Below are 57,671 nucleotides of genomic sequence, written 5' to 3'. Positions count from 1 at the left end.
GGAAGGGATGGGCGGCCCTCCTTCTGAGGCAAACGAGGACAGCGAAGCAAATCCACCCACCACCGCGGAGCGCGACCGGGCGCCTGAGGCGAGGACCTCGGCTGGACTGGCCCCGGTGGCGAGTGACGGGAAGGAGGGAGCCTCGGCCGCTGGCGACGCGTCACGCTTTTTGCGCGCGAGGCGCAGTGCCTTCTGATCGTATGGATTGAGGCCATGGCGCACGTCGATCATCCAGTTGGACCCGATCGTATCGAGCCAGCTTCGACCGCGGGCGCCCCACACGGCCGACATCATCATCACCACCGCTCCGAGAAGGGGAACGACAACACCGCTGAAATACAGCACAATATCGCGCAGCACGATCCGCCAGAATCCCGGTCGCGTAAGGCTCGACACGTTGACTGAACGGATACCGGTGACGGCTTTACCGAGCGTCACCCCCTTCAGTCCGTGCAGGATGACCTGGATGATCACCACAGCATTGAGGAGGATCACGCCAGCAAGAACGAGAGCGGCGCGCGGCAGAGAGGCGGCAATCTCGCCGACGTTGTCCAACGCGAGTCCGGGCACGATGATGATCGCGGGAAGAGCGAGCACGGCCAGCACCGCTCCATCAATGATCGCGGACAGTGCGCGTCGACCGATAGGAGCATCCACTATCCCCAGTGAGGCCGCGTATTCCGGATCTGGAAGGCCGTTCGGAAGCACGCCAGGCAGCTGTTCGCCCTCGTTGGACTCCACAGTGACGCTCAACGGCAACCCCTCGACTTTTCCCGCACCACACGGATCGACGCGACCGATCCTCTAGTGATGGTCTGCACCGACGGTCTCACGCGGCGCTGAACCCATGAATACTTTATCGACCGTGGCGCTCGACTGACGGGTTCGCGGCGACAGGTCTCCAGTTTGTGCACTCGTGCATGCTCGCGCGATGGGTACCACTACCCACTTAGGCACCCTGCGACCGATCCTCGCCGTCATCACCGTCTTTTTTCTCCCACGACCAACGCGGCGTTGTGCCTGCCCCGCCCCGGTCACGGTAATTCAGCAGTGACTGGTAGGCCACGGCTATCAGGAAGGCGAACACGGCGACGGAGAGCGTGACGGGGGTGAACGCGTTGTTCCCGAAGAAGATGATGCCAGGCACCGTCCTTCCGCTGCTCAGCGCATACAGATTGGCTCCCACCAGCAGGTACAGGATGGAGGTGACGATCGCGATCACCAGTGACCTCACGATGAGAAAACCGGTGCGGCGCCCGACGCGGAGACCGACATTCAGCAGTTGGGCGAAGAGAGTCGCCGAAGCGACCAGAAACATCGCGGGAGCCACCAGCGGACCCGCGTCCCTCTCAGCAAGAACCTCACGATTGCCGATCAGCCCGATGAATCCGGCCGAACAGATGATGAGCGCGAGATACAGCACCGTCGCGAAGACGGCGATGATCGACGCGTATCGGCGCTGCGGAGCCACTCGTTAGTAGCTGGCCTCGCGGTTACCGGCGAAGTCGAAGCCGGTGTTCCTGTTGGCCGACTCGCGTTCGTAGGCTTCGCGGGCATCCGCATTCCGCTGCTTCACGCGACGGCCGCGGGCACTGATACCGGTGCCCATCCATACCGCGACCTCGCGGGCAAGGAGCGCCGCGGTGATGATGTACGGATCGGTGAGCAGCTCGTTGTAGGCGGCTGCGGCCTGGTCGGGCGTCTGCGAGAGGGCTCCGCCGGTGAGCAGAAGGGTGCCGACGGTTCCGAAGTAGACGAAGGCACCGACGAACAGGCTGCCGAGGATGTAGGCCCACCAGCTTGCACGGTTGGCGATCAGTACAAGCACCACGAAGCCGACCAGGAAGAACAGCACCGGCACGTAGAAGGTCTGGGAGCCGACGAAGGTGAACGAGAAGACTCCGGTGCGGACGGCGCGGATGAGGGCGACGGCAACGGCGAACAACACGCCGAAGACGACGGTGGCCGCGAGGGCGAGCAGGATGCCGATGCCACGGTTGCCCTGCTTGCGCGGCGGGTTCGGCGCGGCCACGTACACGGTCTGCGACGGAGCGACAGCCGGAACCGGCGCGAATTCGACGGCAGCCGGATCCTCCGTGGCGAGCACGGGCTCTCTCTCGGATACCTCGGCGGGCACCTCTTCGGAAGTCATAGGCACGACGGGCTCGCGGCGAACGGCGGGCTCGACCAGTGGCGCTGGTTCGACGTTGTGCACCGATGCGGAATCGGTGTCTTCGGCCGGGTGCGGTTCGACGTCATCCGCCGCCGCCGGCTCGACGAAGTGCAGCTCCTCGTCGGTGTTCTCCTCGACCGGAGGCTCCGTGCTCTGACGGTCGTTCTTGACGGGCTCGGGGGTTACGTCGCTCATCGGTGCCACTCCTTCAGGGCCAACCTGGCCATCCCATTGGTCAGGGTCACTCTAGCAATGACCCCGAGCCAGGGACTATTTCGCGACGGGTGTTGCGTCGGGTGCCGGAAGGGCGTAGGCGGTGCCCACGATCGAACCGGTGAAACCCTTCTCACCGCTGGTCGTGGTCAGGGTCGACACCAGGAAGAGCCTCGGACCGCCCTGGATGGCGCCGGCGAACGACATGACATTGGCGTAGGTTCCGGAGACGACGATGGTCACCGGGATCACCACCAGCTTGCTGCTGGGAACGGTCGGTGTCGCCGGCGTGGCCGCGCTGCCCGTCGGCGTAGGCGTCGGTGTGGGTGTCGGCGCATTTGATGCCGCCGGCGTCGGAACGGTCACCGGTGCAGCGGGAGCGACGTACTTGGCTGCGTCACTCACCGTGACACTCGTAAGACTCACCCCGAACTGGCTGCCGTAGGTGTTGATCTCGCGCAGGAAGACGGCCATATCCTCATCACTCGGCACGGAGGTGCGCAGGGTGTCGAGATCTTTCTGCACGGTGTTGATGGCGGCGAACTGCTTCTTCAGCAGAGTGATCTTGGACTGATTGATGTCGTTGACACTCAGGAGGCTCGAGCGCTGGTCGTCGGCTGCGGACGCCTGGCTGAGGATCGGCGAGGCGCCGATGAACCAACCGAGAACGCCGACGACGACAATCGCACCGATGATTCCGAGGGTGATGATCCGGTCACGGTTCATTTCTTTTTCTCCGTCACGAATTGGTTGGCCAGCGCGGCGTTGCTGATGAGCAGATCCACGCCCACCGTGTAGCGTCCGGTCTCCGGTACGAGCGTCACAGTGCCCGGTGTCGCCTGCACGAAGCCTTTGAGCGTGCGCAGATTGTCGAGCCAGTCGGAGATGGATGCCTGGGGGCTGTCCGCGGTGAGCGAGAGGATCGCTGCATGGGCACCCAGCAGGCTGTCGGCTACGGGAGCCGCCGCCGGATCGACCAGCTGGGCGGTGAACGCCGTGATGGTCGTTCCCACGGGCAGTGTCGCCTGAACGGTCTGGAGGTACGGCGCCCAGAGAATCTCGCCACCTGCGGCGACCGGTTGCGCGGTCGTGATGTCGTTGACCTGGTTCTGGATGGCGGTGACTTTGCCGTATTTGCCCTGTTCGACGCTGAGCAGCGAACTGCGCGACTGCTCATTCGCCAGCTGCGCGTTGGCGCTCATGAGGGCGAGGGTCGCTGCTCCGACGCCGACGATCGCCACCACCACGATGAGCACCAGCAGCATCAGCAGCCGTCGCCGGAGCGCACGTGTTTTCTGGCCAGCAAGCACCTCTTTCGGCAGAAGATGCACCCGCGGGATACCGCCGAGAGTCAGTACTTCTTTGACCGGCCGCGACACCGTCAGCGTAAGAGCTTTCGGTTTGGTCGTGGTCAACTGGGCTGCGTTGGCGCTCATGCTGCACTCCCTAATGCGAGACCGATTGCTACGGCGAGGGATGGCTCCGCGCCATCCGGCTCGATGGATTTCTCTGCGTGCCGCCCGACACTGATGGTCTCGAGCGGGTTGCCGACAGTCACCGGCAGGCGGGTGTATTCGGCGAGCGCATCACGGAAGCCGCCGAGCGATGATCCGCCACCGGAGAGCACGACGCGCCCGATGGGGTCGGATGGCCGGGTTCCCGCGAAATAGGTGAGGGTATTGCGCACGCTGGTGATCAGTTCGCCGGTCAGTTCGAAGATGACACCGACCGCGTTGTGCTCCTCGGCGGTAGCGGGTTGGCTGGACAACCCGAGCGCGCGCTTCGTGGCCTCCGCGGATTCGAGTGGAAGCCCGAGCCTGCTCGACAGCGCGTTGGTCAGGTCGTCACCACCCGCGGGGATGATGCGCACGAACTGCGGTACGCCGTCGGTCGAGACGACGACGGTGGTGGTGCTGGCCCCGACATCGATCATTGCTGTCGTGCCGGCGGCATCCGCGCCCCGCAGCAGGATACGACTGAGAGCGAAGGGCACCAGGTCGACGTCGACCGGATGCAGACCTGCGAGCTCGACAGCCTTAACGTTCGCGAGTACCGCATCTTTCAGCGCGGCGACGAGGAGTCCGTTGACGACAGGTCCGTTGGCATCGGTGCCCTCGCTGATCGGGTAGAAGTCGAGCAGCGCGTCTTCGGTGGGGAATGGGAGCATCTCCTGCACGTGGAACGGCAGCGACTCGCGGATGAGGTGCAGCGGCATCTTCGGCACCGTCAGGTCGCGGGCGAGCACACGTGCATTGCCGATGCCGAGCACGACCTCCTTCGACGTGAACCCGGCCGACGACCACAGCTGCTTGAGTGCGGTGGACACCGTCCTCGGCTCCACCACCTCGCCTCGCGTCACCGCTCCCGGCGGCAGCGAGACGGCCGCGTAGCGAAGCAGCACCGGCTTCGTCTTGAGCGCACCACCCAGCTCGGCAGCGCGAATACCATTCGCGCTGATGTCGACCCCCACTATCGTTTTTGCCATGATTCCCCCATTTGTGTGTTCCTATCCGGCCGTCAGGCCGAAAAGCGAAAGATAGTCGGCGAAGGCCGCATTGCCGACGCCGATGCCGAGCCAGGCTCCGGCGAGCATCCATGGTCCGAACGGGATGCCGCTCTTGCGGTTCGCTCGCCTGGCCAGCAGGAGAATGGCGGCGTAGATGCCCGCCAGCACGAATGCGGCCAGCGCACCGACCGCGACGGCGCCCCAGCCCACCCAGCCGAGGTAGATGCCGAGAACGCCTGCCAGCTTGACATCGCCGAGGCCCATGCCGCCCGGGTAGACGAGCGCCATCAGGAAGTAGGCGACGAAGAAGGCGCCCATCGCGATACCGGCGCGGAGCATGGCGGAGAAGTCGCCGGTGAGAATGCTCGCGGTGGTGAACAGCACGGCGGCGACGATGTACGACGGCAGAACGATTGCGTTCGGAAGTTTGTGCACGTCGATGTCGATGAGTGCGAGTGCGACGGTGATGGCCGCGAGATAGAGGAACGCTGCGAAGACCAGCACCGACGCGACACTGCCCCGCGCGGTATCCGCATCGATCAGTGTGGACGAGAGGGCGAGAGCGACGACCGCGAAGAACAGCCCGGTGCCAAGCTCGACGAGCGGGTAGCGGCGGGAGATCGGTTGCTTGCAGTTGCGGCACTTGCCGCCGAGCACCAACCAGGAGACCACGGGAACGTTGTCGTAGGCCGCGATCGCGCTGCCGCATCCGGGGCACGAGCTCGGCGGGGACACGATCGATTTGCCGATCGGCACGCGGTAGACGACCACGTTCAGGAAGGATCCGACCAGCAGGCCGAAGACCCCGGCGATAAGGGAGATGGCGATCGTCATCCGCCGATCTCCTTATAACCGCCAACGGTGGAATCGGTGTAGGTCGCCGGTGCGTTCCACTTCTGGGCGAGGGAGCCGTCGCAGGTGGTGACAGTCACCTTCGACCAGTTGCTGTCGTGGAGGTCTGCGGCATTGGCGTTGAGGCAGCGGCCCGTGGAATCCCGGAAGAGATAGCTGGTGGCATAGGTGCCAGTGTTGTAGTCGCGCGTCCAGTTCTGGTTCGTACTGGTGGTGCAGGCGACGAAGGTGACGTAGCTTCCCGACGACGGCGACTGAAGGCAGTATTTCTTGGTCTCGTCGTTGTTGAGATTGATGTAGATCTGCTGGTCGGCCTTCGAGGTGGCGGGCGCATCGGGCTCCTTATAGAACCACTTGTGGTTCCAGTTGAGATATGTGCCGGTGCCCGTCGGGTCTTGCTTGCACGGGTAGGAGATCATGTAGGTGCTGGCGATCTGCTCGCCGGTTACGTCTGCACAGCGACCGAACTCCTTGAAGTTGACGATCTGGTTCGTGAGGTAGCCAGCCGCGCCAGCCCCGACCGGTGCGGATGGCGCGAAGCCACCGTTGGTGCCGGTGGAGACCTTCAGCGTCAGGCCGGTGATGTTCGCACCGGCGGCGGCACCCGTGGTCAGGTAGTAGTTGCTCGGGCCATCGGCGATGACGGCCTTCTGTCCCTGCCAGGTGTGGCTGCCCATCCAGCTCCACAGCTGGTTCCAGCGATTCGCGTCGCTGTCTTCTCGGCACGGCTGCAACAGGGCGTCCTGGAGGCCCTCGCCGTCTGCGGCCGGGCCGGTGATGCATAGCGCGGTGGCCCCGGTCACCGTCGTGCTGGCGAGTTTGATCTTCCAATCGGTGTCGTAGACCCAGAGGTCGAGATCGTCGTCGGTGCACGATACCGCCGCAACGAATGACATCGTCGCCCCCGCGGTCTTGCTCGCCGCACGAAGGCAGTAGCCGCGGTTGAAGTCGTAGATGCGTCCGCCGGCGACGTTGATGGTTGCCACCTTGAACTTGTAGATCGCCGACAGGTGTCGGTTTCCATAGGTCGCATCGGCCTTGCCCGGTATTGCTGCGGCCACGCCATCTGAGGTGAGCATCGCGTAGCGCGGTGTCGTTGCTGCGGTCATCGGGCAGCTGAGCTTGTTGGCAGCCTGCCAGTCCGCGGTGGTGCCGGTCGGGTCGATGGCGAAGTAGAGCATGGTGACCGTATAGGCGGTGCTGTCATCCTCCGCGGCGACCTTGCCGGTGATCGAGCATGGCAGGGCGGCAGGGTTGCCGAAGACCTTGCCGGTCGTGTCGGGTGCGGCTGCGGCCGTGCGCACGATACCGAGCGCCGCCTGGAGTCCGGCCTGTGCGGCGTAGATCGTGCGGGTGCTCTTCTGCGCGATGAGCGAGGGAGCTGCCTGGCTGAGGATCACGCTGAGAAGCACCACGGAAAGTCCGGCGACGAGGATCATGAACAATAGTGCGCTGAGCAGCGCGACGCCGCTCTGGTTATCCCCAGCCTTCAGCCGCACGGTGATCGCCTGGCGGACACGGATGATGCCGAAACCCCTGTTGCTCATGAGCGATATCCCGCCGGGTTGCAGACGTTGTGCAGCGCATCATCCGCGTTGTTAGGTGACTTGATCGAGCTGTTGCGCGCGACGAACTGGGTCTCGATTTTGGTGCCGGCGTTCAGGTCGGCGTTGCCTGCATTGATGACGAGCTTGAGCTGTTGCATCGGAGATAAGCCCACACCGATGACGGCGGTCTCTCTGTCAAAGGGATATTTCTCGCCACCGTCGTCGATCACGTTCGTGAGTTTGGTCGACCAGCTGTTCGCTGGCACCGTGCCGTCGTTCCACTGGCGCGATTCGATGCGCTTGGCACTCGGCACAAATCGCCACTGCATACAGGTCACGAAACCTGACACAGAGCTCTCAGCGGGCACGCGAAACTCGATGTACCGATTGCCGTCAGCACCGATCCCGGCGGGGTTGATCGCGTCGGCGTAGCGCACCTGCCGGTCGAGGTTGGTGAACACGACCAGAACGCCGTTGGTGGACTGCGCAATCAGTTGTGTTCGCACGGCGCCCCGGGAGAGCGACACCATGGATCCGAGCAGTATGGCGATGAAGATGATGAAGACACCCATCGCGACCACCACTTCGATGAGCGTGAACCCAGACTCTCCGGATTCACGCCCCCTCTGGCTCACATCGCGGATGCTAGCCATTGGAGCGCCACTCGAGATCGCTGTGAGGGTCGATGAGGGTGGATGCCACGTACGAGCAGGTGTCGCCCTGGCAGGTGGAACCGGCGGTCCAGCGCACGACGACGATGATCCTCAACAGTTGGCTGAAGCCAGCTGGAGTGCTCGACGGAGCGCTGGTGGGGTTGGTGCGATCACAGAGCCCACCCGCCTTCGGCTGGTAGCAGATCCCCATGATGGTCTTCACGGTGAAGTCGGTTCCACTCTGCGTGATCACAGGACTAACCACGGGGAACAGCGTGCTGCCATTCGAATTCGGAGTGGAGGCGGATGAATCCCATGCGGGATACATCTCGTCGACGCCGCTGACGGCGTCCCAGTTGCTGACCACCTGGTTCGAACCTCGGTTCGCATAGAGCGGGCTGAGGCCGGCGGCATTCATGGTGGCGGTTTGCGAACTCACCGCCTCCAGGGTCTGATTGGCGACGGTGATCGCGATGTCACGGCGCTGCTGCGTGCTGGCCGAGTTGAGGCTGGTGATCGAGAGTGCGATGGCCGCGGTGGAGATGATGCCGATGATGCTGATAGCGACGATGACCTCGATGAGGGTCAGGCCGGACTCGTCGGCAGTGACGACGCTGAACCGTTCGCGAAGCCTTTTCACGGCCTTCTCCCTTCGGGTAGTGGAGTTTGTGGGTGTTGCTTCGGGTTGAGCTATTGGTGCGCTGGTGCGGGGCGCCGCCGAAGCGACGCCCCGCACCACAACGAGCGAGGAGCCTATTTCCAGGCGCCTACTCCACCGTCTGCGCCGCTGTAGGTCAGCGATTTGTCGGAGATATTCTCGTTTACACCTTTGATTGTGTATCCGTTTGTTCCAACCTTGGTGACCGTGAGCGTGTTGCCCGTGGACACTTTGATACTGGGGGCCGTGGCTGACGCCGCCGTCGCGTTGCCTGCCGACGTGTAATCCGCTCCCGTATATGCCGCAGGAAACGCTCCGTTGTTATCGCTCAGGAAGGTCTCAAGAGAGGTCGCGCTGTTCTTGAGGTCGGACTCTACGGAAGCCTTCCAGGCGCTCTCGCGCTGGTTGAGGAACACCGGGATGGCGATCGCGGCGAGAATGCCGATGATGATGATGACGACGAGCAGTTCGATGAGCGTGAAACCCTTCTGGCCGTCCTTGAGCCCATCGCGGCGAGCCGCCATGGCTTTGTTCATGCGAATGATCATGTGTGTGATTCCTGTCAGGTGAATGGATCGTGGACAGGTGGCCCCCTAGGTGATGCCCCCTGCGAGTAATGGTGTCGGAGCGAACCACCCTCGGGGAATCCCGCAAACAGGGGTAATTCGGCATTTACACACCCCCAGATCGGGGGTCTGACCAGCATTTTTCGTGCACACCAATCGCCGGCACGCAACGATGCGTGCCGGCGTTCGGGTTCAGCTATTCGGGTTCAGCTATTTGATCGAGTTGAAGATCGTGAAGATGGGCATGTAGAGGGCGACGATCATGCCGCCGATGACGGATCCGATCACGGCGATCATGAGCGGCTCGATGAGTGACGTGAGGGCTTCAGCCGTGCTCTGCACCTCGTCGTCGTAGAAGTCGGAGACCTTGTTGAGCATGGTCTCCAGGGCCCCTGAGTCCTCGCCGACAGCGATCATCTGCACAACCATGGACGGGAAGATCGGTTCGAGTGCGAGAGGGGCAGCGAGCGAGCTGCCCGTGCGCACGGACTCCTGCACCTTCCGCAGCGACTCCTCGATCACCCAGTTGCCTGAGGTCTCGCCGACGATGTTGAGCGCCTGCAGGATCGGCACACCGGCGCCAGTCATCGCCGCGAAGTTGCGCGTGAAGCGCGCGATCGCGACCTTGGCGAAGAGCTGCCCGAACACCGGCATCTTGAGCCGTAAGGGGTCGACGAAACTGCGCACCCGATCCGTGTGCTTGTTGGCACGCCACCAGACGCTGAAGGAGACGATGATCACGGCGAGCAGCGGCGCGATCCAGATCATGTTCTCGGAGAGGGTGACCAGGATCTGCGTCGGAATCGGTAGCTGGCCGCCCAGGCTCGCAAACATGGCCTTGAACACCGGAACGATGAAGATGAGCATCGCGATCACCGCAACGAAGGCCATGATCAGCACAGCGATCGGATAGGTCAGGGCCGATTTGATGGTCGCACGGAGTTTCGCGTCCGCCTCAAGGGTGTCAGCGACCGACTCGAGGGCACCGTCGAGGAATCCACCGGTCTCGCCTGCCCGCACGAGGTGGATCATCAGGCGCGGAAAGACCAGCGGATGCTTTGCAAGGCTGTCGGAGAGCGCAGAGCCACCCTCGATGTCCGTGCGCACCTCGGCGAGCACCTCGGCGAGTTTCTTGTTCTCCGTCTGGTCGGCCAGGATGATGAGCGTGCGCAGCAGCGACAGGCCGGCACCGATCATCGTCGCCATCTGCCGGCTCATGATCGCGAGATCTTTGAGGCCCACGTTCTTGCTGCCGAGACCCGGAATGCGGATCTCCTTACTGAGCCCGGTGCCACCGGCCGACTCCTGGATGTTGACCGGTGAGACACCCATCGTGCGCAGGCGCGACACGACGGCAACCTCGGTCGGGGCATCCACCCTGCCTTTGACCAGCTTGCCGGCGGTGTCACGCGCGGTGTAGGCGAAAGTCTTGGTGGCGGCCATCAGAAGCTCCTCTGTGCTGTCGATGAAGCGGATGCTGTCGGTGAAGCGGCACCGTCTTCACGACGGATGAGCTGTTTGAGGTTCTCGAGGTCCTGCGCCTTCTCCATCGCGGCCTCGTGGGTGATCAGGCCCCCGTTCACCAGCTCTGCGAGGTGCTGGTCGAGCGTGTGCATTCCGAGCTCCCGACCGGCCTGCATGGCCGACGGCACCTGGTAGGTCTTACCCTCGCGGATGAGGTTGCCGATGGCCGGGGTGGCGACCATGACCTCTGTCGCCACGACACGTCCGTCGCCCGCGGCGTTCTTGACCAGGGTCTGGCAGACGACGCCCTGAAGTGTCGCCGCGAGCTGCGAGCGCACCTGGCCCTGCTGGTGTGGAGGGAACACGTCGATCACACGGTCGATGGTCTGGGCCGCGCTCTGCGTGTGCAGGGTGGCGAAGACCAGGTGGCCGGTTTCGGCGGCGGTCAGCGCGACCGAAATCGTCTCCAGGTCCCGGAGCTCACCGATCAGGATGACGTCGGGGTCCTGCCGCAGCACGTGCTTGAGCGCAGCGGCGAACGAGTGCGTGTCGCTGCCGACCTCGCGCTGGTTGACCAGCGAGCGCTTGTTCTCGTGCAAAAACTCGATGGGGTCTTCGACGGTGACGATGTGATCCGCGCGCTCCCGGTTGACCAGATCGATAACCGCGGCGAGAGTGGTCGACTTGCCGGAACCGGTAGGACCGGTGACCAGCACGAGCCCGCGGGCGAGACGCGCGAAACGGTTGATCGTCTCCGGCACGCCCAGCTCGTGCAGCTGCTTGATCTCGGTGGGGATGAGACGGAAGGCTGCGCCGATGCTTCCACGCTGCTGGTAGATATTGACGCGAAAACGTGAGTCGGCGGAGAGCGTGTAGGCGAAGTCGAGTTCAAGTTCGGTCTCGAAGATCTCGCGCTGCGATTCGCTCATGATGCTGTGCAGGGCCGCGCGGATCTTGTCGGAGTTCCAGACTGTTGCACCGGGGACCGCCTGCAGACCTCCGTGCAGGCGGATCATCGGGGTCGCGTTCACGGTGACGTGAAGGTCGGAGCCCCGCATTTCCACCACACGGTCGAGGGCCGAGAGCAGGTCGCCGTCGGTGTGCGGGTTGGCGAATCGGTGGGGAGCAGGGAGGTCGGCCATCTCCGGCTCGGCGATCTCCGGCTCCTCGACAGCGCTCGCAGCGATGAGAGCTGCGACGGCCGCCATCTCATCAGCGGCGTAGGCGGGTGGCGGATAGTTCAGCGGCTTCTCCCACTCCGGCGGCGCGAGGTTCGCCGGAGGACTGTTCGGCGTCGGAGGCGCGGCGACCGCCCACGGCTGCCCTTCGGTTTCTCGAACCCGCGGACGGCGCATCGGCTCGTCCGTCGTCGGAGCGGTGCCCGCCGCCGACATCGCGTCGGCGACCGACCGGTCATCAGCCATCGGAATCTCGTAAATCGGCCATTCCTGGTTCATGCACAGTCCCCCTTCTCCACACAACACTTATCGACAGCGTGCGCTCCCCCCGAGCGCACGTCCGTCACGCGACTACTCGCAGAACTTCTTCGATCGACGTCAGGCCGAGCTGCACCTTCATCCAGCCGTCCTCGCGGAGGGAGATCATTCCCTGCTCGAGGGCGACGCGGGTTATGTCCGCGCTCGACGCGCGTTCGACGGCGAGGCGCTCGATCTCCTCAGTCACGAGCATGACCTCGTGGATGGCGATCCGTCCGCGATAGCCGGTGTTCGAGCAGGTCGAACAGCCGACAGGTCGGTGCAGCGTCGGCAGCGCGTGGGTGGCCGGATCGAACCCCACGCGCAGGCCGAGCATTTCGTTGACCGTCGGGGTGAACTCTTCCTTGCATCGCTCGCACAGACGACGTGCGAGACGCTGGGCGACCACGCAGTCGAGGGCGGAACCGACGAGGAACGGCTCGATGTCCATCTCGATGAGACGGGTGATCGCGCTCGGGGCGTCGTTGGTGTGCAGGGTGGACAGCACGAGGTGACCGGTGAGTGAGGCCTCGATGGCGATCTGCGCGGTCTCGTGGTCGCGGATCTCGCCGAGGAGCACGACATCCGGGTCGGATCGCAGGATAGACCGCAGCGCACTGGCGAAAGTGAGCCCCGCCTTCGGGTTGACCTGCACCTGGTTGATGCCCTCCATGCGGTACTCCACCGGGTCCTCGACGGTGATCACGTTGATCTCCGGCTTGGCCACAGTGTGCAGGGTCGTGTAGAGGGTGGTCGACTTGCCGGAGCCGGTAGGACCGGTGACCAGGATCATGCCGTAAGGCTTGGTGTACGACGACTTGTAGGCGTCGAAGTTGCGCTCGAGCAGGTTGAGATCGTCGAGACTCATGCTCGATCCGGAGTTGTCGAGGATACGCATGACGAGCTTCTCGCCCCAGACCGTCGGCAGGGTCGCGACACGGAGGTCGATCTTGCGGCCACCGTGGATCACCGAAAGCCGGCCATCCTGTGGTTTGCGTCGTTCTGCGATGTCGATGTCGCTCATGATTTTGAGCCGCGAGATCACACCGCTCTGGATCTGCTTGGGTGCCCGCTGCATCTCATGCAGCACGCCGTCGATGCGGTAACGCACGCGCACCTCGTGCTCGCCCGGTTCGATGTGGATGTCGGATGCCCTGTCCTGGATCGCCTGGCTGATCAACAGGTTCACGAAGCGCACGATCGGAGCGTCGTCTTCGATGGCCTCGGAGACCGGCACCATGTCGGCGGCGGGACGGGCATCCTCCTCCAGCACGGAGGTCAGGCTGCTGAGCTCGCCATCGGCACGCAGCAGGCGATTCATCGCGTTGCGGAGGTCCTGGCGTTCTGCGACCACCGGGCTGATGCGCATGTGCGTCGCAGCCCTGATGTCATCGAGGGCGAAGACATCCCCCGGGTTGGCGATAGCCACAGTGAGAGTGTCACCAGACACGGCGAGGGGCAGGAGGTCGTGGCGGCGGCAGAGCGCGGCCGACACGAGCGAGACTGCTGTGCGGTCGATGGGATAGTCGATCAGCTCAACAAAGGGCAGGTCGGCCTGAGCGGCACGTGCCGAAGCGACCTGGACGTCGGTGAGAACGCCCTGGTCGATGAGATTGACAATCTGGAGTTCATCGGTGGTCGGGTCGCCACTGACGTCATCCAGACTTTCGATCGGCATGAGGCCGCGGATGATGAGGATTTCAGCAAGTGAAGACATTCCCGCGCCCTTTCTTTCGGGTAGGCGGGGATGGACAGATCGAATACCTGTTCCCCCCGGAAGTTCAACCGTATCCACGTGCTTCACCCACAGACAGTCCCGCAATAGGGGGGTCCCACAATAGGAGGGCAATGCGGGGTACACGACGCTTAACGACGAAGGGCCCCTCACCGCGGTGAGGGGCCCTTCGCGTGCTACTTAGTTGTACGGCTCTGCCAGCTGTACGGCTCTGCTAGTTGTAAGTACCTGGCGTGTAGTCGTCCGACGAGAAGCTGTCGAAGTCGACGAAACTCAGGTCGGCCTCGCTGAACGACGAGTCATCCGTGAAGATACGGTTCGGGTAACGCTCGGCCTTTGCTTCCTCGGTGGCCTCGACTGACACGTTGCGGTACCTCTGGAGACCGGTTCCGGCCGGGATCAGCTTTCCGATGATCACGTTCTCCTTCAGGCCCATCAGCGGGTCGGACTTGCCCTCCATGGCGGCCTGCGTGAGAACACGCGTGGTCTCCTGGAACGACGCGGCCGACAGCCACGACTCGGTCGCGAGGGAAGCCTTGGTGATACCCATGACCTCCTGGCGAGCGGATGCGGTCTTCTTGCCTTCGGTGAGCGCGGAGCGGTTGAGCTCGTTGTACTTGAGGCGATCGACCAGCTCACCCGGCAGGAGCCCGGTGTCACCGTGATCGACGACAGTCACCTTGCGGAGCATCTGGCGAACGATGACCTCGATGTGCTTGTCGTGAATCGGAACACCCTGCGAGCGATAGACGCCCTGCACACCACTGACGAGGTGGATCTGTACGGCGCGCACACCGCGAACACGAAGAACTTCCTTCGGGTCGATGGCACCGATGTGCAACTGCTGCCCGAGCTCGACGTGCTGGCCGTCCTCGACGAGGAGCGTTGCACGCTTGAGCACCGGGTAGGCGATTGGCTCGTCACCGTTGTCGGGGGTCAGGATGAGCTTGCGGCTACGATCCGTGTCCTCGATGGTGATCTTTCCCGCGGCCTCGGCGATCGGAGACGCACCCTTGGGGGTACGAGCCTCGAACAGCTCGGTGACGCGGGGCAGACCCTGGGTGATGTCATCCGCGGATGCAACGCCACCGGTGTGGAAGGTACGCATCGTGAGCTGCGTGCCTGGCTCGCCGATCGACTGGGCCGCGATGATGCCGACGGCCTCTCCGATGTCGACGAGCTTGCCGGTCGCGAGCGAGCGACCATAGCAGGTCGCACACACACCGACGGCGGACTCACAGGTGAGCACTGAACGCACCTTGGCCTGGGTGATGCCATTGTCGATGAGCTTCTGGATCAGCACATCCCCGATGTCGTCACCGGCCTTGGCCACCACGACGCCCTTGGCGTCGACGGCGTCCTCGGCGAGGCTGCGGGCGTAGAGCGAGTTCTCGACGTTGGGGTCGCGAACCAGCACGCCATCCGCACCGACGGTCGCGACCAGGAGGTCGAGGCCCTTGCTGGTGCCACAGTCGTCTTCGCGGATGATGACATCCTGCGAGACGTCGACGAGGCGACGGGTGAGGTAACCGGAGTCTGCCGTACGGAGAGCCGTGTCGGCCAGACCTTTACGAGCACCGTGGGTCGCGATGAAGTACTCAGCAACCGAAAGGCCTTCGCGGTAGCTCGAGATGATCGGACGCGGGATGATCTCACCCTTCGGGTTCGACACGAGCCCACGCATACCGGCGATCTGACGAACCTGCATCCAGTTACCACGAGCACCAGAGGTGACCATGCGGCTGATGTTGTTGTCTTCAGGCATGTTGGCTTCCATCGCCGCAGCGACCTCTGCCGTTGCCTTGTTCCAGATCTCGATGAGCTCCTGGCGACGCTCGGCGTCGGTCGTGAGGCCCTTCTCGAACTGCGTCTGAACCTTCGCGGCCTGCTTCTCGTAGCCCTCGATGATCGCGCGCTTGGTCGGCGGCGTCAGGATGTCAGACAGCGCAACGGTCACACCGGAACGGGTCGCCCAGTGGAAACCGGCGTCCTTAATCCGGTCGAGCGCCGCAGCGACCTCGACCTTGGGGTAGCGCTCTGCGAGGTCGTTGACGATCGCGGAGAGCTGGCCCTTGTCGGCGACAGCTTCGACGTAGGGGTAGTCGGCCGGCAGCGTCTCGTTGAAGATCGCGCGACCCAGCGTCGTGTTGACGAGGGTCGTGGTACCGGCAACGTAGTTGTCCGGCTCTTCACCCTCGGCGAAGACGACATCCTCGAGACGGATGCGCACCTTGGCGTTGAGGTCAAGCGTGTGCTGGTCGTAGGCCAGGATCGCCTCGGCCACCGAGGAAAACGCACGGCCTTCGCCGACGACCTCGCTCTTGAGCGTGGTGAGGTGGTGCAGGCCGATGATCATGTCCTGGGTAGGAAGGGTCACCGGACGACCGTCAGACGGCTTGAGGATGTTGTTCGACGCGAGCATCAGGATGCGCGCCTCGGCCTGGGCCTCGACCGACAGCGGAAGGTGCACTGCCATCTGGTCACCGTCGAAGTCGGCGTTGAACGCCGCACAGACGAGGGGGTGAAGCTGGATGGCCTTGCCCTCTACGAGCTGAGGCTCGAAAGCCTGGATGCCCAGGCGGTGCAGGGTTGGTGCGCGGTTCAGCAGCACGGGGCGCTCGCGGATGATCTCCTCGAGCACATCCCAGACCTGCGGGCGGGCGCGCTCGACCATGCGCTTGGCGCTCTTGATGTTCTGAGCGTGGCTGAGGTCGATGAGGCGCTTGATCACGAACGGCTTGAACAGCTCGAGTGCCATCTCCTTGGGGAGACCACACTGGTGGAGCTTGAGCTGCGGTCCGACGATGATGACCGAACGACCGGAGTAGTCGACGCGCTTTCCGAGCAGGTTCTGGCGGAAACGACCCTGCTTGCCCTTGAGCATGTCGCTCAGAGACTTGAGGGCACGGTTGCCGGTACCGGTGACGGGACGACCGCGACGACCGTTGTCGAACAGTGCGTCGACGGCCTCCTGCAGCATGCGCTTCTCGTTGTTCACGATGATCTCGGGAGCACCGAGGTCGAGCAGGCGACGCAGGCGGTTGTTGCGGTTGATCACACGACGGTAGAGGTCGTTGAGGTCGGAGGTCGCGAAGCGGCCGCCGTCGAGCTGCACCATCGGGCGAAGCTCCGGCGGAATCACCGGAACGACCTCGAGCACCATCGCGGCGGGCGAGTTGCCGGTCTGAAGGAACGAATTCACCACGCGCAGGCGCTTGATGGCACGGATCTTCTTCTGGCCCTTGCCGTTGGCGATCTGGTCGTGCAGGTCGTCGGACTCGGTGGCGAGGTCGAAGGCCTGCAGGCGCTTCTGGATGGCCTCGGCGCCCATGAAGGCCTCGAAGTACACACCGAAACGGTCCTGGAGGTCGTGGAAGACGGCATCCTCGGGCTTGAGGTCGCCGACCTTGAGGTTGCGGAAGTCATCCCACACACGCTCGAGCTGGGAGATCTGCTCGTCCAGGGACTTGCGGGCCTGGCCCATCTCCTTCTCGGCGACATCCTTGGTACGACGCTTCTGGTCGGCTTTCGCACCCTCTTCTTCCAGAGCGGCGAGGTCGGTCTCGAGACGCTGCAGGCGCTCAGCGATACGGCTGTCGCGCTGGTTCTCCAGCTCCTTGATCTCGAGGCGGATCTCGTTCTCGAGTCCGGGCATGTCGTCGTGACGGCCCTCTTCGTCGACGGAGATCACCATGTACGCGGCGAAGTAGATGACCTTCTCGAGGTCCTTCGGCGCCATGTCGAGCAGGTAGCCGAGGCGGCTCGGCACACCCTTGAAGTACCAGATGTGCGTCACGGGAGCGGCGAGCTCGATGTGACCCATGCGCTCGCGACGAACGGAGGACTTGGTAACCTCCACGCCACAGCGCTCACACACGATGCCTTTGAAGCGCACTCGCTTGTACTTTCCACACGAGCACTCCCAGTCACGGGACGGCCCGAAGATCTGCTCTCCGAAGAGGCCGTCCTTCTCTGGCTTCAGCGTGCGGTAGTTGATCGTTTCGGGCTTCTTGACCTCACCGTGCGACCAGCGACGGATGTCGTCGGCGGTCGCGAGACCAATACGCAGCTCATCAAACGTTGTTACGTCGAGCAATTTTTCTCCCTGGAGTTCTGCAGGTGTAGCTAAAACTTGTTCTTAGTGGGCGCTGTGTCGCGGTTTAGATGTCGTCGATCGACGAGTTCTCGAACCGAGTGGAGATGTTGATGCCGAGCTCTTCTGCGGCACGGAAGACCTCGTCGTCCGTATCGCGCAGGCTCACTGCCGTTCCATCCGACGAGAGGACCTCGACGTTCAGGCACAGCGACTGCATCTCCTTGATCAGAACCTTGAAGGATTCGGGGATACCCGGCTCCTGGATGTTCTCGCCCTTGACGATGGCTTCGTACACCTTGACCCGCCCGAGAATGTCGTCGGACTTGATCGTGAGGAGTTCCTGCAGCGCGTATGCGGCACCGTAGGCCTCGAGGGCCCAGACCTCCATCTCACCGAAGCGCTGTCCACCGAACTGCGCCTTACCACCGAGCGGCTGCTGGGTGATCATCGAGTACGGTCCCGTCGAACGGGCGTGGATCTTGTCGTCGACGAGGTGGTGGAGCTTCAGGATGTACATGTAACCGACAGACACCGGCTGCGGGAACGGCTCGCCGGAGCGACCGTCGAACAGCTGGGTCTTACCGGTCGAGTCGATCAGGCGGTCGCCATCACGGGTGACGTTGGTCGAGTCGAGGAGACCCTCGATCTCGGCCTCGAGCGCGCCGTCGAACACCGGGGTCGCAACCTTGGTGCCTGGCTCGGCCTTGAGGGCGTTCTCCGGGATCTTGGCGGCCCACTTCGGGCTTCCCTTGACTTCCCAACCCTGCTTGGCGACCCATCCGAGGTGAACCTCGAGCACCTGGCCGAAGTTCATTCGCCCGGGGATGCCGAGCGGGTTCAGGATGATGTCGACCGGGGTTCCGTCGGCGAGGAACGGCATGTCTTCGACCGGGAGGATCTTGGAGATGACGCCCTTGTTGCCGTGACGACCGGAGAGCTTGTCGCCCTCGGTGATCTTGCGCTTCTGGGCGATGAACACGACAACACGCTGGTTGACACCGGAGCCGAGTTCGTCATCGCCATCCTGGGAGTCGAACACCTTGACGCCGATGATCGTTCCGCGCTCACCGTGAGGAACCTTCAGCGAGGTGTCACGCACCTCACGGCTCTTCTCGTTGAAGATCGCACGCAGCAGGCGTTCCTCGGCAGACAGCTCGGTCTCGCCCTTCGGCGTGACCTTTCCGACCAGGATGTCGCCGGGGCGAACCTCAGCACCGATGCGGATGATGCCACGCTCGTCCAAATCGGCGAGGAGCTCAGGGGAGACGTTGGGCAGGTCGCGAGTGATCTCTTCCTTGCCCAGCTTCGTGTCGCGAGCGTCGACCTCGTACTCCTCGATGTGAATCGAGGAGAGCACGTCGTCTTTCACCAGGTTCTGGTTCAAGATGATCGCGTCTTCGAAGTTGTGACCCTCCCACGTCATGAACGCCACCAGGAGGTTCTTACCGAGAGCGAGCTCGCCGTTCTCCGTGGCCGGACCATCAGCCAGAACCTGGCCGACCTCGACACGATCACCGGCGGAAACGATGACGCGGTTGTTGTACGAGGTGCCCTGGTTGGAGCGGTCGAACTTGCGGAGGTAGTACTCCTCGGTGCCGCCGGCATCCAGCTGCACGGTGACGACGTCAGCCGACACCTCAGAGACGACACCGGCGCCATTCGCCGTGACGACATCCCCGGCATCGATGGCCGCGAAGCCCTCCATACCAGTTCCGACCAGCGGGCTCTCGCTGCGCAGCAGCGGGACAGCCTGGCGCTGCATGTTGGCACCCATCAGGGCGCGGTTCGCGTCGTCGTGCTCGAGGAACGGAATGAGCGACGTCGCGACAGACACCATCTGGCGCGGCGAGACATCCATGTAACCGATCTCGTCGATGAGGAAGAGGTCGACCTCTCCACCCTTCTTGCGAGCGAGAACGCGAGGCTCGGCGAACCGGGCATCGGCGGTCAGCGGCGCGTTGGCCTGCGCGACGACGTACTCGTCTTCCTCGCTTGCGGTGAGGTAGTCGATCGTCTCGGACACCACACCGTTGATGACACGGCGGTACGGGGTCTCGATGAAACCGAAGGAGTTGATGCGGGCGAACGACGCGAGCGAACCGATCAGGCCGATGTTCGGGCCCTCCGGGGTCTCGATCGGACACATGCGACCGTAGTGGGACGGGTGAACGTCACGAACCTCGACGCCTGCGCGCTCGCGGCTGAGGCCTCCAGGGCCAAGAGCCGAAAGGCGACGCTTGTGGGTCAGACCCGCGAGCGGGTTGTTCTGGTCCATGAACTGCGAGAGCTGCGAGGTTCCGAAGAACTCCTTGATCGCGGCGACGACGGGGCGCACGTTGATCAGGGTCTGCGGCGTGATCGCCTCGATGTCCTGGGTCGTCATCCGCTCACGAACGACGCGCTCCATACGGCTGAGGCCGGTGCGCACCTGGTTCTGGATGAGTTCGCCGACGGCGCGGATGCGACGGTTACCGAAGTGGTCGATGTCGTCTACGTCGAGGCGCAGCTCGACGGCCTTGCCGTCGCGAACACCGGGGAGCGTCTTCTGCTCATCGTGCAGGGCAACGAGGTACTTAATGGTCGCGAGGATGTCTTCCTGGCTGAGCACCGAGTTCGACAGCGGTGCGTCGATACCGAGCTTGCGGTTGATCTTGTAACGGCCGACCTTCGCCAGGTCGTAACGCTTCGAGTTGAAGTAAAAGTTGTCCAACAGCGCGCGGGCGGCCTCTGCGGCGACCTGCTCTCCCGGGCGGAGCTTGCGGTAGATGTCTTTCAGTGCCTCATCCTTGGTCAGGATGTTGTCTTTCTCCAGGGTGAGCTCGATGGACGCGTAGCCCTTGAACTCTTCGAGGATCTCCTCGCTGGTCAGGCCGAGGGCCTTCAGGAACACGGTGACGGACTGCTTGCGCTTGCGGTCGATGCGAACGCCGACCTGGTCGCGCTTGTCGATCTCGAACTCGAGCCATGCACCACGGCTCGGGATGACGCGAGCGGAGTAGATGTCTTTGTCAGAAGTCTTCTCCTGCTGGCGCTCGAAGTACACGCCGGGAGAACGCACGAGCTGCGAAACGACGACGCGCTCGGTTCCGTTGATGACGAAGGTGCCCTTCGGGGTCATCAGCGGGAAGTCGCCCATGAAGACGGTCTGGGTCTTGATCTCACCGGTGAGGTGATTCATGAACTCGGCTTCGACGTAAAGAGGAGCGGAGTAGGTCTTGCCCTTCTCCTTGCACTCGTCGATCGAATACTTCTTCTCTTCGAGGAACGGGTTGGTGAACGACAGCTGCATCGTCTCGCCGAGGTCTTCGATCGGAGAGATCTCTTCGAAGATCTCCTCGAGGCCGATGAGCGACGGAAGGTCCTGGCGACCGGAGGCCTTGGCCTCGGCAGCGCGTTCCTTCCAGATGTCGTTACCGACCAGCCAGTCGAAGCTCTCGGTCTGCAATGCCAGCAGGTCGGGAACTGTCAGAGTGTCGGTGATCTTCGCGAACGAGACGCGCTCTGCTGAGCGGCCGTTCTTGGGAGATCCCTTTTTCGATGAGTTCGTGGTGGATGCGTTGCGAGCAGCAGCCAAGGAAATAACCTCCGGTGGGCCTGCGGGGCCTATTGCGTTAAATTGGGAGTCGATGATGTATCCGCCCCAAGACGCCGAGAAATACAGAAGCATCGAGCATCTGGATTGTTAGTGGCAGTGTCACGCGGCCGACCGCAATATGAAGGCAGAGAAATCCTGGGAGCGCAAAGAACAACTATAGGACGCAACTACGGCGTTTGTCTACTTATTCCTTGACCGAATCTGGGAATTCCGGTATGACCGCGATTTTCAGGCCTGATCCGGGGTGACGACGACCGCTCGCAGGGAACCCAGCCGGGCATCCACCCGGCTGATCGTCTCCGCTGAAACGCCGGACTCGGCGAGCGCCTCTCTGAAACAACCGAGCACGACGTCGAATGCTTCGCCCGTAATGTGAAGGCGGCCGTGGGCGTTGCGCATGCTGCGACCCGAGTACAGCTCGGGGCCGCCGAGGGCGACAGCCAGGTAGGCGCGCAGGTGATCCTGGAAAACTGCGGCATCGGTCTTCTCGAACCATGTGGCCGTCACAACATGGGCGGAGACTCGATTATAGAAATCACTGACAGCGGTGGAGATCGTCTTCTCCCCACCGAGTTGGTCGTACAAACTCATCATTTCCCCTGCGTCTAGCCGTGTTGCCTGCATACATTGTTGTGCAAAGTTCAGCTCTCACCAATCCCCAATTTGGGGCCGAGACCATATGTACAGCCGACTGTGGCAATGTCAAGGGGTGACAGAACGCGCATCCGCCATCCTCAAACTCAGCGGCTACCAGGCTGTAATCGAGCCCGACCGCTGGGTGCCCGGCAGTTTCACGCTTGTCGTCGACGGCACGCCGCAGTCCCACGTGAACCTCGACGACCCAAGCCAACTGTTCTTCGAGTACATCCAGCGCATCGGCCATGTGATCGACCAGATCGGGATGCCGGGCGAGCCGATCACTGCCGTGCACCTCGGTGCCGGCGCTTTCACCCTTCCACGCTACATCGAAGCGACCAGGCCAGGGTCTCGCCAACAGGTGATCGAGATCGAGAGCGACCTCGTGGACCTGGTACGCGCGCAGCTGCCGCTCCCCCGCAACGCGTCGATCAGGGTGCGACACGGCGACGCTCGCGAGGTGCTCGGCAAGCTGCCCGGCGGGCTGCGCGGAGAGGTCGACCTGCTCGTGGTCGACGTCTTCAGCGGTGCCCGCACGCCCGCCCATGTCACCAGTCTCGAGTTCTACACTGAGGCTGTCTCGCTGCTGAAGCCGGGCGGGATCGTCGTGGCGAACGTCGCCGACGGACCAGGTCTGGCCTTCGCTCGCGGGCAGGCCTCGACCATGCTCGCCGCCACCGGACACGTCGCCGCCCTGGCCGAAACCCAAATCCTCAAGGGCCGTCGGTTCGGCAACGTCGTGATGGTCGGCTCGCGAGAGAAGCTGCCGTTGGACTGGATGCCGCGCCTGCTCGCCGGCGGACCGCATCCATCCAAGGTCGTCGCTGACGCCGAACTGCGCAACTGGATCGCCGGCGCTCCCATCGTCACCGACGCGACGGCGGTGCAGTCCCCTCCCCCGTCGAAGAACATCTTCCAGGTCGGCACGCGAGGGGGTTGACCGGGGCTTGCGAATCGCCGCCCGGCCTGAGAATTCGCATCGATAGGCGTGCCAACGGTGGCATCGGGGTGTACGGCGGCCGTGCTGCGCGCTCTGCGATCCGCGAGTCGTCACTATTGGCTTGAAACGAGCGGGCATGGAGCCAGTTTCGACGACTCGTGGATGGTGCGTCAGTACTGCCCGTGGTAGCGCTCGCCAACCGGCGCGGGAATCCGAACCAAGGTGACGACAAGCTCGTGCAGCTGAGCCTCGACACGGTCCGCGAGGGTTAACCTCAAAGGGATGAGCATCGCCTATGACCCAGAGACCCTGCACGAGATCGTCGACGAGGACGCCGTGCGGGCCCGTCTCGACGAACTCGGCCCGAGCCGCAGCACCGCGGCACTCGCCGAGAAGGCAGGCCTGCTGCGGATGCTCGGCCGCCTCGACGAGGCCCTCACGCTGGCAGAGCAGAGCTTTCGACTCGCTCACTTCGCCGGCGACCGCGAACTGCTGACCGCCGCCCGACTGCGCAGGGCCCAGGTTTTCCAATATCAGGGCAAGCTCGAGCGCGCGCTCGCTGAGATGTCGGCCTGCCGGGCTACCGCCACCGTGGAGGGCTGGCAGTCCGTCGAGGCGTTCGCCGCACAGCACGAGGGCAAGGTGCTGTTCGAACTCGGCCGCTTCGACGAGGCGAGGGATTCCATCTCGCACGCCCTCGACATCCGTAAGCGCATCGGCGCATCGCAGGACCAGGTCGACTCCTCGCAGCTCGCCCTGGAAGCCATCATGCGACGGAGCCTGAAAGATGACTAGACGAGGGACGACCGAGCGGCACGATGGCTAAACAGAATCATGGCTGAACTGGCCAGGGTGCGCACCTGGGCCGATGCCCTGATCGCCCTGCATCTCGACCCGAGCTGGTCTTTCGGTTTCGACTCGGCGAAGACGCGCGCCGGACTCTGCAACTACACGGACAAGCGGATCACCGTGTCGCGCTATCTCGCCTCCCGCTACGAGGACGACGAGATCCACCAGGTGCTGCTGCATGAGGTCGCGCATGCCATGGCCGGCACCAGGGCCGGCCACGGACCGAGATGGAAGGGGATCGCCGCCGACCTCGGGTACGAGGGCAAGCGACTGCACGACGGCGAGATCGCCAACGAGCTCGCCCCATGGGTCGGCACCTGCCCGGCCGGCCATCTGCACTACCGCTACCGACGACCGACCCGTGCGCTTGCCTGCGGCAAGTGTTCTCGACGCTTCGACCCGGCGAACGCGATCAGCTGGATGCAGCGATCCGTCTCCGCCACGCGGCGCCGGACCGCCTGACGAAACGATTGGTCCCATCGAAACGCTCGATTGGTCCCATCGAAACGCTCGACGGGTAAGGCTGAGAAGTTGCCCGAATTGCGTGATCCCCGCACGGTCACCGTTATTTCGGCACGGCACGGCACGGCACGGCACAGCACAGCTTCGGCGAGCGCCCACCTCGGCAATTGGGTGGTAACCGACCATAATGGTTACGTGGAAACCGGTCAATGGTTCATGTCGCGCGAGGGTCACCGCTGGTGGTTCGATTCCGGCGCGATCAGTCTCGATTTCGCCTACACGGGGTCGATGGCCGACAACCCGGTCTGGGAACGGCTGCAGGCACCCAGCGACCTCAGCGACTGGCTGGCCGGTCGCTTCGAGAGGATGGATGCCGCGACCACCGAACGCGAACTGGTCGACGCCCTGGCGCTCCGGTCCGCAATCGCGGGGGTGACGCACGCCCTCAACGCGAAGCGGGAGCCCGACGCCGACGACATCGACACCATCAACCTGTTCGCCGCGACCCCGAACATCCCCCCGGCGCTGCCTGGAGGAAACCGGCACGCGGGGCACAGTTCGGTGCGGGTGGGTCAGGCGTTGGCGACGATCGCGCGGAACGCCGTCGCGCTCTTCGCCGACAACGCCCAGGACAGGTTGCGTGAGTGCGCCGCCGACGACTGCCAGCTCATCTTCTACGACGAGTCACGGTCGAACAACCGTCGCTGGTGCTCGATGCAGCGCTGCGGCAATCGCTCGAAGGTGCGGGCGCACCGCGCGCGGTCGTCCCGCTGACTCGCGCCGCAGCATCCGTCGCATGCCGAGGGGGCACAAATGGCTGCCCCGGCGCGTCCTAAGCCGCCATTCGCGACCCCTCGCGGCCTGCGCACAGCGACAGGGTCGCACCGAGAGGCCGCCGTAGCCGTTCCGGCTGGCCAGGAAGGAATTCGATCGCTATGCGGGCAATCCGGCAAGTCGAAGGACCGCGGTCAGGCCAGCCGGGGTGCCCGGCCAATGTTTCTCGATTGCTTCGCGTCCCGCTCGGCGGGTCGCGAAGCGGAGCGCGATCGCGACCACCAAAGCGTCGTCGGCATACCCCAGCACGGGGATGAAGTCAGGGATGAGATCAATCGGGGAGATCAGATACACCAGCAGAACGCCCAGCCAGATTCGTACCCCCACCGGCACCGCCCGATCGCCGGCGAGGCGTTTGAGCAGCCTCGCCACATCCGGGGCCAGTCGCAGAAGGTCGAGCAGGGAAGCGCGGCCTGGATGTTTGCGTTGCTCGAGCCAGAGCACCAGAACAAGCACCAACCAGACCAATAGCAAACCGGCGAGCACACTTAGGGCGATCTGCCACCACTCCGACATGACTACGACTCCTCGCCGCGGAAGATGTGGATAGCTTCCCGGACCGCGTAATAGACGATGACGAACCCGGCCACAGGGTCCGCCCACCACCACCCGAAGACGAGATCCAGGGATATCCCGAGGAACACCCCGACCGCGAGGAGCCCATCGATAAAGGTCACCCGCCCCTCCGCGACGAGCGTCGGGTTCCTCAGCGCGCGCCCAGTCCGCCCCTTTAGTCCGGCGAGGGTGAACATGACAAGCGCGGTAACTGCCGTCCAGATAATCCCGCCAACGCCAGGCGATGCGTGGTGACCGGTCAGAAGCGCCACCACGGACTGGACAAACAGATAGCCCGCCAACAGAACGAACGCGACACCGATCAGCTTCAGCGCCCGCCGTTGACGCGCTTCACCAGTCCCGGACAGTTCCCACAACACCACCATCGACGCGCCGATCTCGATAAAGCTATCGAGCCCGAACCCAGCCAGGGCGGCCGACGATGCCATGAGCGCAAGCACGGTCAGCACGGCCACGCCGACCACGTTCCAGGCCAGCGTGAACCACTCAAGTCCCTTGCCGCGCCGCAGAAGAACAGCCCCCACCTCACCACGCGCGGAAAACGTCACCAAACGATTCTTCCAGTCCTCGACCTCACGAGCGGGCCGGGTGGTCACGTTTAGAGAATTAAACCGGGGGCAATTCAACTGGTGTGGAGCGATGACGCAGGCTCATCCCGACCGCTGAAGCACTCGGCGGCTCTCGCGATCACCGAGCGGAGGCAGCATTCAGGTGGCGGAGCGACTCGCGACTGACGAGATTTACCATTGGGGCCTCGTATCGTCGTGCAATGCCGTCGGAACGGAACGTCAACATGGCCTGCGCCGTGAGTTCTCCGATGGCCTGGACATCGTGCGATAGTGCCGCGAGCTTCGGAGTGGATAGCTGACAGAGCGCGGAGTCGTCCCACGCAACCATGGAAAGATCCCCCGGCACGCTGAGGCCGGCATCCTCGGCGGCCATCAGTCCACCAAGCGCCATGAGATCGTCGTCGTAGATGATCACCGTCGGTGGATTCGGCCGATCGAGGATCTCGCGCGTTGCGCTGCTACCGCCCTCTTCGGAATAGCCGGCCTCGACTTCGATGCCAACGACGTCAAGGGACGCGGTAGCCTCGATGAACGCTTCGGACCGGATCTGGCTGTGGGCGAGGCTCTGCGGGCCGCCGACCCGACCGATGACACGATGGCCGAGTTCGACGATCTCTGCAACGGCGATGTGTACAGCTGCGGCATCGTTAGTCCAGACGTCCGGGAATGGACCCGCAGTCTCGGGCGCTCCCACAACCACCGTCGGGATGCCGAGTTCGATCATGAGATCCACCCGCACGTCATTTCTCGAGAGATCTACCAGCAGGACGCCGTCGACCTGTCCCGCGGCCGCCCAGCGCCGGTAGGTCGAGAGTTCCTCCTCCGCGGATGCCACCACCTGCAGTAGGAGCGCGACATCCGCCGGACCAAAGACGTTTTCGACACCGGCTATCAGTTCCTGATAGAAGGGCTCGGCGCCGAGGCGCTGCGTCGCACGCACAAGCACAAGTCCGATGGGGCGCTCGGTGTGATCTGGCGTGTCCATACTTAACCTTAAGTGCCTCGCTGTCTGCCTCACACCGTGCGGTTAAGCGTCGGGCGTCTGATCGCCTCGGTCTGTTCGATTGCAGCGGTGCGTGACTGCGCCACACGGATCCGCTCTACATCGAGCTTGCTCGAACGATCGAAGCGGTAAATACCGTTCTGCTCCTGGAACACGTCGGTCAGCTGCGTATAGCAGTAGCCGAACGTCTGCTCAATGTCGAGGAGCACACCCACCAGGCCGGCAAACCGTTCCTGCATCTCGTCCTCAGTGCGGGGGCGTTCGCCGTACCCCCAGGAGAGTGCGGTGTCGGTGTCGGCAGTGGCGCGGGCCACATCCGGGTCCCACCAGATTCCGCCGAACTCGGAGCAGAAATACGGTTGACCGCGATAGGCCACGGAGATCGTTTTCTCGCCAAGATACGAGACGTTGATGAATGGTCTCCCTTCGGCGAGCGGCGCCATCAGCGTGGCGAAATCCGTCGGGTCCTGATAGTAGTTGTGCGAATCGTAGATATCCGCCTCCGAAACCCGGTGCGAGTATCCGGAGGTGTCAAGTACCGGTCGCGATCCGTCGGCCTGCTTCGTTGCGAGGAACATGCCGCGTGTGACGTCGTCGAGCGTGTGGATGCCATCGTCGATCTCGCGCTGGGTTTCGTTGAGTGGGCACCAGCCGATGATCGACGGATGGCTGTAGTCGCGGTCGAGAACCTCGAGCCACTGTGTGATGAACGATGCCGTGTGGCTCGACTCACCGAGGTTCGGAAGGTTGACCCAGTCCCCGAATTCTCCCCAGACGAGGTATCCGAGACGATCCGCGTGGTACAGGAAGCGCTCCTCGAACACCTTCTGGTGCAGCCGTGCGCCATTGAAGCCGGCGGCAAGCGATAGCTGGATGTCGCGCATAAGCGCGTCATCGTCCGGCGCGGTCATCAGCGACTCCGGGTAGTACCCCTGATCGAGCACCAGTCGCTGGAAGACCGGCACACCATTGATCAGGACGCGCTGCCCGTCGATCGCGACCGATCGCAGCCCGGCATAGCTGATCACGCGATCGAGCACGACGCCATCCCGATCGGTCAGCTCGATCACGACGTCGTAGAGATGGGGGTCGCCTGGCGACCAGACACGCACTCGGTCGGCTGGAAGGGCCAAGCGCACGCTCGGGGTGAGATCGAGGTCCGCGCGAATGCTCCGTGTCGAAGCTTCCCCGTTCTCATCGCTCACCCTGACTCGCAGGGTGGCTCCCGGAAGATTGCGGCTGAGTGGTACAGCGACGTCGAAGCTCGAATCCGCCAGCAGCGGTGTGATCTTCGGGCGGCGAAGGTGTACGGGCGGCACGGCCTCGAGCCACACGGTCTGCCAGATTCCCGTCGTTCGGGTGTACTCACAACCATAATTGGCGTACTTCGTCACCTGCTTGCCACGAGCCTGAACCCCATCGCGACTGTCACGCGCCCGCACCACGATCGTGATGATCTCACCGGCCGAGACGCCGTCGAGTTCGGCGCTGAACGGCGTGAATCCGCCACGATGCCGAACAACCTCCTGCCCGTTCATCCACACTGTCGCGTCGTGGTCGACGGCGCCGAAGTGCAGAAGCACACGCATCTCCGCCCATGTTGCCGGTATCTGAACCGTGCGCCGATACCAGACGGCAGCCATGAAGTCGATATGGGCGATTCCGCTCGCCTCCGACTCGGGTGCGAACGGAACGAGAATCTCGCCGGATAATTCGCTCTGCACGAGGCCGCGTTCGAGGCCGCTGTCGCCGTGGTCGATCTCGAACTGCCACGGGCCATTGAGGTTCAGCCACTCCTCCCGCACGAATTGCGGACGAGGATGTTCCGGTCGGGGGATCCCGTCGATCCTGCGTTCCGAGGTCACAAGACGTTTTCCTGCGCCCGCGAGTGCTCGAATACCGCAGGATCCCTGTCGGGATGCGCTGCCTCGCCCCGCAAGCCGTCGATCACCAGTCCGTCGACATCGATTGCCTCCACCGCATGCGAGAAATTATCCGGGCGCGAGCCCCACACGACCTCGCAATTGCGCAGAGTGACATCCGCAGCGGTGTCGATGTGGAATCCGCTTGTCGGGTGCTGGTAAATCTGTTCTCCTGACTCGAATGGACGGCGGTCGTACTCGCCGCCCGGCCACGACGACCACCGATCGAGTTCCACCCGCACGTTCTCGAGAACGACGCCCTCCACCAGTCCGGCGCTGTAGCCGGCGATGAACACGCCGTTCTCCGAGCGAGCCAGGATATTGCGGAACCGCACATTGGTGATGCGCCCGACCTTGTCATGCCAGGGGAAGGCGCTCACGTAGATGGGCTCACCGTGACCCCACCAGTCGTCCGCGAAGTGCCGGGTCTCGACGATGCAATCGCTGAAGAGAATGTTGTCGAAATTGCCTTCTTGGCCCAGGTTGACCGCGAGTCCGCGGTGCGAGGAGCGGATGACACAGTTGGATACGATCACGTTTCGGATGTCGGCAACCGCATCCACCCCGATGACGATCGCGCTCGAGGTGGACCGCAGGGTGCAGTTCGTGATCACGATGTCTTCTGTCGGGCCGTACTCGGGAAACTCTTCGCATGTTTTCAGTGAGATGGCATCGTCTCCGCTGGAGATCTCGCAGTCGCTGATCCGCACCTGCCGGCAGCGGTCAAGGTCGATGCCGTCGGCATTGGGAAACTTGAGATCGGTGTCGACGCGGATGCCGGTGATCAGGGCGCGATCCACGCCGGTCAGCCGAATGCACCAGAGGCCGGCATCGGTGAACCTGGTGTCCCGAAGCGTCACGTCTTCACAGTGGATGAAGAAGACGGTGAACGGACGCGCGTTGGGGCTGCGGTAGATATACCCGGTATCCGAATCGATGAAGTGGCGTCCGCCGCCCCGAATCGTCCCCGCGCCGGTGATGGCGATGTTCTTCGCATCCTTCGCCCCGACGAGGATGTACGTGTCGTCGCTGTTGTCGGTCAATTCACCGCTGGAGAGAGCCGACACCTTGAACCGCTCGGTGTAGTCCTCGACTCGCTCGCTGCCGTCGAGCACGGCACCACGCTCGAGATGCAGGTCGACGTTGCTCTTCAGCATGATCGAGCCGGTCTTGAATGTTCCGCCGCTCGGCACGACGACCCGCCCACCGCCGAGGCTCGAGACCTGGTCGATCGTCGCCTGGATGGCGGCGGCATTGTTCGTGGTTCCGTCGGCGACGGCACCGTACTCGGTGATATCCACAGTGGTCATGCTTTCGATCCCTTCGAGACAGCGTGGGGCACCGTCAGATTGTTGACGCTCTGCAATACCGGGTGGGCGACGAGTTGCTCCGTCTCGAGTAATGCCGTGGACGCAACGGTGAAACGGTGGGTTTCGCCGGGCAGCAGGGTGATCAAAGCGTCGTCCACGACGGCGTCCGGGTCGAGCCGGTCGGCGTTGAGCACGAGATCCTTGGCGAAGGCGTTGGCGCGGATGTCGACGGTGTATCCACCGGCCGCCACGGTGACAGTGCTCTCCAGGTCGAGCGCGTCGAGAGCGAGCTCGGTGTCTTCGACGAAGTACCAGTACGCCGAGCGGGCTTCAGCGGAGCGCACGACGATGAGTTCACTCTTCGCATCATCCGGTCGCACTATCGACGGGTCGAGCGTTACTGTCGCGTTGCTCCGCGGAGCAACGTCGATGGTGATGCTGTCGCGAGCGAGCTCGTCGCCGCTGAGTGAGACTCGCATCACCGAGAACTCCCCGTGCCAGACCGATGCCGTGTCATTGCTCGCGATCAGTGCGAGGCCGTCGGGGCGCGGCTGAATCGTCAATAGACGCGGTGCGTTCAGGGCGCGAAGCGCGTACCACAGTGGCTTCCGACGCCGCGCGCCGTCGACGGCGGCCCAGCTGGTGACCGGCCAGCAGTCGTTCAGCTGCCAGATGACCGTGCCGGCCGTCCTCGGCGAATGGGAGCGGAAATGCTCGATTCCGTAGCTGATCGCCCGCGCCTGATTCAGCTGAGTTGCGAAGTGCCAGTCGTCGAAGTCGTGGGGAGCTGGCAGGTGTTTCTCATACCCGACGCGAAGCTTCTCGTTTCCGTCGTCCGCCTTCTGATGGGAGAGAACCCCGACCGAGTCAGACGCGAGCGGTTGGTCATGGATGGCGTCCGTGAGGGTCGGCATGTTTGGCGGTCCCTGGAAGCCGAACTCGGCGACAAAGCGGGGAATATCATCCCGATACGTGGTGTAGTCCTGGCGGTTCCACACTTCCCAACTGTGAACGCTGCCATTGTGGGGGTCGCGCGGTGTTTCATAGTTGTTCGGCGAAAACGGGCTCGACGGCGTGTATGAACGGGTGGGGTCGAGTTCGGCGAGAATTCCGGGGATGAGGTCGTCGTAGTAGCCGCGACCCCAGCTCACGCCCTCGCCGAGCGCTTCCTTCCAGCCCCAGTGGTAGTAGCCCTCGATGTTTTCGTTGCTCCCGTTCCAGAACACGAGAGACGGATGCGGAGCGAGTCTTGCGACGTTCTCACGCACTTCGGCCTCGACCTCGTCCCACAACTCGGCCTCCTCGGAGTATGCGGCACAGGCGAACAGAAAGTCTTGCCAGACCATAATTCCGGCCCGGTTGCATTCCGAGTACAAAGCGTCGGATTCGTAGATTCCGCCGCCCCAGATGCGAAGCAGGTTCATCCCGGCATCCACCGCGTCTCGCACGCCAGCCGCGTAGTCGGCATCGGTGATGCGTGGCAGGAAGCAGTCGTCGGGTATCCAGTTGGCGCCCTTGATCCAGACGTACTGACCGTTCACGAAGAATTGGAAGCTCGTTCCGAACTCGTCCGGATCCATGCGCAGTTCCACTGTGCGAAATCCGATCTCCCGCTGCCAGTCGTCGAGCAGCGTGTCGCCGTCTTCCACCGTCACGGTGAGCTGGTAGAGAGCCTGCTCCCCGTACCCGAGCGGCCACCACAGGTCGGCATCCGGTACGTCGAGGTCGATCTGAACGTGAGTTTCAGCGCTGGTCACAGTGGCCGCGACATCGACGCCACTGCCGTTGGCGACGCGGGCGCTGACCGCGACCTCACTCTCGGACGTACGCTCGAGGTCGATCGAGAGTGACACGTGACCGGTTCCATCCGGTGCGACCGTAACCTGGGGAACGACGCTCGCCAGGCGAGCGGTGGACCACCTGTGTAGGTAGATCGGCTTCCAGATTCCCGCGGTGACGAGCACCGGTCCCCAGTCCCAGCCGAAGTTGCACGCCATCTTGCGCATCGCGTTGTATGGCAGCTTGTTGCCCACATAGGGGCGGGCGCCGATTCGGTCCTCGGCCGCCCGGGCGAATGCGAGCGCGGAGGCGAACCCGATCCTCAGTTCGTTTTCCGAGTTCTTCAGTAGATCGCGCACATCGAAGCGGTAGCTGCGATGCTGATTGCTGGTGCTGCCGACTCGCGCTCCGTTCAACTCGAGAGTGGCCACAGTGTCGAGTCCCTCCGCGACCAGGTCGACCCGTTCGTAGCCTTCGTCACCGGCGTCGAACGTGGTGGCGTACTCGAAGTCGGACTCGCCGATCCAGGCGAGCGCGTACTCATTGGTGTCGAGGTATGGATCGGGGATGTAGCCGGCGGCAAGCAGGTCGGTGTGCACGGTTCCGGGCACCGTCGCGGCGACAGACTCGGGAAAATCGGACGGTACAGGGCCCGCTGTCGCTCGAAGGTTCCAGCCCGAGTTGATCGGTTGGCGGCTCATGTGCTCTCCTTGTGGATCGGTGTTTCTGGCGTGTTCTGCGCGTATCGGGCGGCCACCGAGGTGAACCGTTTGTTTCTGGAGGGTTCCGGTGCTGCCGCGGCGAGTTGTTTGGTGAAGTCGGCCTGCGGATTGAGGATCACGTCGTCAGCGGGGCCGCGTTCGACGACCTCGCCCTGGTACATGACGAGAATTTCGTCCGAGAAATGACGCGCGGTTGCCAAGTCGTGGGTGATGTAGAGCACAGCCAGGTTCTCTTCCCGCTGAAGTCGGGCGAGCAGATTGAGCACCCCGAGCCGAACGGAAACATCGAGCATCGACACCGGCTCGTCGGCGATCAGCACATTCGGACCGGGTGCGAGAGCTCGGGCGATGGCGACGCGCTGGCGTTGCCCGCCGGAGAGCTCGTGCGGCCGACGGTCGATGAAGTCGTCAGCTGGCTCGAGGTTGACCCGCTCCAAAAGCTCACGCACCTTCTGTCTAACTTCGAGTTTGCCGCTTGCCTTACCGTGCAATAGAAGCGGACGGGCCAGGTGGTGCTCGATGGTGTGGAAGGGGTTCAGCGACGCAAAAGGGTCCTGGAACACCATCTGCACCTCGTCGCGGTACTCACGGAGGCCGCGTCCGTGACGGGCGAACGACTTTCCGTTCAGCAGGATGTCGCCGGAGGTTGGCGCTTCCAACTGGGCGATCATTCGCGCGACGGTGGATTTGCCGCTACCGCTCTGCCCGACCAAAGCGATGGTACGACCCGGCTCGAGAGTGAAATTGACGTCTTTCACCGCTCGAAGCAGGGTCGACTTCGTGCCAGCTCGGAGTCGGTAGTTTTTTGACAGATCTGTGACTTCGAGGGTTGTCATCTCAGACCGCCTCCTCTTCCAGCGCGATGCCGTTGCGGATGAAGTCGCCGCGCTCGCCCGTGAGACTGGGAAATGAGTTGAGGAGCTTGCGGGTGTAGGGATCCTTCGCCGCGAAGAAGATGTCCTCCGCCGACGCGGTCTCGAGGATCTTTCCGGCACGCATGATGGCGATTCGATCACTGATCTCGAGCAGTAGTGGCAGATCGTGAGTGATGAAAATGACGGCAAAGCCGAGCTCGGATCGCAGCCGCATGATCTCGGCGAGAATGTCGCGTTGCACCACTACGTCCAGCGCAGTCGTCGGCTCGTCCATGATCATCAGCTGCGGGTCAAGAGCCAGCGCCATCGCTATCATCACACGCTGCCGCATACCACCGGAGAGCTCGTGAGCGAAGCTGTGCAGCCGGTTCGGGTCGACGCTGACCAGCTCCAGCAGCTCGGCGGATCGGGTAAGGCGCTCGGCTTTGGACATCTGAGGCCGATGGGTGCGGAAGACATCGTTGATCTGCGCTCCGACGGTGATCACGGGGTTCAGCGAGTTCATCGAACCCTGGAAGACCATCGAGACCTTGTCCCACCGGTAGCGCTGCAACTGCTTACCAGCGAGACCGAGAACGTCAATGTCGCTGCCCGACTTGTCGTGGAAGACCACCTCGCCGCCGATAATTGCGGCTGGTGCCTTGAGAAGCTGGTTGATTCCGTAGGCGAGGGTCGACTTGCCGCATCCGCTCTCTCCCGCGAGGCCGAGAACCTCCCCTCGACGGATGAGCAGGCTGACGTCATCCACGGCATGCACCGTTTCCTGGCCTACATAGTCGACTCGGATATTCTTCACAGTCAATACGGCGTTGTTGTCGCTCATGACGTCTTCCTTTGCAGCTTCTTCACTCGCGGCGCTCGAAGACGCGGGTCGATCACCTCGTCGATGCTGAAGTTGATCAGTGCCAGCCCGCAACCGAAGACGGCGATGAAAAGGCCCGGAGGGGCGAACCACCACCAGCCGCCCAAGAGCAGCGCCTGACCGTTCTGGGCGTTGGCGAGCATGGTTCCCCAGGTGAGCGAGCCGGTCGATCCGATTCCGATGAAAGACAGGCCAGCCTCGCCGAGGATTGCGAAGATGATTGAGAAGACGAAACCCGACGACATCACCGGCAAAAGGTTGGGAAGAATCTCGACGCAGATGATCCGCCAGGTCTTCTCGCCGGAAACACGGGCCGCCAGTACGTAATCCCTGTTTCGCAGTGACAGCGTCTGCCCACGCAATACCCTCGCCCCTGCCGCCCATCCGGTGAATGCGAGAACGAAGGCGACGAGGAACACGCTCTTCTGCGGAGCGTAGGTGCCGATGACGATCATCAGCGGCAGCCCGGGAATGATGAGCATCACATTGCTGATCAGCGAGAACGCTTCGTCGAGAAAGCCGCCGACGAATGAGCCGACGATTCCGAAGAACGCGGAGAGCACCAGCACCAGCGCGCCGACGAGGATGCCGATCAGCAGCGATCCGCGCGTACCGTATGCGAGTTGTGCGAAAACATCCTGCCCCGTCTGGGTCGTGCCGAACAGGTGCTCGGCGCTGGGCGGAGCAAGACCGATGTTCGACACCGCTGTCGGATCCTGCGCAAAGAATGGCACGATCACGCCGAACAGCACGGTAACGATGACGATCGTGGCGCCGACCACGAGCTTTGGCGAGAGGTACCGACGAATGCTTTTTCGGGGGCCGTCCGTGGAATCGTGAACGGAGATTGTCGAGCTTTCAAGTAGGAGTTCAGACATAGTGATTCTTCTTATCCTCTGGCTCTCGTTCGCGGGTCGATGAAGCCGTAGAAGATGTCGACGATGAGATTGGCGGCGAGCACAGCTACGGTGATCACCAGAAAGAGGCCTTGCATCAGCGCATAGTCGTTGTTGGATACGGCGTCGAGCATGGCGTTGCCGATGCCCGGGTAAGAGAAGACCTTCTCTGTGACGATAGAACCGGCGACGACGAAACCCAGTGAAATGGCGAAGCCCGTCACAGACGGCAGCACCGCGTTTCGGGCGGCATAGGTGATCATGACCCGCATTGGGCTCAATCCCTTCGCCTCCGCCGTCGTCACATAATCGTCCGACAGTGTGGAGACCATCATGTTTCGCATGCCAAGCAGCCAGCCACCGATTGAACTGATCACAATCGTCAGGGCGGGTAATGCTCCGTAATAGAGGACGCTTCCAATGAAGTCGGGCGTGAAGCCAGGGCTCACCGTATTGACGTCGTACCCGCCATTCAGCGGGAACCAGCCAGCCATCGAAGCGAGAAAGTACAGCAGAATGAGCGCGAGCCAGAAATACGGTACCGACTGCAGCAGCGTCGTCGCTGGGATCAGCGAGTCGACCCAGGTGCCACGCTTCCAACCGGCGAAGGTCCCCAGCGCGATTCCCAGAACGGCCGCGAAAATGGTCGACAGCCCGACGAGACCAAGCGTCCAGGGAATCGCCTGACCGATGACGTCAACGACAGGAGTGGGAAAGTAGGTGACTGAGATTCCGAAGTTTCCATGCACCAATCCGTTCAAGTAGTCGAGGTACTGCTGCCAAAGCGGCTCGTTCGTGTTGGTGCCGAACAGTGCCTCGAGCGCCTTGCGCATTCCCGGGGCGACGGGACCCTGCTGGGAGAGCTTTCCGATCAACGTGTCGACCGGACTACCGGGCAACAATCGTGGGATCACAAAGTTGAGGGTCACCGCCGCCCACAGGGCGACGACATAGAAACCGATCTTTCTCAGAAACTGCATGTCGAAACCGTCGGCTGCTTTCGCGTCGTCGAATCGATTACTTCTTCTTGAGGTGCATCAAAACCTGCGCGTTGTCCGGAGACGTGCCCGGAGCGGGCTGAGCGTACAGGTCCTTGTCCGTCGGGAATCCGGTCACCTGTTTGGTGCTGTACTCGACGAAGCTCCTGTTATTGATGATCGGGATGTACGGCAAATCTTTCACAATGATCTGCTGGATGGTCGCGTACGCCTTCGCCTTCTCGGAAAGGTCCTGTGTGCCCGATGCGGTTTTGAGGGCATCATCAACGGTCTTGTTCGAGAAACGCGCGACATTCTTGTACGGGTTTCCGGAGGTGCCCACCTGGGTGGTGTTTTCCGAGCCGAACGCGCTGTCGTACAGGTAGTACGGGTCGGCAGTCGGGCCTTGGAAGAGGCCGTTGATTTGAAGCTGGAACTTGCCGAAGCCGGCGGCGCTGTTGTTCTCCTGATTGGCTACCTGCTGCACGTCGATCTCGATGCCTGCGGCTTTGAACTGCTGCTTGATCGTCTGCAGGGCCGCGATGTAGTCGGTGTAACCGCTTGTGACGAGCACCTTCATCGAGAGCCTCTGGCCGCCCTTGGCATAGATGCCGTCTGACCCTTTCGTCCAACCGGCGCTCTCGAGAAGACTCTCGGCCTTCTTGACGTTGGGTGTCATCGGCTCAGTGCCCTTGACGCTGTCGGCGATGAACTTGTCATCCCGCCCCGGCAGCGCGAAGGTGGCCGAGATCGGAACAGCGTTGTCGTAGTAGGCGAGCTTGTTGACCTGCGTGCGATCGATCGCGGCTGACATCGCCTGGCGAACGACAGGGTCCGTCTGCGGACCGGTGCATCCGAGCGCCGCATTGGAGCAGGTGTTCAGCACCACCTGCTGGCTGCCATAGGTCGTGTAGTCCAGGTTGGCCTTGTTACCCAAGACTTTTTTGACGTCGGGAATGAAGATGCCTGCCCAGTCGAGTTGACCGGCAATAAGTTTGCTGGTGGCCGCCTCGTTGCCGGCGAGTGAGTACATACGTACACCGCCGACCTCGATCTTGTCCGCGTCGCGGAATGTCTTGCTCTTGTTCAGAAGGTAGGACTGCGAGGTGAAGCTGGAAAGCTTCAGCGGCCCGGTTCCCACGGGATTGGCGTTGGGATCCTTGACCGGGTCTTGAATGGACTTCCAGATGTGCTCGGGAACGATGTAGGTCGTTCCGAGGATGTTCGGGATGTCGGTGAAAGAGGCTCGGTCGAAAGTGAACGTCACATGGGTGTCATCCGTAGCCTTGGCGGACGGGGTGTTGCCGCTCACGTTCAGAGCAGGGTTACTGCGGATGAGGTTCATCGTGAAGGCGACGTCATTCGCTGTGAACGGCTTGCCGTCACTCCATTTCACGCCCTTCTTCGTCGTGACTGTCACTTCGGTTCCCGCGGCGTTGGCGGTGAATGTCGAACCGAGCACAGGAACGGGCTTGGTTCCCAGTGGAGCATTGTTGTTGTAGAAGAACAGCGGCTCGTAGATCATGCCCTGCACCTCGGAAAGCACGGTAGGCGAGAGCGGATTGAAGTTCTTGACGAACGATCCACTCGCTCCGTTGTAGACGGCGAGCGTGGGCCCACCAGAGCCCGAGTTCGAGCCAGAGGGTGTGCAGCCCGTCAGCGCGAGAGCCGCGATGGCCACTCCCGCTAGTGCTGCGCCAAGCGCTCGTTTCTTGAAGATCATCATTGACCCTTCCCAGGTGCGTCATTGCGGATGTGGTTCACCGTGCCAGTTGTGACTTCAATGAATTAACTAAGTCAGCGATTTCGAGTATCGACCCCTCCGGCGGGTGCTGTCAAGTGCGACGCCTCTTGCTGTTCCAAGGCGCAGCTGACTCTCAGTTCACCCGCACGCCAGCGCGACACGTTGTACACCAAAGCCAGCCAGCTCGACGCGCACCGTGCCACCCGCATGACTCGAGCCTTCTGCGATACGGTAATCGCCGGGCAACGTCAGCAGCGTCGAAAGCGGTTCTTCGCCCAGGTTGGTGACGCACAACACCGCCTCTTTCTCCTTCGTTTCGACCACCTTCACATCCAGTGCCGAATCCCCGCCGAGTGCGGCGAGTACGCCGGCGCGATAGACGACCGGGGTATCCGGCCGATAGCGGTCAAGCGGCAGGATTTCGCTCAGCTGGGCGTCGACACGAGCGATACGTCCGAAACGACTCGATTGCGCCGCATCGAAGCCCTCAGTTATGCCGACGCGGTAGGAAAAGCCAGCCTCACCGGACTGCACGGGCGGAGTGTTACATGGCCAGTAGTTGTTCATGGCATAGGAGAAAATCGCGCCGCTGTTCGCCGGGAAGGAGGTGGGCCACGCGCCTCGCACGACGTCACCGACCGCGAAGAGTGGCGCATCGAGAGCGGTCCAGAGAATTTCTCCCTCATCTGTGTCAATTGACACCGTATTGGTGAGCGCACCCCATTCGTTGGAAGCCCCGGGTCCGTGGTCAGAGCTCGGGTTCACCCAGCCGAGCTGGCGATCGTAGCGCACGACCGGGTTAGACCCCGCGAACGGAAACGCTACATAGATCGCCTCCATGTCGAGGCATGGCTGCTTGACGAAACGAACATCCAGATCACACATCGCAGAATCGTTGCGCAGCAATAGCTCGACGACGACCCCGTCGATGCCCGCACCGCTGCCGCTCCAGCGGACCCGAATTCCATCGAACGTCTCGCGATAGCCGTCGAATTCGAGTATGGGCGACTCCGAAATGAGATCGCTGCGAGGCGGGTCGGCGATGTACCGAAAGTTTTCGATTGACAGCGTGCGACCGCGTTGATGCCCGTGGACGGCTGGCGGCCGCGCAAGCCATTCCGCATCCGTCTCCGAGAACGGTTTCTCACCGGTGCGGATGATCTGCCCGAGTCGAACCGAGGATGACGGATCGAGAAGCTCTCGTCCCGTAGGGCGATGCCGCAGGCTTCGAGGAAGCCGCGTCTTGTCGTCCAGTTCGAGCACCCATCCGGGGCTCGTGATCACTCCGGCATCCGTTTGGTGCACGAGATCGTTGGCTGCCACCGCTAGTGCCGTTGACGCCGCCGGCGACGCGTCGCCGCCGGGAAGAGTGAGCAGGCCGGCCGTCATCGGCAGAAAACGCCATGAATGAGGCGGCATCGCAGGTAGGCGCACCCTCAGCCGCCGCATTCCGCCGCAACTGCTGATCAGTTCGAAGGGCATGATGCCGTCGGCGTCGAGGAGGTCGATGCCGTCGGCGAGGTCAATCTCCGCCTCGAGATCTGTCGTCCATGAATGTGGGTTCCAGGCGAGGAAGCCAGGGCCGGCTACGTCGACAAGTTCTGCCAATTGCGCGGCATGCCTGCGCATCTCGTCAATTGCAACCCGGTGGGCGTCTTCGATGTACCGCCGCTTCCAACCGAGTTGATCCTGGACGGGGAATGCATGCGGGTGAGAGGTGGATCGTGACCAGGTGAGAGTGTGCTCTGCTGCGACAGCAAGGTCGTTCCAGGCGCGATCAAATTCGACGCGGTTAGTCGTGACTGCGGAGTATGAGGCCGCCACCAACGCCCCGAAGGTCTCGGCAGCGGGCAACAGGGCCTGCGTTCTACGGTAGCTGGCGAAGTCGGATGCGGCTGAGCCGACGCCGTCTTCCCAGTAGCTTCCCGACTCGCTTTTCCATACCGGTAGTCGATCTCTCAGGGGCGCCACAGAGGATAGGTACTCGTCGAAGGTCGACACGCGAAAGCGGGGCCACGCAAACGCCTCATTCCAGCGATCGACGAAGCCGGTGTCGCCATCGGCGAGATCCTCGTTGTCCGCATGGGTTCCGATCACGGCCAGGTCGTTCGGCAGGTAGTCCGACCGTTCGTATCGTGCCAGATATCGGCCAAGACCGTTCGTGGCGCCGACCAGAGACTGCGGGTCCGCCGCGATGAATCGCAACTGGGAGTAGTGATCAGCGAAGTGGGCGAGAACCTCGCTGCCATCCGGGCCTTGCCATCGCACGGGAGACATCAGATGAAGCTCATCGCTGGTATCCGTCGCCGCGCGCCCGTGATTCGCCATGCCAACGAAGCCGTCGATACCAAGGTGAGACAGCACGGAAGGAATCGCACGCGAATATGTCGGCACATCGGTCAGGTTCGCATAGCGAATCGATGTCACCTCCGAGACCGGGAGGGTGAGCGAGTAGTCCATCGAACGGTAGAGCTCCTCGAGGCTCACCACGCCCGTCAGCAGGTTGCTGTGGAACGCGTTCACTCCGAGCGCGCCGCGAGTTATCGCGCGCCGCATCCTCTCCACCTGTCCGCGGGATCTGGTGCGCTCGTACTCCTGCATGATCGCGCTGCCGTCTACGGCGAAACGAAATCGCGGGTCTTCCTCCATCTTCGTGAGCGCTCGATCGATGTTCCGGCAGTGCAACTCGAGCACCTTGCCCTGCGCATCTGTGAAGCCGAGGTCGAGGTGAACGTGCGGCACGAGGTGAAGCTGCCATTTGCGGGCGGGAACGATCTCCTGGGAACCCTCGCGCTCACCAACACGGAAGCGGACAGTTGTGCGCTCGCTGAAGGGCGGGGCGGGAAAGCGCCAGCGGAACATTCCAAAGTCGCGACCCGGCGGGATCGCCGGAACCTGCACGACTTCCGTTCCCCAGTCCAGTTCGATCGATCCGGGAAGGGGGGTTCCCGCTTCCCAACTCAGGTCGCAGTCGACAAGTTCGGCTTCCCCACGGTCGGTATCGATGAATAAGGGTGTCGCGCTGAGAACAACGCTTGGTGCTGCTGGCAACCCGGGCTCGAGTTCGTCGGTCAGGACCAGGCTCGCACTCGACCAGCGGATGTAGCAGCCGAACCAGTTTCCATAGTGCGCCCGGGCAGCCGGCAGGTGCTCGCTCGACCTGTACCGTACGTCGTGGTTCACTCCATCGCGGTCGCCGAGTGCAGCAGCCTCGTCGAGTACCGTCGTCACGCTGATCGAATGCGCTCCAGCAGGCAGCCAGGCTGCGGGCAGCGGTACCCGGAGATGCACCGGTCCGGCTGTCGGCCCGGGTTCACCGGTTGCGGTTCTGTCGTCGCGAATGACGACCGGATGAAAGACTCCCCGGTGTATACCGTCAACGACGATTTCCAGATCCGGGCATGGTCCGCGTTCCGATGAAAACTGCAGATCGAGCACTGCCCGGGCAGTCTCGGGCACGTCGAACAAGACCACAATCCTGTGAGCGACATAGTTGCCGGTCTCGTCAAGCACCCCCGGCTGCACGGCAGGCCAAGATTCTGTTTCGCCCCCCGCACCAATAGTGATCGTGGGTAGAAGGTCGATGTTCTGCCAGGATCCCGCAGCACTTTCGGGGGCGAACGTCCATAGCGTTTTCGAGGTGGTCATGCTCGGCTTCTCACATTCGTTGTGGGTCGGTGTTGTCTCAGAGCGGACGTTGCACATTTGCCGCGAAGACGAAAGACTTGATTTCAGTCGCTTAACTAAGTCTGTGCCGCGAAGGCTCAAAGGAGAAATTCGATGCCCAGCAAAGCGCTTCCACTCATCAGAGTGGGCGGCGCCTTGTGCGTTGAGCGGGAGGCCGGCAAGGCGAACCCGCCCAAGTCACGCGTCGCTCCGCTGAATACGCCGCGCTCGCTCCGCGCTCGATGTATTTCGCCAAGGGATATGATTCTGCAGCTTGAGTTCTTTGAGCAGACGGCGCGCGCGTGGCCGCGACGGCGGGATGCGCCGATCAGAAAAAGGGGCTGACATGAAAGTTGCTGAGTCTACCCTCGGACCCCTGAGCCATGGCAAGCTACTCGACATCATCCGCTCTGGCGGCCCGATCAGCAGGGTCGAGATCGCCGAGATCGCGGGACTGACCCAGGCATCGGTTTCCACCATCGTTCGATCACTTTTGAACGAAGGACTGGTGCACGAGGTCGGTCGGGTGGAGTCGACCGGCGGCAAACGCCGCACCCAGCTCGAAATCGTTCCCAACGCCCGTTACGCGATCGGTGTGCACCTCGGGCTCGAGTCGATCGTCTACGTCATCACGAACATGGCGGGCGGCATGATCGGACGCCAGCGTCGGGCCGGTGCCGGGAGCGCAGCGCCCGGGGAGGTGATTGAGCGTATCGGCGACGAGATCGACGAGCTCGTCGGTGCGCTCGGGGTCGACCGCGCATTCATCGTGGGTGTCGGGATCGTCGCTGCCGGTCCGATCAATTATTCGGCGGGCGTCATCATCGGCTCTCCGGCCCAAAGGCACTGGAATGCCTTTCCCCTCAGGGAAGAACTGGCAAAGCGCACCGGACTCCCGGTTGTGCTCGACAAGGATGCTACTGCTGCGGCGATCGGCGAATTCTGGGGCGGTCGTGCCGACGTGCCTTCTTCGTTCGCGTGCCTCTATATGGGTACGGGCATCGGCGCCGGCATTGTGATCGACGGCTCTGCCTTTCGTGGATCGGCCTCCAACGCAGGGGAGGTCGGCCACGTTTCACTCGACGTCCGTGGCGCGAGATGCTCGTGCGGCAACCGTGGTTGCCTCGAAGTCCTGGCGGCGCCGCTCGCCGTCGTCACTAGGGCGCGCGGGGTTGACGAAGACATCCCACCAATGCAGCCCAATGAGGTTTCACGCGCATTCGACGGTATCGCTCGCCAGGCCGTCAGCCGGAATGAACAATCACTGGCCCTCATTCGCGAATCTGCTGAATACATGGCGGAGGGCGTGCTAACGCTCGTCAATATCATCGACCTCGACCTGATTGTGCTCGGGGGGCCAGGCTTCGCGATTGCGGGCGCGATCTACATCGAGGCAATCAGGAGCGTCCTTGCCGAACGCTTCTTCGCCAGGGATTCGCATGGCGTCGAGGTGCGTTTTTCGACCAACCCACGGGACGCAGCAGCGCTCGGAGCCTCCGCGCTCGTTTTGCAACAGTTACTCGCACCCCGAGGGTAGCGAGAAAGGAAGATCATGCCTTCACCAGTAAATCTGAATGCGACCCTCGAGGCACGGGAACTGCTCGATACGATCTATCAGGTCTCCGGCCTCCGGGTGCTCTCCGGTCAGCACAACACACCACGGGACATGTCATTCTTCAGCGAGGAGGCCCATCGCATCACGGGAAGTTATCCGTCGGTCTGGGGCCAGGACTTCGGTTTCGCGAAGGACGGCGATATGGACGGCGTCAATTACCGTCAGGCGATCGTCGATGAGGCGAAGAAGCAGCACAAAGCCGGCTCGATCATCACGCTGATGTGGCATGCCGTACGCCCAACCGAGGAAGAGCCTGTGACCTTTCTCGACAGTATCTGCGCCGGCCAGCTTGCCGAAGCGGATTGGCAAGAGTTGCTGACGCCGGGAAGCGCAACCCACACACGATGGCTTGACCAGGTCGACCTCATCGCCATGTTCCTCGGGCAGTTGCGTGACGCATCGATTCCCGTGCTCTGGCGTCCGTATCACGAGATGAACGGAAACTGGTTCTGGTGGGGTGGTCGCGAGGGAAACGACGGCTACACGGCCCTCTACCGCCAGCTGTACGACAGGTTCGTCACGGTGCACAACCTGAATAACCTGATCTGGGTATGGAACGCGAATGCGCCACGGGGCGATGCCTCCGGATACGCCGGCTTTTTCCCCGGCTACGACGTCGTCGACATTCTTGCCGCGGATGTCTACGCGAATGATTACCGGCAGTCACACCATGACGACCTGCGTGCGCTCGCGAACAACCGTCCGATAGCGCTCGGCGAGGTCGGGATCGTGCCAACCGCCGAGATTCTCGAGGCGCAGCCGCATTGGGCCTGGTTCATGATCTGGAGAACGTTCATCAACGATGAGAACGATCCAGACGCCGTTCGCCGGCTCTTCGCGAGCCCGCGCGTACTGAGTCGAGGCGGGGAGTAGAGCGCTGCGTCACGCTTTCACCCGCGCGTGATCTGGCGATGTTGTGTTGATTACCCCGTCGGTCACATGCGGCTCACCGCATGCGGGCGCGCCGAATTCTGGCCAGCGCCCGGATAGCGATGCCGAGCACTCCGCTGCGGAGTTGTTCACGGGTGACCTGCACGCAGGCATCCCACACCGCATCGTTGTAGGTCGGATAGGGGGATGCGTGGTACCGGAAAGTTGGCTCGCCGTCATCTTCTGCTTCACGGCCAATGTCACCTCCGCCAGCGATTCGCCCGCTCGCGGGCCGACGATAGTCGCCCCGATCACGACCCCTGTGCGGTCGAACACGACGCGCGTGAAGCCCTGCGACTCCGATTCGGTGATTGCTCGATCCAGATCACGGTGCTGCACGGTGACCACACGATGACGCGCTGTGGAGGTGTCGTCATCGTGAATTCCCACCGCAGCTACTTCGGGTTGGGTGAAGGTGACTCTCGGTACGACTCTCCGATCCGCGGTACGGCGGAGGCCGAGGATCGCATTGGCGGCCGCGATGCTGGCGTTGACTCCGGCGGTGTGGGTGAAGTGCCCCAGCCCGGTAACGTCTCCCGCCGCCCAAATACGCTCGGCACTGGTCCGCAAAGTGTCGGTCACCACCACATATCCCGATGCGTCCGTGTCCACGCAGGCCAGATCCAACCCCAACTCCGATGTGTTCGGTGTCTTGCCCACAGCCACAAGCATCCGCTCGAACTCCACGGTGGTGCCGTCTTCGAGGATCGCGCTCCCGGCCAACCCGAACTCGCTGGATACGCTGCGGACAGTGCACCTTCGCCGGATGTCGACTCCGTCGTGTGTGAGGGCGGCCGCGATGACATCTTCAGCCTCCGCGCCCTCGCGGGGGAGCAAGCGGCTCCCCGCTGCACCAACGTCACCATGAGATGCTCGCCGCATCGCGGCGTCGGATCGCTCAAGCGGGATATGACACGTTACGGCTCCTTGAAGCGGACGCCGCACTGCTTCCGCGTGATCGTATCGAGCAGATACTCACCGCCGACGGGCGCGAATCGCAGTTGGATGCGCTGTTCGCCAGCTATGCGCTCAGCGTCTTTCCTGAATGGCACCCAGCGTGGAATGACGGAATCGCTCTGGTGCGGCCGGGTGGTCGTGCCGGGATCGTCGACATGCGGCCACCGACGGGAAAGGCATCCGTGCTGCGGCCGCTGGCCGCGCTCGGCGGCTCCGATATCCATGCCCGGCCCTGGCGTGTGTTCGAAGCCGACCTATCGAACGTCGAACTCACGACGTCCGCAGCGGCTACATCGTTGCGGCAGCAGGCGTCGTGTGACTTTCCGCCGGCGTCCGCGAACGGATTGTTTGCCATGCGATCGGTCGCGCTTGGGTAAGACCCCAAGTAGCTGATGCCGCCGCCGCTATCCGCGAGGCAGGGTTGTGGCGACTTAGTCCCGGTCCCGTCACGTTGACTGGCCAGTCAAATTGTGCATAACTAGGGATACCCCCAGGGGGTAGTTAACAGCCCACCGAAGACAAGGAGCATTGCATGATCATCTGGGAAGCAATTGGCAATGCTCTTGCCATCGCGGGTTCGATGGGATGGCAGATTCTCTGGCCCCTCGTGCTCGGATTCACCCTGTCAGGGGTGATCCAGGCGGTCGTTCGCAAGGAGCGAATCGTTGCTCTTATGCGTGATGACTCTCCTCGCTCCCTCTCGATTGCGGCGGCTCTCGGCGCTGCATCTTCGTCGTGCTCTTATGCTGCCGTCGCCCTTGCGCGGGCGTTGATCAGAAAAGGCGCCAACTTCACTGCCGCGATGGCGTTCGAGATCGCATCCACGAACCTGGTACTTGAGCTCGGGCTAATTTTGGCATTCGTGATGGGCTGGCAGTTCACCTTGGCCGAGTTCATCGGCGGCCCGTTCATCATCCTGTTTGTCGCTCTGGGATTCCGGATGTGGATGCGCGGCCGGATTGTGGATGCCGCGCGGGAGCAAGCCGACAAAGGCGTCGCCGGATCGATGGAGGGTCACGCCGCGATGGACATGTCCGTCACTGCAGAAGGCAGCTTCTGGAAGCGACTGTTCTCCCGCGCCGGCATCACCTCGGTGTCGCAGTACTTCGTAATGGATTGGGCAGCCGTCCTCCGCGACATCCTGATCGGTTTGCTCATCGCCGGGGCGTTCGCCGCCTGGGTTCCGAAAGCCTGGCTGCAAGCGATCTTCTTCGTCCATGACCCGACCGTGGCGTTCATCCTCGGGCCACTGATCGGACCGCTGATCGCGGTCATCAGCTTTGTGTGCTCGGTCGGCAACGTGCCCCTCGCCGCAGTCCTCTGGAATGGTGGCATCAGCTTCGGCGGAGTCATCAGCTTCATCTTCGCCGACCTGATTATCATCCCGATCATCCTCATCTACCGGAAGTATTACGGCACGAAAGCAGCACTGCGCATCACCGCGATCTTCTACGGCGCCATGGTGCTCGCCGGCTATGTCGTCGAGCTGATCTTCACCCCGCTGCACCTCGTCCCCACCGACCGGCACCTCTCGATCATCGACGCCGGAATCAGCTGGAACTACACCACCTGGCTCAACATCGTCTTCATCATCATTGGGCTGGCCTTGCTGGTGGTCTTCTTCCGCAGCGGCTCCGGCAGCATGCTCAGAATGATGGGTGGCTCACCCGACCCTGGACATGATCATTCCCGCGACGACCACTCCAGCCACCAAGGCCACGCCCAACGACCCACCGACTCGTCGGACCCGCACCAACCGTAAGTCGACCAGCATCGCCGCGCGCAGTCTGTTCTCATCCTCTGCTCGATAGGCTCCCGATATGCCCACTGTTCTTGTAGTCGAGGATGACCCGACGATCGGTTCCTCGCTGCAGTCCGCGCTGGGCGCTGCTGACTACCAGGTCACCTGGGAAAAGACAGGCTTTGCGGCGATTGAGCGAGCCCGGACCGCCCCGCCCGACCTCGTGTTGCTCGACCTTGGCTTGCCCGATGTCGACGGGTTGACGGTATGCCGGGAACTGAGGATGATCCTGCCGGCGTCGGTGATCGTCGTGCTGACCGCTCGTCGAGAGCAGATCGATATCGTCTCCGGCCTCGAGTCAGGCGCAGATGATTACCTGCTCAAACCATTCAGCCTCGTCGAGATTCTCGCTCGCGTGCGCGCGCACCTGCGGAGGTCAGGGAAGGCGGACTCAGACCTCGACGAACAACTCGTGCTCGGGGCGCTGGCGATTGACGTATCTGCGCGTCGCGCAACGCTCGACGGTCATGAAATCGAGCTTCGAGCACGCGAGTTCGACCTCCTGGTGCGTCTCGCTCGCCATCCGGGTGCTGCGGTCAGTCGCGAGACCCTGATGGCTGACGTGTGGGATGCGAATTGGTTCGGCTCGACCAAGACTCTCGATGTGCACGTTGCCTCTCTGCGTCGTCGACTGCGCGAGGTGTCGCATACGTCTGGACTGGAGGACCCTGCTCGTGCGCCCGACATCACCACCCTGCGCGGGCACGGCTATCGCCTCGACACCGGTCGGCCGATCTAGAGCTCTCGAATCGTCTCGATGGCGGGGCGGTGCGCTGTGCGCGCGGACCAGATAGCTCCCGCCACAATGGCGACGATCGCAATCACACCGGCCACGATCAGGTAGCTCCATGGCACCGTCAGGGCGGCAGGCGGCGGGTCGAACACACCGGTCAGCACCGATGCCAACATGTGCGAGAGCACAGCGCCAAGGACCACGCCGGCGATGGTGCCCCCGATGGCAACGACGGCTGCCTCGGCGAGCACGAGCGCTCTGAGCTGTCGGCGCCGTGCTCCGAGAACCGTCGCGATGGCGAAGGTGCGCTTGCGTTCGGACTGGCCAAGTACAAAGAGCAGCCCACCGGATGCTGCAGCGATGAGCAGGGCGAAGGTAAGTTCGACGCGCGTCAGCCCGCCGAGGTCCACCGATGTGAGACTGGAACCGACCGAGGATCGTGCGGCCCCGATGGACGTTACCGTCGCGCTGGTGCCGAGGCCGTGCCTGAGGGAGTTCGCCACGGCATCCGTTCCCCTTCCCCCCGTGTCCACCAAAAAGGAACTGACCGAACTGTCGCCGGTCTGCGAGGAGATATACGTTGCGTTCGCGACGAAGAAGCTGTCCTTCGGCGCGGTCGGAAACTCGTTGGCCACGCCCACATAGTGGAAAGGCACGGTCACGAGCGACTGTGTGGTCGCGTTCTGCAAACGGAGCCTGATGAGATCGCCGGGATGCAGCTGGAAGTCCTTCACCGTTTCTGAACTGACCAGGATCGCGTCCGGCTGGGCCGCGAGCTTCGCCATCAGCTGTTCCGCAGTGCCACCCTGGAAATACGCATCCTGAAGGAGCGTCGCCTTCGTGATGCTCGAGGCGCGGACGCCGAACAGGTCTTGGAGGTCGCTTCCGACATAGGCGTATCGATGTTGGAGCGGCTCGACGGCCCCTACACCGGGCACCTTCTGGATTGTCGTACCCGCGGACACAGGAGTGTGCGACCCGGGAGGCTCGGTGATGGCGATGTCCGCTCCGTTCGTGAGTCGCGCGTCGACCTCGGCCTGGTGCTGGTAGGTGGAGTTGAACACCGACGTGGAGATGGCGAACGTGAGCGCAAGAGCGAACATGACTGCACCTCGAGCGAGAACGGGGCTGGTTCGCGACATCATGTGCGAGCTGGTGTGGGAGAGACTTCCTGTGATGGGGCGGATGAGCCGGGCAACGGTTCCCTGACGGCGACGGAGCACCGAGCGGTAGATCCGCCAGATAAGCAGACCCGCACCGACCCAGAACAGAGCGGGTCCGAAGAACGCCCAGTAGTTCACCTGGATTGAGGCGACTCCTTCCGGTGCCAGAACCAGCGAATAGCCGTCCTGGGTGGTGATGCTGAAGACGGCAGCGGATACCGCCAGCAGGATTAGGTCGAGCCAGATTCTGGCCCACCACGGCGTGTGGTCGCGGGACAGCTGCGCGCGCGCTTGGCTGACGATGACCGTCCGAAAGTCTCGAATGGCGGGGATGACGACGGCGCCAACCGCGATGCCCAACCCGATGAGGAATGCGCTGAGGGGCCAGATCGTCGCACTGACCGGCGATTGGCCGAATCCGACAGTGCCGAACGATATGGCACCGACGAGCGCTGCGACCGCGAGGCCGACAGCGCCTCCGATGGTCCCGACGATCAGCGCTTCGCTGGCGACAAGTCGACCGACGAGCCTGGCGCTCGCACCACGCGTTCTGAGCAGGGCTTGCTCACGTCTGCGGCGATCCCTCCCTGAGGTGGCGACTGCAACGGTGAGGAGGCCGGCGAGAACGGCGCCCGGCAACCCGAGGAAGAGGAAGAGCACCGTTGCGTAGCCGGAGTCTCCACGTGCCGCTCCCAACGCTGCACCGAGGTTATCTCCCACCTGGCCCGACCCGGCGAGAGTGGCTTCGAGGTTGTGGGCCGCCGACGTGATGTCGACATATGACACGGCAGGATCAGCCGCCAGCGCGTGGCTGTGCGCAGCGTGAATCTGTATTGACACCAACTCGGGATGAGCGACGGTGAGAGCGGACGAGATCTCGCCGTAGGTGCCTGAGGGAACGAGAAGCACGTTGTCCGGGGGCGCGAGGGGTTGGGATTGTGCAGGCGCTCCGACCGTTTGGAACAGCGAGTTGGCCTGGGGTAGATCGATCACACCAGCGACTGTGACAGCGATAGGTGTAACTCCTTCAAGCCCTATGGTCACAGAATCACCAGGCATCACGTGAAGGTTCGCCGCGGTCTGCTGGGCGATCAGCACACCGTTGTGGGTGCCCGACAGGAATCGAATTTCGCCGGGAAACGCTGCGGCATATCCGGTCGGCAGTCCGAGAATTATCGCCGGTCCGGTGGTCTGGGAGGTGCCGTTCGACGTGGCGCTGAGACCCGTGCTGTGGGCGAAACCGACCGGAAGTGCCTTGGTCACTCCGCTTGCCGCTCGGGTCTTGGTTGCCACCGCGCCCGGGTCGGCGTTCGGTGCGACCTGAACCTGCCAGTCGACGGCCACCCCGGATGCTGCCCGGGCGGTCATCGACGACTGTGCTGAGGCGATGAACGATCCGAGGCTCGCGATCATTGCCACCGCGATGGCGACTCCGGCCGCAGTCGCGGCAAGACTGCCGAATCGCCGCCGAAGCAGCCCTTGAATCCATAGTGTGATCACGGTCGGTCTCCCTCGCTGTCGTGGTGAGGGGTCGCGCGAAGCTCCCCATCCTGCATCAGCCATCGCTCCGAGAGTTTGCCCGCGACCTCCGGGTCGTGGGTCGTGATCACGAGGCCCGCTCCCAGCCGATCGGCTGCTTCGATCAGAACGTCGATTACGTGGCTGCCTGTTTCTCTGTCGAGTTGCCCGGTCGGTTCATCCGCGAGTATCAGCCGAGGGCCGGCAGCGAGCACCCGCGCGACAGCGATTCGTTGTGCCTGGCCTCCGGAGAGCTCGTCAGGGAGCCGAGCCGAAAGCCAGCCGAGGCCAAGAGCTTCCAGGGCCTCGGCTGCTCGACGTTCCGCCTCAGCGTCAGACACTCCCTGAATAATCAACGGCAACGCCACGTTTCCCAGCGCGTCGAGCGAGGGAATGAGGCTCGGCCCCTGAAAAACAACACCGACGGTGCCTGGAGACCCTCCCGGAGTGCCGCCGAATGCCGGCCAGGAGATCGTTCCGCTGGTGACCGACTCAAGTCCTGCCATCAGGTGGATCAGGGTGGACTTGCCGGAGCCCGATGGCCCCATGATCGCCAGTCGCGAATCCCGCCGCACCTCGCAGGTGACCTGCGTCACGGCAACCACGGCGGTCGGGCCACTGCCGAAGGTGTGGGCGATGTCGGCGCATCGAACGACCACATCGGTCGCAGGCCGAGCATCGGCCAGGTGGAGCGGTGTGGGTGTGGGTGTGGACATCAGCGGATCCGCCCGTCTTCAAGCTCGATGACACGGTCGGCGACGGCGACAACGTGCGGGCTATGGCTGACGAGGAGGATCGCGCATCCGCGATCCGCATGCGCCCGTAGCAGGTCGAGAAGTCGCTGTTCGGTATCGCCGTCCAGCTCGCCGGTCGGTTCGTCGGCGAGAAGAAATACCGGGTCGTTGGCCAGCGCCACAGCGAGACCCGCGCGCGCTGCTTCACCGCCGGACAGTTGTGACGGCAATGACCGCGTTCGGTCGGCGAGGCCGACTCTCGCCACGATCTCCCGGGGAGCCGGAGACGGTGAGCTGCGGGGAGAGAGCCGCTGCGCGAGCTGCACGTTCTCCTCCACCGTCAGGTGAGCAAAAAGGTTGTTGGATTGAAAGAGCACACCGATGCGATCCGCTCGCAACGCTGCGCGCTCGGACTCGGGGCGGGCGCTCATCCGTTCGCCCGCAATGCGAACCGTGCCGGCGGTCGGTTCGTCGAGGCCAGCCAGGCACGAGAGGAGCGTCGATTTTCCGGACCCGGATGGCCCGGTCACGGCGACGATTTCGCCGGCATCGACATGAAGGCTCACCCCACGAAGCGCAAGCGTCTCCTCTTCGCCCGAGCGGAAGAAACGATAGAGAGCAACAGCATCGAGCGACCGAGCGGTGGATGAGGAAACCGGGGCATCCGACAGGACAGCGGTCACTTGGTCAACCAGACGAATGAGCCGGTCACTTTCGCCCATGGATCGACGTTGTCTGATCCCTGAGGCGAGGTGAGCGTGACGGTCACCCGCGTGCCGGCCTTCCAGAAGAGATACTGTTCGACATCGTTGCGCACAACGGATCCGGTGACCTGATTGACGGCCGAATCCGACTGGAATGTGATCAGTACGCCGCTGCCCCCCGGACGGGTGAACGCGGCGACCTTCTTCAGGGAGAAATTGCCGCCCGACGACTTGAGAGCGGCAACTTCGTTCTGGGTCGCCGAGGCCACAGTCGGCGCTGTCGCCGATGTCGCGGAACGAAGAGCGATGATGTTCAGCTTGTCGGCGAAGACCGTTGCTCCGTCGGCGGTCGACTGCGCCCAGCCTTCGGGGACCGTGACCGAGAAGGCTCCCGTCGGGTCGGTAAATGGCACATAGGCCTGATTGTCCGGAATATCCCCCGATGGACTCACTTCTGTCGCGTGTGGTGCAGGCGCGCCCGATGTCGGCTTCGCTGGCGTCGTAGCGGATTGTGCGCTGCATCCGCTCAGTGCGAGGGCTGCCAGAAGAACGGCTGCCCCGACGATAGGGATCAATTGCAATCGCTTCGATGTACGCTGTGCTGCCATGAGAGCCTCCAGGACGCGGATGAGAAATCTTTCCTCAACGCTAAAGTGGGCGCGGTTAGCGGCGGTGACCCCGATGGTTAGCGCAGGGCAAAATTTTCCTGTGAGGGTGCCGATCAGATGAAGCGCGGCATCCTGCGTGTGGCCGTGCTGAGCGCGAGCGTTGCTCTCGCGCTCTTTCTGGTGCCCCTGGGCTTCGCCGTCATGAGCCTGTCGCTGGCTGATGCGAGGTCGAATCTGGAAGATCAGGCATTGCACGCAGCGCTCACCATCGATCCGCTCTTCTCGAAGTCGGACAAGACCGAGATTCCCCAGCCCACCGCAGGCCAACAACTTGCGCTCTACGGTGTGAACGGCTCGCTCGTCGTCGGCACCGGGCCGAAATCCGGTGATGCGGCGGTATCCGCAGCCCTCGCCGGTCGAACTGCACCCGAGACGGTCGGCGGCTCACTCGTGGTCGTCGTACCTATCGCATCCGCGGAGTCGGTCAGCGGTGTGGTGCGCACGGCCCTTCCCCTCTCAGCCGTCTGGACCCGAATCGTAGGCTTCTGGGTGCTCCTGATCCTCGGTGCGAGCGTTGCCCTTGCCATCGGTGCGGGCGCAGCCCGATCGCTCGCGCGTCGGATCGTTTCACCGATGCAGGATCTCGCGCGTGCATCTCAGGCGCTCGGTGACGGGGATTTCGGCGCCCGCACGACGCTGTCCGGGCTCGCGGAAATCGACGCTGCCGGCGCCGCGCTCAACGCCACCGCCGTGCGACTCAGCGCCGCCATGGCGCGTGAACGCAAACTGACATCCAACGCCTCCCACCAGCTTCGGACACCGCTCACCGGTCTGCGTGCGCTACTGGAAGGCGCGCTGCACGATACTCACGCGGACCTGAGGCAGACACTTCGCCAGGGAATCGAGCGAGCGGATGCCCTGGAGATCACCATCGACGAAATCATCCGTCTGGGGCGGGGCGCGGCCGGCGGTTCATCGTGCGACGCGGCCGCACAGGTCGAGGAAGCACAACGCCGGTGGAATGGTGGTTTCGCGAGTCGAGGTAGACCGCTCCGGGTAGCGATCAAGCTGGAGAATGCCCGGGTAGCGGCAAGCGAACCGGCGGTACGACAGGTGATCGATGTGCTGCTCGACAATGCGCTTCGTCACGGAAGTGGGGATGTACTCATCAGGCTGCGCGACGCGCACGGCGCGGTGGCGATCGATGTGCGGGATGACGGCTCATCCATCGATGCCCGCACCGACCCGTTCGTCGACGGGTTCTCTAGCGATGGAGGAACGGGACTCGGCCTGCCGCTCGCGAAGCTGCTGGTGGCCGATGCGGGGGGAGAATTGCTGCTCACCGCGCGCACGGCGAAAACCCAGTTCACCATCATCCTTCTGGCTGCCGCGACCAGCCTTCCCAGCAACTGAGGAATCGGATCGTCACCGAAAGGCGAACCTTTCGTCGAGATCCTGCTACTCGGTGACCTGAACCTCTTTCCAGAAGGCCACATAGTTACTGAAGTCTTTGCCCTCTGTGCGCTCAAAAGCGGTGGGGTAGGGGGTCGGGTAGCTCCAGGCGCGATCCTGGAGCAGTGCGTCGCCGTCCTTCACGCTGAAGTACTGGCATTCGCCCTTCCACGGGCAGGTGTACGGGGTCGCACTGTCGACGAGGAAGTCCTTGTTGACGCTCTCCGGCGGAAAATACCAGTTGCCCTCGATCTTGATCAGGTCGTCATTGGCCGCTTCTGCGATCACAGTGTCGCCGAGTAGTGCCTTCATTGCATCCTCCACATTGTCAGGCCGCCTCCGAGTGAGAGCTTCGCCTGTTTCGCCCAACGTTAGGCGTGCAGGTCGAATTCCCCCACCGGCTGAACCTCGGAGGAAACATCCAGTTCGATCGCCGCCTCGATGTCGGTACGCCTGCCATCCGCAACGAGCGTGCGACCGCTGGCTGAGGCTCCGATCAGGTGGCCCGTCGCGTTGCGAAGGCCGGTGAATGCGGCGGCGGCAGCGGCAGCCTCCGGCGAGCAGTAGTCGATGCCGAGATCGGCCAGCGCATCGATGATGGCGCCCGCAGCCAGCAGGTCCTCGACAGCGAAGCGCGGACCGCCTCCGGCCCATCGCTCGCCCGCGGCGACAATGGCGACCATGAACCGCTCGCCCCTGCCGCCCTGCTGCGCGAGCACCCATTCCGCGACGGCCCGTCGGTTGCGGAGGGATCCGCGCACAACAGGCACCTCGGATTCGACGGCCGTGCTGCCGTCGGCGTCGAGCACATCGACCCAGACCGCGACATCCGCAGCTTCCCCGATGGCCTGCAAGCCGTCGACGCCCCAATCGAAGCGAACCTGGTACTGGGTCTGGCCGTGAGTCACGATTCGACGATAGTCGACGGCAACGGCGCGTTACGCTGCGCGACATGCAGTGCGAGACTGAGGCGATGAGAGTGCTCCTCAAACTCGTTCTCGACTGCCCACCGGATGCCGCGTGGGCCGCAATCCGCAGTCCAGGGGTCTTTCGTGCCGTCTCGGCACCGTTCACGACCTTCACGTCGCTCGCCGCGCACGGCTTCCCGGAGTCATGGCCGGAGGGAGACCACTACGTGATGGCCAGGGCGTTCGGGGTGCTGCCCATCGGCGAGCAGGCGATCTCCCTCTCCTATCGGGAGCGCAGCGACGGGGTACGGCTGATGCGCGACAACGGCCACGGAGTGAGCGGTGCGCTCGCAATCGTCACGCGGTGGCAGCACACGATGGCCGTCGCTCCGGCTCAGGGTGACCGCACGCTCTACCGCGACCAGCTCCTGGTGAGTGCCGGGATCGCGACGCTGCCGCTCTGGCTGTTCTACTGGAGCTTCTGGCAATGGCGGGCGATCCAGCTGCGTCGGCTGGCTCCCACCTGGCGCTGACCGCAACAAGCCCCACGTGCCCGATTGTGCCAACGCGAGCTAGCGTGGGGACATGACTGCTTTCGAGGTCGCCGACTGGCGGCGCCGCGTATTCGCCCTCTACGCCGAAGTGCGGGCAGCGAGGGATATTGTCGCGGCCCACGAGTTCTGGCGGCGCGAACGGGACATGCTGTTCGTCGAGCATCCGTCCAGCCCCCTGCTGCCCGAAGACCTCGAGGTCTTTGAAGGACTCCCCGTCGAACCCTACGACCCGACCTGGCGTTTCGAGGTCGGGGTGAAGCCGGCCGCACCGCGACACATGGATTTCGAGACCGGCACCGACGGCATCGTGCCATTCGATCTGATCGGTATCGCCGAGGTGCCCGGTGTGGGCAACCTCGATGTCTGGAAGCTGGGCAGCTACGGCGGCGGCATATTCATCCCGGTGAAGGATGCCCTCTCCCGCCAGCCGGGCGGTACCTACGGCGGCGGCAGGTACCTTGTCGACACCATCAAAGGTGCGGACCTCGGACAGGGCGCGGCACCCGACTCCCTCATCCTGGACTTCAACTTCGCCTACAACCCGTCCTGCGCCTACGACCCCGCCTGGGCCTGCCCGCTCGCCCAGCGGGGCAACACCGTCGTGGTGGAGATCCCGGTCGGCGAGCGCTATCACGGGCAGTACTGACGCACCGTCCACGAGTCGTCGAACCTGGTTCCATGCCCGCTCTTTTCGAGCCAACAATGACGACTCGCGGATCGCAGGGCGCGCACCACGGCCGCCGCACACGGTCGCAGCGCACGCCCGGATGCTATGCTGGAGTCACTTGTGAGTTCACGACGAACTCCCTGCGTCGTTGAACGCCCCTGTACCAGCTGAAATCCGGTTCTCACCGGTCACTGCAGGCTCGTAGAAACTTTCTCCGGCGAACGGATGTGGCCATCGCCACCTTCGCCATTCATCACACGATTATTCGTGTCGATACCGATGCCCTGAAAGGCACCACCAATCTCCATGTCTGAAACCATTACAACCTTCGGTGCGCTAGGCGTGCCACAGCCGCTCGTCGCGAAGCTCGCGTCGACCGGCATCGATTCCCCTTTCCCCATCCAGGTCGACACCCTGCCCGACACCCTCGCCGGCCGCGATGTGCTCGGTCGCGGTAAGACCGGGTCCGGCAAGACCCTCGCCTTCGCGCTGCCGATGATCGCGCGCCTCGGCGGCAAGCTCGCCGGCGGCCAGCGTCGTCCGGGTCGCCCGCTCGGCCTCATCCTCGCCCCAACCCGTGAACTGGCCACCCAGATCACGACCGCTATGGAGCCGCTGGCTTCCGCCTACGGCATCAAGATCACCACGATCTTCGGCGGCGTCTCACAGCAGCGACAGGTTGCGGCACTCAAGGGCGGCATCGACATCGTCGTTGCCTGCCCCGGCCGACTTGAAGACCTCATGAAGCAGGGCTTCGTCTCGCTGGATGCCGTCGAGATCACCGTTCTCGACGAGGCAGACCACATGGCCGACCTCGGCTTCCTGCCCGTCGTCACCCGCATCATGGACAAGACCCCGAACACCGGCCAGCGCATGCTCTTCAGCGCCACCCTGGACAACGGCGTCGACCGTCTCGTGAAGAAGTACCTCCACAACGAGGTGCTGCACTCTGTCGATGAGGCGACCAGCCATGTCTCGGCTATGACCCACCACGTGTTCGAGGTCGACTCCGTCGATGCCAAGAACGAGCTCATCAAGAAGCTCGCCTCGGGCACCGGTCGCCGCATCCTCTTCATGCGCACCAAGCACCACGCCAAGAAGCTCGCCAAGCAGCTCACCGACGCCGGTATCCCCTCCGTCGACCTGCACGGCAACCTTTCCCAGCCGCAGCG

49 protein-coding genes (2 of these 49 cut by a window edge) are annotated in these 57,671 nt (G+C 63.2%); 13 read left to right on the top strand and 36 right to left on the bottom strand.

All coding sequences use genetic code 11. The features are described from left to right. The 17 genes from ABIB56_RS02165 to ABIB56_RS02085 form a co-directional block, all read right to left on the bottom strand. Positions 1-753, bottom strand: partial view of an RDD family protein gene (locus tag ABIB56_RS02165; protein WP_354567200.1) — the 5' portion only. Its footprint begins 420 nt before the window's first position; 753 of the gene's 1,173 nt are visible here — the first part of the coding sequence; its start codon is at positions 751-753; its stop codon lies off the left edge, out of view. A gap of 196 nt (positions 754-949) precedes the next feature. Beyond that, positions 950-1,471 carry a DUF6121 family protein gene (locus ABIB56_RS02160; RefSeq protein ID WP_354567199.1) on the bottom strand — a complete coding sequence of 174 codons (522 nt, stop codon included), beginning with the start codon at positions 1,469-1,471 and terminating at the stop codon, positions 950-952. A 3-nt stretch (positions 1,472-1,474) separates the two neighbouring features. Further along, positions 1,475-2,368 (bottom strand): hypothetical protein, encoded by an 894-nt coding sequence (locus ABIB56_RS02155; protein ID WP_354567198.1) that lies wholly within the window; start codon positions 2,366-2,368, stop codon positions 1,475-1,477. A 75-nt stretch (positions 2,369-2,443) separates the two neighbouring features. After that, on the bottom strand, positions 2,444-3,112 hold the full coding sequence (locus tag ABIB56_RS02150) for a hypothetical protein (protein WP_354567197.1): 669 nt from the start codon (positions 3,110-3,112) through the stop codon (positions 2,444-2,446). Further along, a complete protein-coding gene (locus tag ABIB56_RS02145; protein ID WP_354567195.1) occupies positions 3,109-3,822 on the bottom strand; it encodes a hypothetical protein in 714 nt (237 codons plus the stop codon). The genes ABIB56_RS02150 and ABIB56_RS02145 overlap by 4 nt, the downstream gene beginning before the upstream one ends. Next, complete coding sequence (gene pilM / locus ABIB56_RS02140) at positions 3,819-4,871, bottom strand: type IV pilus assembly protein PilM (protein WP_354567194.1); 1,053 nt, start codon at positions 4,869-4,871, stop codon at positions 3,819-3,821. Before pilM ends, ABIB56_RS02145 begins: the two co-directional genes overlap by 4 nt. A gap of 21 nt (positions 4,872-4,892) precedes the next feature. Beyond that, complete coding sequence (locus ABIB56_RS02135; RefSeq protein WP_354567193.1) at positions 4,893-5,726, bottom strand: prepilin peptidase; 834 nt, start codon at positions 5,724-5,726, stop codon at positions 4,893-4,895. Continuing rightward, positions 5,723-7,291 carry a ricin-type beta-trefoil lectin domain protein gene (locus ABIB56_RS02130; RefSeq protein ID WP_354567191.1) on the bottom strand — a complete coding sequence of 523 codons (1,569 nt, stop codon included), beginning with the start codon at positions 7,289-7,291 and terminating at the stop codon, positions 5,723-5,725. Before ABIB56_RS02130 ends, ABIB56_RS02135 begins: the two co-directional genes overlap by 4 nt. Then, positions 7,288-7,944, bottom strand: coding sequence for a PulJ/GspJ family protein (locus ABIB56_RS02125; protein WP_354567190.1), 657 nt, complete (start codon positions 7,942-7,944; stop codon positions 7,288-7,290). The genes ABIB56_RS02130 and ABIB56_RS02125 overlap by 4 nt, the downstream gene beginning before the upstream one ends. Continuing rightward, positions 7,937-8,584, bottom strand: a complete 648-nt coding sequence (locus ABIB56_RS02120; protein WP_354567189.1) for a prepilin-type N-terminal cleavage/methylation domain-containing protein — start codon at positions 8,582-8,584, stop codon at positions 7,937-7,939. Before ABIB56_RS02120 ends, ABIB56_RS02125 begins: the two co-directional genes overlap by 8 nt. Before the next feature lie 113 nt (positions 8,585-8,697). Further along, positions 8,698-9,150, bottom strand: a complete 453-nt coding sequence (locus ABIB56_RS02115) for a prepilin-type N-terminal cleavage/methylation domain-containing protein (protein WP_354567188.1) — start codon at positions 9,148-9,150, stop codon at positions 8,698-8,700. A gap of 228 nt (positions 9,151-9,378) precedes the next feature. Beyond that, positions 9,379-10,611, bottom strand: coding sequence for a type II secretion system F family protein (locus ABIB56_RS02110; protein ID WP_354567187.1), 1,233 nt, complete (start codon positions 10,609-10,611; stop codon positions 9,379-9,381). Further along, the gene (locus ABIB56_RS02105) at positions 10,611-12,089 is read right to left on the bottom strand and encodes a type IV pilus twitching motility protein PilT (protein WP_354567186.1); all 1,479 of its coding nucleotides are present in this window, start codon (positions 12,087-12,089) and stop codon (positions 10,611-10,613) included. Before ABIB56_RS02105 ends, ABIB56_RS02110 begins: the two co-directional genes overlap by 1 nt. Positions 12,090-12,153: 64 nt before the next feature. After that, a complete protein-coding gene (locus tag ABIB56_RS02100) occupies positions 12,154-13,824 on the bottom strand; it encodes a GspE/PulE family protein (RefSeq protein ID WP_354567185.1) in 1,671 nt (556 codons plus the stop codon). Between the two features lie 232 nt (positions 13,825-14,056). Then, the gene (locus ABIB56_RS02095; RefSeq protein ID WP_354567184.1) at positions 14,057-17,938 is read right to left on the bottom strand and encodes a DNA-directed RNA polymerase subunit beta'; all 3,882 of its coding nucleotides are present in this window, start codon (positions 17,936-17,938) and stop codon (positions 14,057-14,059) included. 64 nt (positions 17,939-18,002) lie between these two features. After that, positions 18,003-21,512, bottom strand: a complete 3,510-nt coding sequence (gene rpoB, locus ABIB56_RS02090) for a DNA-directed RNA polymerase subunit beta (RefSeq protein WP_354567183.1) — start codon at positions 21,510-21,512, stop codon at positions 18,003-18,005. A gap of 249 nt (positions 21,513-21,761) precedes the next feature. Continuing rightward, on the bottom strand, positions 21,762-22,124 hold the full coding sequence (locus ABIB56_RS02085; protein ID WP_354567181.1) for a group I truncated hemoglobin: 363 nt from the start codon (positions 22,122-22,124) through the stop codon (positions 21,762-21,764). 118 nt (positions 22,125-22,242) lie between these two features. Between ABIB56_RS02085 and ABIB56_RS02080 the strand changes: the two genes are divergently transcribed. The 4 genes from ABIB56_RS02080 to ABIB56_RS02065 all read left to right on the top strand — a co-directional run bounded on the left by ABIB56_RS02080 (position 22,243) and on the right by ABIB56_RS02065 (position 25,194). Beyond that, complete coding sequence (locus ABIB56_RS02080; RefSeq protein ID WP_354567180.1) at positions 22,243-23,109, top strand: spermidine synthase; 867 nt, start codon at positions 22,243-22,245, stop codon at positions 23,107-23,109. A 282-nt stretch (positions 23,110-23,391) separates the two neighbouring features. Then, positions 23,392-23,904 (top strand): hypothetical protein, encoded by a 513-nt coding sequence (locus tag ABIB56_RS02075; RefSeq protein ID WP_354567179.1) that lies wholly within the window; start codon positions 23,392-23,394, stop codon positions 23,902-23,904. Positions 23,905-23,943: 39 nt separating this feature from the next. After that, positions 23,944-24,420 carry a SprT-like domain-containing protein gene (locus ABIB56_RS02070; protein WP_354567178.1) on the top strand — a complete coding sequence of 159 codons (477 nt, stop codon included), beginning with the start codon at positions 23,944-23,946 and terminating at the stop codon, positions 24,418-24,420. A gap of 195 nt (positions 24,421-24,615) precedes the next feature. Beyond that, complete coding sequence (locus tag ABIB56_RS02065; RefSeq protein WP_354567176.1) at positions 24,616-25,194, top strand: CGNR zinc finger domain-containing protein; 579 nt, start codon at positions 24,616-24,618, stop codon at positions 25,192-25,194. Positions 25,195-25,353: 159 nt separating this feature from the next. Here ABIB56_RS02065 and ABIB56_RS02060 read toward each other — a convergent pair whose 3' ends face one another. The 12 genes from ABIB56_RS02060 to ABIB56_RS02005 form a co-directional block, all read right to left on the bottom strand. Continuing rightward, a complete protein-coding gene (locus tag ABIB56_RS02060; protein ID WP_354567175.1) occupies positions 25,354-25,770 on the bottom strand; it encodes a YkvA family protein in 417 nt (138 codons plus the stop codon). A gap of 2 nt (positions 25,771-25,772) precedes the next feature. Then, positions 25,773-26,426, bottom strand: coding sequence for a cation efflux transmembrane domain-containing protein (locus tag ABIB56_RS02055; RefSeq protein WP_354567174.1), 654 nt, complete (start codon positions 26,424-26,426; stop codon positions 25,773-25,775). Positions 26,427-26,517: 91 nt separating this feature from the next. Further along, positions 26,518-27,384, bottom strand: a complete 867-nt coding sequence (locus ABIB56_RS02050; protein WP_354567173.1) for a LacI family DNA-binding transcriptional regulator — start codon at positions 27,382-27,384, stop codon at positions 26,518-26,520. Between the two features lie 29 nt (positions 27,385-27,413). After that, positions 27,414-29,267, bottom strand: a complete 1,854-nt coding sequence (locus ABIB56_RS02045; RefSeq protein WP_354567172.1) for a glycoside hydrolase family 2 protein — start codon at positions 29,265-29,267, stop codon at positions 27,414-27,416. After that, positions 29,264-30,634, bottom strand: coding sequence for a glycoside hydrolase family 28 protein (locus ABIB56_RS02040; protein ID WP_354567171.1), 1,371 nt, complete (start codon positions 30,632-30,634; stop codon positions 29,264-29,266). Before ABIB56_RS02040 ends, ABIB56_RS02045 begins: the two co-directional genes overlap by 4 nt. After that, a complete protein-coding gene (locus ABIB56_RS02035; protein ID WP_354567170.1) occupies positions 30,631-33,114 on the bottom strand; it encodes a glycoside hydrolase family 2 protein in 2,484 nt (827 codons plus the stop codon). The genes ABIB56_RS02040 and ABIB56_RS02035 overlap by 4 nt, the downstream gene beginning before the upstream one ends. Further along, entirely contained in the window at positions 33,111-33,971 is an 861-nt protein-coding gene (locus tag ABIB56_RS02030; RefSeq protein WP_354567168.1) for an ABC transporter ATP-binding protein, read from the bottom strand. The genes ABIB56_RS02035 and ABIB56_RS02030 overlap by 4 nt, the downstream gene beginning before the upstream one ends. 1 nt (position 33,972) lies before the next feature. After that, positions 33,973-34,833 (bottom strand): ABC transporter ATP-binding protein, encoded by an 861-nt coding sequence (locus ABIB56_RS02025; protein ID WP_354567167.1) that lies wholly within the window; start codon positions 34,831-34,833, stop codon positions 33,973-33,975. After that, the gene (locus ABIB56_RS02020) at positions 34,830-35,750 is read right to left on the bottom strand and encodes an ABC transporter permease (protein WP_354567166.1); all 921 of its coding nucleotides are present in this window, start codon (positions 35,748-35,750) and stop codon (positions 34,830-34,832) included. Before ABIB56_RS02020 ends, ABIB56_RS02025 begins: the two co-directional genes overlap by 4 nt. 11 nt (positions 35,751-35,761) lie before the next feature. Beyond that, positions 35,762-36,748 carry an ABC transporter permease gene (locus ABIB56_RS02015; protein ID WP_354567165.1) on the bottom strand — a complete coding sequence of 329 codons (987 nt, stop codon included), beginning with the start codon at positions 36,746-36,748 and terminating at the stop codon, positions 35,762-35,764. Positions 36,749-36,785: 37 nt separating this feature from the next. Further along, complete coding sequence (locus ABIB56_RS02010) at positions 36,786-38,468, bottom strand: ABC transporter substrate-binding protein (protein WP_354567164.1); 1,683 nt, start codon at positions 38,466-38,468, stop codon at positions 36,786-36,788. Positions 38,469-38,627: 159 nt separating this feature from the next. Next, a complete protein-coding gene (locus ABIB56_RS02005) occupies positions 38,628-42,137 on the bottom strand; it encodes a glycoside hydrolase family 38 N-terminal domain-containing protein (RefSeq protein WP_354567163.1) in 3,510 nt (1,169 codons plus the stop codon). A gap of 364 nt (positions 42,138-42,501) precedes the next feature. Here ABIB56_RS02005 and ABIB56_RS02000 point away from each other — a divergent pair, with 364 nt between their 5' ends. Further along, entirely contained in the window at positions 42,502-43,692 is a 1,191-nt protein-coding gene (locus ABIB56_RS02000; RefSeq protein ID WP_354567162.1) for an ROK family transcriptional regulator, read from the top strand. 15 nt (positions 43,693-43,707) lie between these two features. Beyond that, positions 43,708-44,643: a glycosyl hydrolase gene (locus ABIB56_RS01995; protein ID WP_354567161.1), complete on the top strand. Its 936-nt coding sequence runs from the start codon at positions 43,708-43,710 to the stop codon at positions 44,641-44,643. A gap of 9 nt (positions 44,644-44,652) precedes the next feature. Here the strand turns inward: ABIB56_RS01995 and ABIB56_RS01990 are convergent, their stop codons facing one another. Beyond that, a complete protein-coding gene (locus ABIB56_RS01990; RefSeq protein WP_354567160.1) occupies positions 44,653-45,537 on the bottom strand; it encodes an oxidoreductase dimerization domain-containing protein in 885 nt (294 codons plus the stop codon). A 32-nt stretch (positions 45,538-45,569) separates the two neighbouring features. Between ABIB56_RS01990 and ABIB56_RS01985 the strand changes: the two genes are divergently transcribed. The 3 genes from ABIB56_RS01985 to ABIB56_RS01975 all read left to right on the top strand — a co-directional run bounded on the left by ABIB56_RS01985 (position 45,570) and on the right by ABIB56_RS01975 (position 48,197). Then, positions 45,570-46,034 (top strand): class I SAM-dependent methyltransferase, encoded by a 465-nt coding sequence (locus tag ABIB56_RS01985; protein ID WP_354567159.1) that lies wholly within the window; start codon positions 45,570-45,572, stop codon positions 46,032-46,034. A gap of 155 nt (positions 46,035-46,189) precedes the next feature. Next, a complete protein-coding gene (locus ABIB56_RS01980) occupies positions 46,190-47,419 on the top strand; it encodes a permease (protein ID WP_354567158.1) in 1,230 nt (409 codons plus the stop codon). A gap of 58 nt (positions 47,420-47,477) precedes the next feature. Next, positions 47,478-48,197: a response regulator transcription factor gene (locus ABIB56_RS01975; RefSeq protein WP_354567156.1), complete on the top strand. Its 720-nt coding sequence runs from the start codon at positions 47,478-47,480 to the stop codon at positions 48,195-48,197. Here ABIB56_RS01975 and ABIB56_RS01970 read toward each other — a convergent pair. From ABIB56_RS01970 to ABIB56_RS01955, 4 genes are read right to left on the bottom strand one after another with little or no spacing between them, the layout of a single operon-like run. Continuing rightward, positions 48,194-50,854, bottom strand: a complete 2,661-nt coding sequence (locus ABIB56_RS01970) for an FtsX-like permease family protein (RefSeq protein WP_354567155.1) — start codon at positions 50,852-50,854, stop codon at positions 48,194-48,196. The genes ABIB56_RS01975 and ABIB56_RS01970 overlap by 4 nt on opposite strands. Next, positions 50,851-51,588 carry an ABC transporter ATP-binding protein gene (locus tag ABIB56_RS01965; protein WP_354567154.1) on the bottom strand — a complete coding sequence of 246 codons (738 nt, stop codon included), beginning with the start codon at positions 51,586-51,588 and terminating at the stop codon, positions 50,851-50,853. The genes ABIB56_RS01970 and ABIB56_RS01965 overlap by 4 nt, the downstream gene beginning before the upstream one ends. Further along, positions 51,588-52,289, bottom strand: a complete 702-nt coding sequence (locus tag ABIB56_RS01960) for an ABC transporter ATP-binding protein (protein ID WP_354567153.1) — start codon at positions 52,287-52,289, stop codon at positions 51,588-51,590. Before ABIB56_RS01960 ends, ABIB56_RS01965 begins: the two co-directional genes overlap by 1 nt. Next, positions 52,286-52,918, bottom strand: coding sequence for a hypothetical protein (locus ABIB56_RS01955; RefSeq protein ID WP_354567152.1), 633 nt, complete (start codon positions 52,916-52,918; stop codon positions 52,286-52,288). The genes ABIB56_RS01960 and ABIB56_RS01955 overlap by 4 nt, the downstream gene beginning before the upstream one ends. Before the next feature lie 117 nt (positions 52,919-53,035). Between ABIB56_RS01955 and ABIB56_RS01950 the strand changes: the two genes are divergently transcribed. Beyond that, a complete protein-coding gene (locus ABIB56_RS01950; protein ID WP_354567150.1) occupies positions 53,036-54,331 on the top strand; it encodes a sensor histidine kinase in 1,296 nt (431 codons plus the stop codon). Between the two features lie 45 nt (positions 54,332-54,376). On the opposite strand, the gene ABIB56_RS01945 is transcribed toward ABIB56_RS01950, so the two are convergent. Both ABIB56_RS01945 and ABIB56_RS01940 read right to left on the bottom strand, forming a co-directional pair. Further along, positions 54,377-54,682, bottom strand: coding sequence for a DUF427 domain-containing protein (locus tag ABIB56_RS01945; RefSeq protein ID WP_354567149.1), 306 nt, complete (start codon positions 54,680-54,682; stop codon positions 54,377-54,379). A gap of 59 nt (positions 54,683-54,741) precedes the next feature. Further along, positions 54,742-55,278, bottom strand: coding sequence for a 2-phosphosulfolactate phosphatase (locus ABIB56_RS01940; RefSeq protein WP_354567147.1), 537 nt, complete (start codon positions 55,276-55,278; stop codon positions 54,742-54,744). Between the two features lie 65 nt (positions 55,279-55,343). Here ABIB56_RS01940 and ABIB56_RS01935 point away from each other — a divergent pair, with 65 nt between their 5' ends. The 3 genes from ABIB56_RS01935 to ABIB56_RS01925 all read left to right on the top strand — a co-directional run. Beyond that, the gene (locus ABIB56_RS01935) at positions 55,344-55,811 is read left to right on the top strand and encodes a hypothetical protein (RefSeq protein WP_354567145.1); all 468 of its coding nucleotides are present in this window, start codon (positions 55,344-55,346) and stop codon (positions 55,809-55,811) included. Positions 55,812-55,863: 52 nt separating this feature from the next. Then, positions 55,864-56,478 carry a DUF1684 domain-containing protein gene (locus ABIB56_RS01930; RefSeq protein ID WP_354567144.1) on the top strand — a complete coding sequence of 205 codons (615 nt, stop codon included), beginning with the start codon at positions 55,864-55,866 and terminating at the stop codon, positions 56,476-56,478. A 327-nt stretch (positions 56,479-56,805) separates the two neighbouring features. Beyond that, positions 56,806-57,671, top strand: partial view of a DEAD/DEAH box helicase gene (locus ABIB56_RS01925; RefSeq protein WP_354567143.1) — the 5' portion only. Its footprint extends 691 nt past the window's final position; the window shows 866 of its 1,557 coding nt (coding positions 1-866); its start codon is at positions 56,806-56,808; its stop codon lies beyond the right edge, outside the window.

This window comes from Glaciihabitans sp. UYNi722, from assembly GCF_040549465.1.
GTDB lineage: Bacteria > Actinomycetota > Actinomycetes > Actinomycetales > Microbacteriaceae > Lacisediminihabitans.
The sequence above is the reverse complement of the archived record's forward strand: the minus strand, read 5'-3'. Positions and strand labels throughout refer to the sequence as shown.

What these genes read in the sequence shown, in the direction of transcription:
- ABIB56_RS02155 (WP_354567198.1), bottom strand. Translation starts at nt 2,368, where the DNA reads ATGAGCGACGTAACCCCCGAGCCCGTCAAGAACGACCGTCAGAGCACG.
- ABIB56_RS02150 (WP_354567197.1), bottom strand. Translation starts at nt 3,112, where the DNA reads ATGAACCGTGACCGGATCATCACCCTCGGAATCATCGGTGCGATTGTC.
- ABIB56_RS02145 (WP_354567195.1), bottom strand. Translation starts at nt 3,822, where the DNA reads ATGAGCGCCAACGCAGCCCAGTTGACCACGACCAAACCGAAAGCTCTT.
- pilM (WP_354567194.1), bottom strand. Translation starts at nt 4,871, where the DNA reads ATGGCAAAAACGATAGTGGGGGTCGACATCAGCGCGAATGGTATTCGC.
- ABIB56_RS02135 (WP_354567193.1), bottom strand. Translation starts at nt 5,726, where the DNA reads ATGACGATCGCCATCTCCCTTATCGCCGGGGTCTTCGGCCTGCTGGTC.
- ABIB56_RS02130 (WP_354567191.1), bottom strand. Translation starts at nt 7,291, where the DNA reads ATGAGCAACAGGGGTTTCGGCATCATCCGTGTCCGCCAGGCGATCACC.
- ABIB56_RS02125 (WP_354567190.1), bottom strand. Translation starts at nt 7,944, where the DNA reads ATGGCTAGCATCCGCGATGTGAGCCAGAGGGGGCGTGAATCCGGAGAG.
- ABIB56_RS02115 (WP_354567188.1), bottom strand. Translation starts at nt 9,150, where the DNA reads ATGATCATTCGCATGAACAAAGCCATGGCGGCTCGCCGCGATGGGCTC.
- ABIB56_RS02110 (WP_354567187.1), bottom strand. Translation starts at nt 10,611, where the DNA reads ATGGCCGCCACCAAGACTTTCGCCTACACCGCGCGTGACACCGCCGGC.
- ABIB56_RS02105 (WP_354567186.1), bottom strand. Translation starts at nt 12,089, where the DNA reads ATGAACCAGGAATGGCCGATTTACGAGATTCCGATGGCTGATGACCGG.
- ABIB56_RS02100 (WP_354567185.1), bottom strand. Translation starts at nt 13,824, where the DNA reads ATGTCTTCACTTGCTGAAATCCTCATCATCCGCGGCCTCATGCCGATC.
- ABIB56_RS02085 (WP_354567181.1), bottom strand. Translation starts at nt 22,124, where the DNA reads ATGAGTTTGTACGACCAACTCGGTGGGGAGAAGACGATCTCCACCGCT.
- ABIB56_RS02075 (WP_354567179.1), top strand. Translation starts at nt 23,392, where the DNA reads ATGAGCATCGCCTATGACCCAGAGACCCTGCACGAGATCGTCGACGAG.
- ABIB56_RS02070 (WP_354567178.1), top strand. Translation starts at nt 23,944, where the DNA reads ATGGCTGAACTGGCCAGGGTGCGCACCTGGGCCGATGCCCTGATCGCC.
- ABIB56_RS02060 (WP_354567175.1), bottom strand. Translation starts at nt 25,770, where the DNA reads ATGTCGGAGTGGTGGCAGATCGCCCTAAGTGTGCTCGCCGGTTTGCTA.
- ABIB56_RS02050 (WP_354567173.1), bottom strand. Translation starts at nt 27,384, where the DNA reads ATGGACACGCCAGATCACACCGAGCGCCCCATCGGACTTGTGCTTGTG.
- ABIB56_RS02040 (WP_354567171.1), bottom strand. Translation starts at nt 30,634, where the DNA reads ATGACCACTGTGGATATCACCGAGTACGGTGCCGTCGCCGACGGAACC.
- ABIB56_RS02035 (WP_354567170.1), bottom strand. Translation starts at nt 33,114, where the DNA reads ATGAGCCGCCAACCGATCAACTCGGGCTGGAACCTTCGAGCGACAGCG.
- ABIB56_RS02030 (WP_354567168.1), bottom strand. Translation starts at nt 33,971, where the DNA reads ATGACAACCCTCGAAGTCACAGATCTGTCAAAAAACTACCGACTCCGA.
- ABIB56_RS02025 (WP_354567167.1), bottom strand. Translation starts at nt 34,833, where the DNA reads ATGAGCGACAACAACGCCGTATTGACTGTGAAGAATATCCGAGTCGAC.
- ABIB56_RS02020 (WP_354567166.1), bottom strand. Translation starts at nt 35,750, where the DNA reads ATGTCTGAACTCCTACTTGAAAGCTCGACAATCTCCGTTCACGATTCC.
- ABIB56_RS02015 (WP_354567165.1), bottom strand. Translation starts at nt 36,748, where the DNA reads ATGCAGTTTCTGAGAAAGATCGGTTTCTATGTCGTCGCCCTGTGGGCG.
- ABIB56_RS02010 (WP_354567164.1), bottom strand. Translation starts at nt 38,468, where the DNA reads ATGATCTTCAAGAAACGAGCGCTTGGCGCAGCACTAGCGGGAGTGGCC.
- ABIB56_RS02005 (WP_354567163.1), bottom strand. Translation starts at nt 42,137, where the DNA reads ATGACCACCTCGAAAACGCTATGGACGTTCGCCCCCGAAAGTGCTGCG.
- ABIB56_RS02000 (WP_354567162.1), top strand. Translation starts at nt 42,502, where the DNA reads ATGAAAGTTGCTGAGTCTACCCTCGGACCCCTGAGCCATGGCAAGCTA.
- ABIB56_RS01995 (WP_354567161.1), top strand. Translation starts at nt 43,708, where the DNA reads ATGCCTTCACCAGTAAATCTGAATGCGACCCTCGAGGCACGGGAACTG.
- ABIB56_RS01985 (WP_354567159.1), top strand. Translation starts at nt 45,570, where the DNA reads ATGCTCGCCGCATCGCGGCGTCGGATCGCTCAAGCGGGATATGACACG.
- ABIB56_RS01980 (WP_354567158.1), top strand. Translation starts at nt 46,190, where the DNA reads ATGATCATCTGGGAAGCAATTGGCAATGCTCTTGCCATCGCGGGTTCG.
- ABIB56_RS01975 (WP_354567156.1), top strand. Translation starts at nt 47,478, where the DNA reads ATGCCCACTGTTCTTGTAGTCGAGGATGACCCGACGATCGGTTCCTCG.
- ABIB56_RS01965 (WP_354567154.1), bottom strand. Translation starts at nt 51,588, where the DNA reads ATGTCCACACCCACACCCACACCGCTCCACCTGGCCGATGCTCGGCCT.
- ABIB56_RS01955 (WP_354567152.1), bottom strand. Translation starts at nt 52,918, where the DNA reads ATGGCAGCACAGCGTACATCGAAGCGATTGCAATTGATCCCTATCGTC.
- ABIB56_RS01950 (WP_354567150.1), top strand. Translation starts at nt 53,036, where the DNA reads ATGAAGCGCGGCATCCTGCGTGTGGCCGTGCTGAGCGCGAGCGTTGCT.
- ABIB56_RS01945 (WP_354567149.1), bottom strand. Translation starts at nt 54,682, where the DNA reads ATGAAGGCACTACTCGGCGACACTGTGATCGCAGAAGCGGCCAATGAC.
- ABIB56_RS01935 (WP_354567145.1), top strand. Translation starts at nt 55,344, where the DNA reads ATGAGAGTGCTCCTCAAACTCGTTCTCGACTGCCCACCGGATGCCGCG.
- ABIB56_RS01930 (WP_354567144.1), top strand. Translation starts at nt 55,864, where the DNA reads ATGACTGCTTTCGAGGTCGCCGACTGGCGGCGCCGCGTATTCGCCCTC.